Annotated in this window: 55 protein-coding genes and 2 pseudogenes (2 of these 57 only partly in view); 40 read left to right on the forward strand and 17 right to left on the reverse strand. The window is 66.9% G+C overall.

Annotated elements, in window-relative coordinates; translation table 11 throughout:
* Positions 1–578: the 3' portion of an ABC transporter permease subunit gene (locus ASE30_RS10305; RefSeq protein ID WP_057284326.1), read on the forward strand. It extends 103 nt beyond the left edge of the window; 578 of the gene's 681 nt are visible here — the last part of the coding sequence; the start codon falls outside the window, past its left edge; it ends in the stop codon at positions 576–578.
* Complete coding sequence (locus ASE30_RS10310) at positions 575–1,333, forward strand: amino acid ABC transporter ATP-binding protein (RefSeq protein WP_057284209.1); 759 nt, start codon at positions 575–577, stop codon at positions 1,331–1,333. Before ASE30_RS10305 ends, ASE30_RS10310 begins: the two co-directional genes overlap by 4 nt.
* A gap of 3 nt (positions 1,334–1,336) precedes the next feature.
* On the opposite strand, the gene ASE30_RS10315 is transcribed toward ASE30_RS10310, so the two are convergent.
* On the reverse strand, positions 1,337–2,005 hold the full coding sequence (locus ASE30_RS10315) for a peptidoglycan DD-metalloendopeptidase family protein (RefSeq protein ID WP_057284327.1): 669 nt from the start codon (positions 2,003–2,005) through the stop codon (positions 1,337–1,339).
* 198 nt (positions 2,006–2,203) lie between these two features.
* Between ASE30_RS10315 and ASE30_RS10320 the strand changes: the two genes are divergently transcribed.
* The 9 genes from ASE30_RS10320 to cyoD all read left to right on the forward strand — a co-directional run bounded on the left by ASE30_RS10320 (position 2,204) and on the right by cyoD (position 9,982).
* On the forward strand, positions 2,204–2,629 hold the full coding sequence (locus ASE30_RS10320; RefSeq protein ID WP_057284210.1) for a DUF2946 family protein: 426 nt from the start codon (positions 2,204–2,206) through the stop codon (positions 2,627–2,629).
* Positions 2,630–2,732: 103 nt separating this feature from the next.
* Positions 2,733–3,356, forward strand: a complete 624-nt coding sequence (locus ASE30_RS10325; protein WP_057284211.1) for an SCO family protein — start codon at positions 2,733–2,735, stop codon at positions 3,354–3,356.
* 20 nt (positions 3,357–3,376) lie between these two features.
* Positions 3,377–3,868, forward strand: coding sequence for a copper chaperone PCu(A)C (locus ASE30_RS10330; RefSeq protein ID WP_057284212.1), 492 nt, complete (start codon positions 3,377–3,379; stop codon positions 3,866–3,868).
* 240 nt (positions 3,869–4,108) lie between these two features.
* The gene (locus tag ASE30_RS10335) at positions 4,109–5,311 is read left to right on the forward strand and encodes an ATP-binding protein (RefSeq protein WP_057284213.1); all 1,203 of its coding nucleotides are present in this window, start codon (positions 4,109–4,111) and stop codon (positions 5,309–5,311) included.
* A gap of 5 nt (positions 5,312–5,316) precedes the next feature.
* Positions 5,317–5,868 carry a response regulator transcription factor gene (locus ASE30_RS10340; RefSeq protein ID WP_056326369.1) on the forward strand — a complete coding sequence of 184 codons (552 nt, stop codon included), beginning with the start codon at positions 5,317–5,319 and terminating at the stop codon, positions 5,866–5,868.
* A gap of 258 nt (positions 5,869–6,126) precedes the next feature.
* The gene (gene cyoA, locus ASE30_RS10345) at positions 6,127–7,035 is read left to right on the forward strand and encodes a ubiquinol oxidase subunit II (RefSeq protein WP_057284214.1); all 909 of its coding nucleotides are present in this window, start codon (positions 6,127–6,129) and stop codon (positions 7,033–7,035) included.
* Positions 7,036–7,037: 2 nt separating this feature from the next.
* Positions 7,038–9,014: a cytochrome o ubiquinol oxidase subunit I gene (gene cyoB / locus ASE30_RS10350; RefSeq protein ID WP_057284215.1), complete on the forward strand. Its 1,977-nt coding sequence runs from the start codon at positions 7,038–7,040 to the stop codon at positions 9,012–9,014.
* 3 nt (positions 9,015–9,017) lie between these two features.
* Positions 9,018–9,632: a cytochrome o ubiquinol oxidase subunit III gene (gene cyoC, locus ASE30_RS10355; protein ID WP_057284216.1), complete on the forward strand. Its 615-nt coding sequence runs from the start codon at positions 9,018–9,020 to the stop codon at positions 9,630–9,632.
* Positions 9,632–9,982: a cytochrome o ubiquinol oxidase subunit IV gene (gene cyoD / locus ASE30_RS10360; protein WP_057284217.1), complete on the forward strand. Its 351-nt coding sequence runs from the start codon at positions 9,632–9,634 to the stop codon at positions 9,980–9,982. The genes cyoC and cyoD overlap by 1 nt, the downstream gene beginning before the upstream one ends.
* Positions 9,983–10,085: 103 nt before the next feature.
* Here the strand turns inward: cyoD and ASE30_RS10365 are convergent, their stop codons facing one another.
* Entirely contained in the window at positions 10,086–12,599 is a 2,514-nt protein-coding gene (locus tag ASE30_RS10365; protein WP_057284218.1) for an ankyrin repeat domain-containing protein, read from the reverse strand.
* Positions 12,600–13,128: 529 nt separating this feature from the next.
* On the opposite strand from ASE30_RS10365, the gene ASE30_RS10370 reads away from it, so the two are divergent.
* The 7 genes from ASE30_RS10370 to ASE30_RS10395 all read left to right on the forward strand — a co-directional run bounded on the left by ASE30_RS10370 (position 13,129) and on the right by ASE30_RS10395 (position 20,699).
* Complete coding sequence (locus tag ASE30_RS10370; protein ID WP_057284219.1) at positions 13,129–13,647, forward strand: Hcp family type VI secretion system effector; 519 nt, start codon at positions 13,129–13,131, stop codon at positions 13,645–13,647.
* A 187-nt stretch (positions 13,648–13,834) separates the two neighbouring features.
* Positions 13,835–15,256: a type VI secretion system tip protein TssI/VgrG gene (tssI, locus tag ASE30_RS10375; RefSeq protein WP_235515242.1), complete on the forward strand. Its 1,422-nt coding sequence runs from the start codon at positions 13,835–13,837 to the stop codon at positions 15,254–15,256.
* Positions 15,201–15,914: a Rhs element Vgr protein gene (locus tag ASE30_RS29495; protein WP_235515243.1), complete on the forward strand. Its 714-nt coding sequence runs from the start codon at positions 15,201–15,203 to the stop codon at positions 15,912–15,914. Before tssI ends, ASE30_RS29495 begins: the two co-directional genes overlap by 56 nt.
* The gene (locus ASE30_RS10380; protein ID WP_057284220.1) at positions 15,911–16,789 is read left to right on the forward strand and encodes a DUF4123 domain-containing protein; all 879 of its coding nucleotides are present in this window, start codon (positions 15,911–15,913) and stop codon (positions 16,787–16,789) included. Before ASE30_RS29495 ends, ASE30_RS10380 begins: the two co-directional genes overlap by 4 nt.
* Before the next feature lie 13 nt (positions 16,790–16,802).
* Entirely contained in the window at positions 16,803–19,376 is a 2,574-nt protein-coding gene (locus ASE30_RS10385; protein WP_057284221.1) for a T6SS effector BTH_I2691 family protein, read from the forward strand.
* Positions 19,376–20,407, forward strand: coding sequence for a DUF6708 domain-containing protein (locus ASE30_RS10390; RefSeq protein ID WP_057284222.1), 1,032 nt, complete (start codon positions 19,376–19,378; stop codon positions 20,405–20,407). Before ASE30_RS10385 ends, ASE30_RS10390 begins: the two co-directional genes overlap by 1 nt.
* A gap of 34 nt (positions 20,408–20,441) precedes the next feature.
* Entirely contained in the window at positions 20,442–20,699 is a 258-nt protein-coding gene (locus tag ASE30_RS10395; protein WP_057284223.1) for a PAAR domain-containing protein, read from the forward strand.
* Between the two features lie 14 nt (positions 20,700–20,713).
* On the opposite strand, the gene ASE30_RS10400 is transcribed toward ASE30_RS10395, so the two are convergent.
* Positions 20,714–22,888, reverse strand: coding sequence for a TonB-dependent receptor domain-containing protein (locus ASE30_RS10400; RefSeq protein WP_369819315.1), 2,175 nt, complete (start codon positions 22,886–22,888; stop codon positions 20,714–20,716).
* Between ASE30_RS10400 and ASE30_RS10405 the strand changes: the two genes are divergently transcribed.
* On the forward strand, positions 22,887–23,102 hold the full coding sequence (locus tag ASE30_RS10405; RefSeq protein ID WP_057284224.1) for a SlyX family protein: 216 nt from the start codon (positions 22,887–22,889) through the stop codon (positions 23,100–23,102). The two genes, ASE30_RS10400 and ASE30_RS10405, sit on opposite strands and share 2 nt — an antisense overlap.
* Positions 23,103–23,121: 19 nt before the next feature.
* Here ASE30_RS10405 and ASE30_RS10410 read toward each other — a convergent pair whose 3' ends face one another.
* The gene (locus ASE30_RS10410) at positions 23,122–23,940 is read right to left on the reverse strand and encodes a class I SAM-dependent methyltransferase (RefSeq protein WP_057284225.1); all 819 of its coding nucleotides are present in this window, start codon (positions 23,938–23,940) and stop codon (positions 23,122–23,124) included.
* A 217-nt stretch (positions 23,941–24,157) separates the two neighbouring features.
* Between ASE30_RS10410 and ASE30_RS10415 the strand changes: the two genes are divergently transcribed.
* On the forward strand, positions 24,158–24,541 hold the full coding sequence (locus tag ASE30_RS10415; RefSeq protein ID WP_057284226.1) for a DUF4148 domain-containing protein: 384 nt from the start codon (positions 24,158–24,160) through the stop codon (positions 24,539–24,541).
* Positions 24,542–24,758: 217 nt separating this feature from the next.
* Positions 24,759–25,061, forward strand: a complete 303-nt coding sequence (locus ASE30_RS10420; protein WP_235515244.1) for a hypothetical protein — start codon at positions 24,759–24,761, stop codon at positions 25,059–25,061.
* A 149-nt stretch (positions 25,062–25,210) separates the two neighbouring features.
* Here the strand turns inward: ASE30_RS10420 and ASE30_RS29500 are convergent.
* The 3 genes and pseudogenes from ASE30_RS29500 to ASE30_RS10430 form a co-directional block, all read right to left on the reverse strand.
* A partial coding sequence (locus ASE30_RS29500) for a phosphate acyltransferase (protein ID WP_255366945.1) occupies positions 25,211–26,555 on the reverse strand: 1,345 nt, incomplete at its 5' end.
* Between the two features lies 1 nt (position 26,556).
* Positions 26,557–27,428: pseudogene (locus ASE30_RS29505) on the reverse strand (malic enzyme-like NAD(P)-binding protein); the annotation flags it as partial.
* A gap of 1 nt (position 27,429) precedes the next feature.
* Positions 27,430–27,712: pseudogene (locus ASE30_RS10430) on the reverse strand (NADP-dependent malic enzyme); the annotation flags it as partial.
* 107 nt (positions 27,713–27,819) lie between these two features.
* Between ASE30_RS10430 and ASE30_RS10435 the strand changes: the two are divergent.
* The 4 genes from ASE30_RS10435 (at position 27,820) to ASE30_RS10450 (ending at position 33,462) form a co-directional block, all read left to right on the forward strand.
* Positions 27,820–28,788, forward strand: a complete 969-nt coding sequence (locus ASE30_RS10435) for a LysR substrate-binding domain-containing protein (RefSeq protein ID WP_057284229.1) — start codon at positions 27,820–27,822, stop codon at positions 28,786–28,788.
* 104 nt (positions 28,789–28,892) lie between these two features.
* Positions 28,893–31,631 (forward strand): cation-transporting P-type ATPase, encoded by a 2,739-nt coding sequence (locus ASE30_RS10440; RefSeq protein ID WP_057284230.1) that lies wholly within the window; start codon positions 28,893–28,895, stop codon positions 31,629–31,631.
* Between the two features lie 33 nt (positions 31,632–31,664).
* Positions 31,665–32,483 (forward strand): AraC family transcriptional regulator, encoded by an 819-nt coding sequence (locus tag ASE30_RS10445; protein ID WP_057284231.1) that lies wholly within the window; start codon positions 31,665–31,667, stop codon positions 32,481–32,483.
* A gap of 79 nt (positions 32,484–32,562) precedes the next feature.
* Positions 32,563–33,462 (forward strand): DMT family transporter, encoded by a 900-nt coding sequence (locus ASE30_RS10450; RefSeq protein ID WP_057284232.1) that lies wholly within the window; start codon positions 32,563–32,565, stop codon positions 33,460–33,462.
* A 20-nt stretch (positions 33,463–33,482) separates the two neighbouring features.
* On the opposite strand, the gene ASE30_RS10455 is transcribed toward ASE30_RS10450, so the two are convergent.
* Positions 33,483–33,959 (reverse strand): MarR family winged helix-turn-helix transcriptional regulator, encoded by a 477-nt coding sequence (locus tag ASE30_RS10455; RefSeq protein WP_057284233.1) that lies wholly within the window; start codon positions 33,957–33,959, stop codon positions 33,483–33,485.
* Between the two features lie 136 nt (positions 33,960–34,095).
* On the opposite strand from ASE30_RS10455, the gene ASE30_RS10460 reads away from it, so the two are divergent.
* Positions 34,096–35,496: an MATE family efflux transporter gene (locus ASE30_RS10460; protein ID WP_057284234.1), complete on the forward strand. Its 1,401-nt coding sequence runs from the start codon at positions 34,096–34,098 to the stop codon at positions 35,494–35,496.
* Here the strand turns inward: ASE30_RS10460 and ASE30_RS10465 are convergent.
* Complete coding sequence (locus tag ASE30_RS10465) at positions 35,420–36,406, reverse strand: LysR substrate-binding domain-containing protein (protein ID WP_082601553.1); 987 nt, start codon at positions 36,404–36,406, stop codon at positions 35,420–35,422. The genes ASE30_RS10460 and ASE30_RS10465 overlap by 77 nt on opposite strands.
* Positions 36,407–36,528: 122 nt before the next feature.
* Between ASE30_RS10465 and ASE30_RS10470 the strand changes: the two genes are divergently transcribed.
* Positions 36,529–36,942 carry a hypothetical protein gene (locus ASE30_RS10470; protein WP_057284235.1) on the forward strand — a complete coding sequence of 138 codons (414 nt, stop codon included), beginning with the start codon at positions 36,529–36,531 and terminating at the stop codon, positions 36,940–36,942.
* Entirely contained in the window at positions 36,939–37,709 is a 771-nt protein-coding gene (locus tag ASE30_RS10475; protein WP_057284236.1) for a sulfite exporter TauE/SafE family protein, read from the forward strand. The genes ASE30_RS10470 and ASE30_RS10475 overlap by 4 nt, the downstream gene beginning before the upstream one ends.
* A gap of 22 nt (positions 37,710–37,731) precedes the next feature.
* On the opposite strand, the gene ASE30_RS10480 is transcribed toward ASE30_RS10475, so the two are convergent.
* Positions 37,732–38,550 carry an SDR family oxidoreductase gene (locus ASE30_RS10480; protein WP_057284237.1) on the reverse strand — a complete coding sequence of 273 codons (819 nt, stop codon included), beginning with the start codon at positions 38,548–38,550 and terminating at the stop codon, positions 37,732–37,734.
* A 341-nt stretch (positions 38,551–38,891) separates the two neighbouring features.
* On the opposite strand from ASE30_RS10480, the gene ASE30_RS10485 reads away from it, so the two are divergent.
* A complete protein-coding gene (locus tag ASE30_RS10485; protein ID WP_057284238.1) occupies positions 38,892–39,224 on the forward strand; it encodes a hypothetical protein in 333 nt (110 codons plus the stop codon).
* 77 nt (positions 39,225–39,301) lie between these two features.
* Here ASE30_RS10485 and ASE30_RS10490 read toward each other — a convergent pair whose 3' ends face one another.
* Positions 39,302–39,838: a GNAT family N-acetyltransferase gene (locus ASE30_RS10490; protein WP_057284239.1), complete on the reverse strand. Its 537-nt coding sequence runs from the start codon at positions 39,836–39,838 to the stop codon at positions 39,302–39,304.
* A gap of 7 nt (positions 39,839–39,845) precedes the next feature.
* Complete coding sequence (locus tag ASE30_RS10495; RefSeq protein ID WP_057284240.1) at positions 39,846–40,418, reverse strand: helix-turn-helix domain-containing protein; 573 nt, start codon at positions 40,416–40,418, stop codon at positions 39,846–39,848.
* Positions 40,419–40,537: 119 nt separating this feature from the next.
* On the opposite strand from ASE30_RS10495, the gene ASE30_RS10500 reads away from it, so the two are divergent.
* The 3 genes from ASE30_RS10500 to alkB all read left to right on the forward strand — a co-directional run bounded on the left by ASE30_RS10500 (position 40,538) and on the right by alkB (position 43,536).
* Positions 40,538–42,079, forward strand: coding sequence for a phospholipase D family protein (locus ASE30_RS10500; RefSeq protein WP_057284241.1), 1,542 nt, complete (start codon positions 40,538–40,540; stop codon positions 42,077–42,079).
* 82 nt (positions 42,080–42,161) lie between these two features.
* Positions 42,162–42,875 carry a 2OG-Fe(II) oxygenase gene (locus ASE30_RS10505; RefSeq protein ID WP_057284242.1) on the forward strand — a complete coding sequence of 238 codons (714 nt, stop codon included), beginning with the start codon at positions 42,162–42,164 and terminating at the stop codon, positions 42,873–42,875.
* Position 42,876: 1 nt separating this feature from the next.
* Positions 42,877–43,536 (forward strand): DNA oxidative demethylase AlkB, encoded by a 660-nt coding sequence (gene alkB, locus ASE30_RS10510; protein WP_057284243.1) that lies wholly within the window; start codon positions 42,877–42,879, stop codon positions 43,534–43,536.
* A 45-nt stretch (positions 43,537–43,581) separates the two neighbouring features.
* On the opposite strand, the gene ASE30_RS10515 is transcribed toward alkB, so the two are convergent.
* Positions 43,582–44,124 carry a carboxymuconolactone decarboxylase family protein gene (locus ASE30_RS10515; RefSeq protein WP_057284244.1) on the reverse strand — a complete coding sequence of 181 codons (543 nt, stop codon included), beginning with the start codon at positions 44,122–44,124 and terminating at the stop codon, positions 43,582–43,584.
* Between the two features lie 129 nt (positions 44,125–44,253).
* Here ASE30_RS10515 and ASE30_RS10520 point away from each other — a divergent pair, with 129 nt between their 5' ends.
* The 6 genes from ASE30_RS10520 (at position 44,254) to ASE30_RS10545 (ending at position 48,802) form a co-directional block, all read left to right on the forward strand.
* The gene (locus ASE30_RS10520; RefSeq protein WP_057284245.1) at positions 44,254–45,117 is read left to right on the forward strand and encodes an AraC family transcriptional regulator; all 864 of its coding nucleotides are present in this window, start codon (positions 44,254–44,256) and stop codon (positions 45,115–45,117) included.
* Positions 45,118–45,215: 98 nt separating this feature from the next.
* The gene (locus tag ASE30_RS10525) at positions 45,216–46,208 is read left to right on the forward strand and encodes a formylglycine-generating enzyme family protein (RefSeq protein WP_057284246.1); all 993 of its coding nucleotides are present in this window, start codon (positions 45,216–45,218) and stop codon (positions 46,206–46,208) included.
* Positions 46,209–46,269: 61 nt separating this feature from the next.
* On the forward strand, positions 46,270–46,662 hold the full coding sequence (locus ASE30_RS10530; protein WP_057284247.1) for a VOC family protein: 393 nt from the start codon (positions 46,270–46,272) through the stop codon (positions 46,660–46,662).
* Positions 46,663–46,685: 23 nt separating this feature from the next.
* On the forward strand, positions 46,686–47,513 hold the full coding sequence (locus ASE30_RS10535) for an AraC family transcriptional regulator (protein WP_057284248.1): 828 nt from the start codon (positions 46,686–46,688) through the stop codon (positions 47,511–47,513).
* 129 nt (positions 47,514–47,642) lie between these two features.
* Entirely contained in the window at positions 47,643–48,011 is a 369-nt protein-coding gene (locus ASE30_RS10540; RefSeq protein ID WP_057284249.1) for a cupin domain-containing protein, read from the forward strand.
* A gap of 44 nt (positions 48,012–48,055) precedes the next feature.
* Positions 48,056–48,802, forward strand: a complete 747-nt coding sequence (locus tag ASE30_RS10545) for an SDR family oxidoreductase (protein ID WP_057284250.1) — start codon at positions 48,056–48,058, stop codon at positions 48,800–48,802.
* 11 nt (positions 48,803–48,813) lie between these two features.
* On the opposite strand, the gene ASE30_RS10550 is transcribed toward ASE30_RS10545, so the two are convergent.
* The gene (locus tag ASE30_RS10550; RefSeq protein WP_057284251.1) at positions 48,814–49,332 is read right to left on the reverse strand and encodes an MgtC/SapB family protein; all 519 of its coding nucleotides are present in this window, start codon (positions 49,330–49,332) and stop codon (positions 48,814–48,816) included.
* A 143-nt stretch (positions 49,333–49,475) separates the two neighbouring features.
* Between ASE30_RS10550 and ASE30_RS10555 the strand changes: the two genes are divergently transcribed.
* Positions 49,476–50,258, forward strand: coding sequence for an SDR family oxidoreductase (locus ASE30_RS10555; protein WP_057284252.1), 783 nt, complete (start codon positions 49,476–49,478; stop codon positions 50,256–50,258).
* Positions 50,259–50,280: 22 nt separating this feature from the next.
* Here ASE30_RS10555 and ASE30_RS10560 read toward each other — a convergent pair whose 3' ends face one another.
* Positions 50,281–50,973: an HAD family phosphatase gene (locus ASE30_RS10560; protein WP_057284253.1), complete on the reverse strand. Its 693-nt coding sequence runs from the start codon at positions 50,971–50,973 to the stop codon at positions 50,281–50,283.
* Between the two features lie 163 nt (positions 50,974–51,136).
* Between ASE30_RS10560 and ASE30_RS10565 the strand changes: the two genes are divergently transcribed.
* The gene (locus tag ASE30_RS10565; RefSeq protein ID WP_057284254.1) at positions 51,137–51,832 is read left to right on the forward strand and encodes a 2OG-Fe(II) oxygenase; all 696 of its coding nucleotides are present in this window, start codon (positions 51,137–51,139) and stop codon (positions 51,830–51,832) included.
* A 17-nt stretch (positions 51,833–51,849) separates the two neighbouring features.
* Here ASE30_RS10565 and ASE30_RS10570 read toward each other — a convergent pair whose 3' ends face one another.
* Both ASE30_RS10570 and ASE30_RS10575 read right to left on the reverse strand, forming a co-directional pair.
* The gene (locus ASE30_RS10570) at positions 51,850–54,315 is read right to left on the reverse strand and encodes a TonB-dependent receptor (RefSeq protein WP_057284255.1); all 2,466 of its coding nucleotides are present in this window, start codon (positions 54,313–54,315) and stop codon (positions 51,850–51,852) included.
* A 98-nt stretch (positions 54,316–54,413) separates the two neighbouring features.
* On the reverse strand, positions 54,414–55,188 hold the 3' portion of the coding sequence (locus ASE30_RS10575) for a FecR domain-containing protein (protein WP_057284256.1). It continues 197 nt past the right edge of the window; only the last 775 of its 972 coding nucleotides appear in the window; the start codon falls outside the window, past its right edge; the stop codon is at positions 54,414–54,416.

Below are 55,188 nucleotides of genomic sequence, written 5' to 3' on the forward strand. Positions count from 1 at the left end.
TGGCGCTGGCCTTCCTGGTGGCGCTGATCCGGCTGTTCGGCCCCGCCCCGCTGGTGGCGGTGGTGCGTTTCTATGTCTGGCTCATCCGCGGCACGCCGCTGCTGGTGCAGCTTTTCGTGATCTTCTACGGCCTGCCCAGCCTGGGCATCGTGCTGGATCCGCTGCCCGCCGCGCTGATCGGCTTCACGCTGAATGTGGGCGCCTACAACTCCGAGGTGATCCGCGGCGCCATCGAATCCATCACCAAGGGCCAATGGGAAGCGGCGTACTCGTTGAGCATGACGCGCGGCCAGGCCCTGCGCCGCACCATTCTTCCGCAGGCGGCCCGCGTGGCCGTGCCGCCGCTGTCGAATTCCTTCATCGCGCTGGTCAAGGACACCTCGCTGGCAGCGGTGCTGACCGTGCCCGAGATCTTCCAGGCCGCGCAGCGCATCGCCGCCGTCACCTATGAACCGCTGATCCTCTACACCGAAGCCGCGCTGATCTACCTGGCGTTCAGTTCCGTCCTGTCGGCGGCCCAGGTGCGCCTGGAGCGCCGCTTCGGCCAGCATGCGGTGTTTACCGAGAAGACCCGATGATCCGCCTGGAAAAAATCGAAAAGGCATTCGGCGGCAATCCCGTGCTCAAGCAGGTGGATGTGCGGATCGCCGAAGGCAGCGTGACCGCCCTGATCGGCCCCTCCGGCAGCGGCAAGAGCACCCTGCTGCGCTGCGTGAACCTGCTGGAAGTGCCCGACCGCGGCACGCTGGAAATCGGACCGGAGACGGTCGACTTCCAGCCCGGCCGCAAGCTGGCCCGCGAACAGGTCCAGCGCGTGCGCAAGCAGACCGGCATGGTGTTCCAGAACTTTCAGTTGTTCCCGCACCAGACCGTGATCGGCAATGTCATGGAAGGCCTGCTGACGGTGCAGAAGTGGCCGGCCGCCCGCGCCCGCGCGCGGGCGGAAGAACTGCTGCGCAAGGTCGGCATGCAGGAAAAGGCGGACGCCTGGCCCGCCAATCTGTCGGGCGGACAGCAACAGCGCGTGGCGATCGCCCGCGCGCTGGCCCCCGCACCGCGCGTGCTGCTCTGCGACGAACCCACCTCGGCGCTGGATCCCGGCCTGGCGGCCGAAGTGGTGGACGTGCTGCGCCAGCTTGCCGCCGAAGGCATGACCATGCTGATGGCCACGCATGACCTGCGCCTGGCCGCCAGCGTATCGCGCGAAGTGGTGTTCCTGCTGGACGGCCGCGTGGTCGAATCCGGCGATTCCCGCACGGTGTTCACGCGGCCCGCGGACCCCCGCACCGCCGCCTTCATCTCGACGCTGACACAGGAATCGGGGCTGCAGTAGCCGCTATTTCGACGGCAGGGACCCGGCCGGATCGACCGCCTGGCCGTCGTAGCGCAGTTCGAAGTACAGCCCCACCTGCTTGCTGTCGCTGTTGCCCATTTCGGCGATCTTCTGCCCCTGGGTGACGCGCTGCCCTTCCTTGACCAGGAGTTTGCTGTTGTGGGCGTAGATGCTCAGGAAGCTGGCGTTGTGCTTGACGATCACCAGGTGGCCGTAGCCGCGCAGGCCGCTGCCGGAGTAGGCCACCGTGCCCGGCGCCGCGGCCACGACCGGCGTGCCCGACGTATTGCTGATCACGATGCCGTTCGAATGCGCGCCGTCATACCCGCGCGTGACCTTGCCCTGCGCGGGCCAGACCAGCGAGATCGCGCCCGGCGGAGCGGTGCGCCGCTTGCCCGCCGTCGCGGTCGGCTGCTTGGACGGCTGCGGCTTGCTGCGGGCCTTGCTGGGGGTGGACGCGCGCGCCTGTCCGGCGGGCGGATCGACCCGCAGCACCTGGCCGACCTCGATCGAATTGGAATTGGACAGCTTGTTCCATCGGACCAGGTCGCCCACGCTCACCCCTTCCTTGCGCGCGATCTGGTACAGCGTGTCGCCCGACTGGACCCGGTAGTAGCCCGGCTGGACCTTGGTGGTGCCGCAAGCGGACAGCAGCACCAGCATCGCCGCCATCAGCGCGCCCAGCCACAGGCGGGTGCAGGGTCCCGCGCGGCGGGAACCGGCGGGCGCGGCGGAAAAGGTCAAGGTCGAGACTCGCAAGTTCGAAACGGGCAAGGAAAGCGCAGAAACCTGGGGCACTGGGTGGCGTGTCGGAACTAAGTGCGCTCAAGGGTACCAAGAAATTGGGAACGCTTGGCATAGAATGCCTGCATGCCATATCCGACCAGCCTCTTGCGCACGATGCGCGCCCTGCGCGCCCAGGGCGTGCTGTGGCTGGCGCTTTTGGCCCTGGCGCTGCGCGCCCTGGTTCCGTCCGGCTACATGCCCGATGCCCGCGCGCTGCACGACGGCCGGCTGGAGGTCACGTTCTGCTCGGCCGCCGGCAACCTGTCCGTGCTCAGCGTCGCGTTGTCCCCGGACAAGGCCGGCAAGGCGGGCCACGATGCCGCCGGCACCGGCGCGCAATGTCCCTTCGGCCTGCTCGCGCACGTCGCGCCCGCCCCCTCGTCCGCGCTGACGCCCATCCTGCCGACGGCGGCCGCAGAGCCGCCGGTTGCTCCCCCGCATCGCGCCGTTCCCGCACAGCCCGCACAGGGCCCGCCGCTGGGTTCCCGAGCCCCACCGCTTCTGGCCTGACGCCGTTCCGGGCCTGCCCATACCGATAGACACCTTTTCGGTGCGGACAGGCGCCACCGCGCGGCTTTGCCGCGCCCTGCCGACACGTCACCCAGAGGTATACATGCATTCCCTCTTTCCGCACGCGCGTGCTGGCGCGATGCGCGCCGCCGCCCCCGATCCGCGACGGCGCCTGCTGCTGTCTTCCCTTGCCCTGCTGGCCCTGACCGGCTGCGGCCCCGACGCCCCGCCGCTCAACGGGATGGACCTGTCCGGCATGCCGGCGGGAGACTTCCAGTTGCAGGACACCGATGGCCAGGAGCGCCGGCTGGCCGACTACCGCGGCCATCCCGTCATGCTGTTCTTCGGTTTCACGCAATGCCCGGACATCTGCCCGACGGCGTTGACCCGCGCCGTCGAGATCAAGGGCCTGCTGGGCGCGGACGCCGACAAGCTGCGGATCCTGTTCATCACCGTCGATCCCGAGCGCGACACGCCCGAGATCCTGCGCGCGTACACGCAGGCCTTCGACCCGGGCTTTGTCGGCCTGCGCGGCACGGCCGAACAGACCCGCGCCGCCGCCCAGTCCTTCAAAGTCTTCTATCAGAAGGTCCCCACCGGTTCGTCCTACACCATGGACCACACCGCGCTGACCTACATCATCGACGCCCAGGGCAAGCTGCGCCTGGCCCTGCGCCATCAGCAAAGCGCGCAGGAATGCGCGCAAGACCTGCGCACCGTGCTCTGACCCCCGCAAAGGAAACCATCATGAAGAAAATCTCGCTCAAGCCCCTGGCCGCCCTCTTCGCCTTCTGCGCGCTGGCCGGATTCGGTCACGCCGCCCTGGCTCAGGACGCCGCCCTGTCGGTGGAAGACGCCTGGGTGCGCGCCACGGTCCCCAATCAGCACGCGACCGGTGTGTTCATGCGCCTGACGTCCGCCGCGCAAGGGCGGCTGGTCGCCGTGGAATCCCAGGCGGCCAAGCATGTCGAAGTGCATGAGATGGCGATGCAGGACAACGTCATGAAGATGCGCCAGGTGCCCGGCATAGACCTGCCCGCCGGTCAGGCCGTCGAACTCAAGCCCGGCGGCTACCACGTCATGCTGATCGATCTGGCCAGACAGATCACGCCGGGCGATCACGTCCAACTGACGCTGGTCGTGGAGGACGCGGCGCGTCAGCAGCGGCGCGTGCCCGTGGACGCGGTGGCGCGGCCATTGAACGCCCCGGCCGCGCCCGCCGCCGGCCACGGCCATTGATCGATGGGCCAGCGGGACGCTTGCGCCGGACCGCCCTTGCCGTAAAAATCAGGGACAAATGGCGCCGGCCCTGGCCAGCGTCTCCCCCTGATTCACCATACAATGCCAGCACATCCCCCGCCCGCGCCTTCCACGGCCAGGCGGCAGCCGGCCCCTCCCGCCGCGCGCCGGATGCCAGCGTTCCGCGCAGCCGGGCGCCCGTAACTGCCGGCTGGTTGGCCGGCGCCCTTGTGTCTGGATATGCCCGGTAGTTCCGCCTTTTCATTCCTGCGTACCCTCTGCAGCCTGCGCTGGCTCGCCATCGCGGGCCAGGCCGCCACCATCCTGCTGGCCAGCAGCGTGCTGGGCCTGGACCTGCCGCTGGAACCGCTGTGGGTCGGCGTGGGCGTGCTGATCGGCTTCAACGTCTACGCCAGCCTGCGCCTGCGCCATCCCCGCGACCTGTCCCATGCCACGGCCTTCGGCCATTTGTTCGTCGACATGGCGGTGCTGGCCTGGATGGTGGGCTGGAGCGGCGGCATCAGCAACCCGTTCGGGACGATGTTCCTGATCCTGACCGCGCTGGCGGCCCTGGCGCTGCCTCGCAACTGGGCGTTGGCGGCGGCCCTGGCCGGCGTGCTGGGCTATGCCGCCGCCGCCATTTTCGGTCAGCCCCTGCGCGGCGACGTCGATACGCACAACCTGCTGCTGTGGGGCCTGGGCGCCAATTTCCTGATTTCGGTGGTGGTGGTGCTGGTGTTCTCGACCCGCCTGGCGTCGGACCTGCGCGCGCGCGAACGCGAACTTGCGCGCCTGCGCGAACGCTTCACCCGCAACGAAGGCATCGTCGCCCTGGCGACGCACGCCGCCGCGATGGCGCATGAACTCAACACGCCCCTGGCCACCATGACCCTGCTGACCGACGAGATCGCCGCCGAGGTCCATGACGAGGACCTGCGGGCGGACGTCGCCACCCTGGGCCAATTGCTGGCCCTGTGCCGGGAACGCATCCGCAACCTGGCGGTCCCAACTGCCGTGGACCTGGTCCGCGTGGTGGGGCAATGGCGCCTGATCCGGCCCACCATCGACCTGCAGCGCTCGGGCACCCTGCCCACCAGCCTGCGGGTGGATCCGGCCATCGCCCATCTGCTCCAGGCCCTGTTGAATAACGCGGCGGACGCCGGCGAAGCCGCCGAAGCCCCTCGCGTGCACCTGCATCTGGAATACGGTTATGGCGCGCTACGCGGTGAAGTCCGGGACTACGGACGGGGTTTCGATCCCGACCAGACCCTGCTGCCCGCGACCAGCCTGTTCAACAGCGGCAAGCCGGGAGGGCTGGGCGTGGGCCTGGCGCTGTCGCATGCCACCGTCGAACAGATGGGCGGCGAAATGACCATGACCGCTGCCGATGGCGGCGGCACCCGCATCCGCTTCTACCTGCCCCTCGGCAACCCCGGGACCTGAATGTGATGAATGCAAACGATCTTGGCCTGCTGATCGACGACGACGAGCTCTATGTGCGCACCCTGCAGCGCAGCCTGTCGCGCCGCGGGCTGGAAACCAGAACGGCCACCGGCATCGCCGAAGCCCTGCGCGTGGCCGAGGAAATCCGCCCCGCCTTCGCCCTGGTAGACCTGCGCCTGGGCGAAGATTCCGGCCTGACCCTGATCCGTCCGCTGCGCGCCCTGCGCGAGGACATGCGGATCCTGCTGGTCACCGGCTACGCCAGCGTGGCCACCGCCGTCGAAGCCATCAAGCGCGGCGCGGACGACTACCTGCCCAAGCCGGCCACGGCGCCGATGATCCTGCGCACCCTGGGCCTGGTGAAGCCGGAAACAGTTACCATCGAAACGACCATGACGCCGTTGCACCGCCTAGAATGGGAGCACATTCACCAGGCCCTGCACGAAACCGGCGGCAATGTTTCCGCGGCGGCGCGTCTCCTGGGCATGCACCGGCGCTCCTTGCAGCGCAAGCTGGCAAAAAAACCGGGGCCGGAACGTGAAGTCGTAGCGGACTGATTTGTGCGGGTGCGACACATATCCGCCACACCGCTCTGTGCAGGTGCGACATATCGTCGCACCCCTGCGCTTCCTCCGGGGCGTCTGCTCCCCTAGGAAAACCCTGAATCTGCCGCCTAGTGGCCAGATTCCTCCCAGGCAATGCGACCATTCGTCGCACGCTTGACCCAGATCAAACCGATAGGATGGACGTTGCTGCTTGGCAGCATTCCAGTCTGCTGCCCTGCAGCATTTCCCACCTTCCATCCAAGGCTGTACGTGAAACACCCCCTCCTTGCGACCCTTACGCGCATTTTCGGCGTCGGCGCGGTCATGCTGCTTGGCGGCTGCAACATGGAAATCCTCTCCCCCAAGGGAGATATTGGCATCCAGGAAAAGACGTTGCTGCTGACCGCGACCGGGCTCATGCTCCTCGTCGTGATTCCAGTCCTCTTCATGATCGTGGCTTTTGCCTGGAAATACCGCGCATCCAACACCAAAGCTGACTACCAGCCCAAGTGGGCCCACTCCACGGCGATCGAAGTCGTGGTCTGGACCGTCCCTTGTATCATCGTGGCGATTCTTGCCGTGATCACCTGGCGCTCCACGCACGCGCTGGATCCCTACAAGCCGCTCGTTTCCGAACACAAGCCGGTGACCATCGAGGTGGTTTCGCTGGATTGGAAGTGGCTGTTCATCTACCCCGAGTACGACATCGCCACGGTCAACGAGATCGCGTTCCCCGTGGACGTTCCGGTCAACTTCCGGATCACGTCGGCATCGGTCATGAACTCGTTCTTCATTCCCCAGCTCGGCAGCCAGATCTACTCGATGGCCGGCATGGAGACCAAGCTGCACCTGAACGCGCGTGAAGCCGGCACCTACGCCGGTATCTCGGCCAACTACAGCGGCGCCGGTTTCTCCGGCATGCGCTTCAATGCCCACGCCATGTCGCAGGAAGGGTTCGACAACTGGGTCAAGGAAGCCAAGGCTTCCCCCTCCGCCCTGACCCCCGAGGTCTACGCGGAACTGACCAAGCGCAGCGAGCGCAACCCGGTCGTGAAGTACTCGTCGGCGCCGCCCGCCATGTTCGATTTCATCCTGGGCAGCACGATGACCAAGATGGCCGGCGTGGACTCCGCCACGTGCACCTCCACGTCGAATAATCTGATCGCAGGAATCAACTAACAATGCTCGGGAAACTCACCCTCGAGGCCATTCCGTACCATGAACCTATCGTCATGGTTACGCTGGCCGCCGTGTGCCTGGGAGGCCTAGCGGTCTTCGGCGCCGTCACCTACTTCGGCAAGTGGAAGTACCTCTGGACGGAATGGCTCACGTCCGTCGACCACAAGCGCATCGGCGTGATGTACATCATCGTCGCGCTGATCATGCTGCTGCGCGGCTTTGCCGACGCCATCATGATGCGCACCCAGCTGGCGGTCGCCTCCGCCGACTCGGCGGGATTCCTGCCACCGCACCACTACGACCAGATCTTCACCGCCCACGGCGTCATCATGATTTTCTTCATGGCGATGCCTTTCATCACCGGGCTGATGAACATCGTGGTGCCGCTGCAGATCGGCGCCCGCGACGTGGCCTACCCGTTCCTGAACTCGCTGAGCTTCTGGCTGTTCGGCGCCGGCGTCGCGCTGATGATGATCTCGCTGTTCGTGGGCGAATTCGCCGCGACCGGCTGGCTCGCTTATCCGCCGCTGTCCGGGCTGGACTACAGCCCGAGCGTGGGGGTGGATTACTACATCTGGGCCCTGCAGATATCCGGGCTGGGCACCACGCTTAGCGGCATCAACTTCATCGTGACCATCCTGCGCATGCGCGCGCCGGGCATGAGCCTGATGAAGATGCCGATCTTCACGTGGACCTCGCTGGTCACCAACGTCCTGATCGTCGCCGCCTTCCCCGTGCTGGCCGCGACCCTGGCGCTGCTGACGATGGACCGCTACCTGGGCACGCACTTCTTCACGAACGACATGGGCGGCAACGTCATGATGTACGTGAACCTGATCTGGATCTGGGGCCACCCCGAGGTCTACATCCTGGTGCTCCCGGCGTTCGGCGTGTATTCGGAAGTGGTTGCCACCTTCGCCCGCAAGACGCTGTTCGGCTACAAGTCCATGGTCTACGCCACGGCCGCCATCGGCGTGCTGTCGTTCCTGGTCTGGCTGCACCACTTCTTCACCATGGGAGCGGGGGCCAACGTCAATGCCTTCTTCGGCATCGCGACAATGATCATCTCGATCCCGACCGGGGCCAAGATCTTCAACTGGCTGTTCACCATCTACCGCGGCCGCCTGCGCATCACGACGCCGGTGCTGTGGACGCTGGGCTTCATGATCGTGTTCGTCATCGGCGGCATGACCGGCGTGATGCTGGCCATCCCCGGCGTGTCGTTCGTGCTGCACAACAGCCTGTTCCTGATCGCCCACTTCCACAACACCATCATCGGTGGCGTGGTGTTCGGCTGCATCGCCGGCATGACCTACTGGTTCCCGAAGGCGTTCGGCTTCACGCTGAACGAGCGTCTGGGCCGCTATTCGTTCTACTGCTGGTTCGTCGGTTTCTTCATGGCCTTCATGCCCCTGTACATCCTGGGCTTCAAGGGCATGACGCGCCGCCTGAACCATTACGACAACCCCGAATGGCAGCCCTACCTGCTGGTCGCGCTGGCCGGTGCCGCGCTGATCATGCTGGGCATCTGGTTCCTGCTGCAGCAAGTGTTCGTGTCGGTGCGCCAGCGCAAGCAGAACCAGGACGTCACCGGCGATCCCTGGGATGGCCGCACCCTGGAATGGGCGATTTCCTCGCCGGCTCCTTTCTACAACTTCGCCCACGTTCCTCACGTCGATGAACTGGACCAGTTCTGGGAAGACAAGCAAAGCGGCAAGGCCTACAAGCGCCCCGCCAAGTACGAAGACATCCACATGCCGCGCAACACCGCCATCGGCGTGTTCATCGGCGCCTTTGGCCTGGTCATGTGCTTTGCCCTGATCTGGCACATCTGGTGGCTGTCCATCGTCGGCTTCGTCGGCATGATCGGTTCGTTCATTGTTCGCGCCTATGACCGCGACATCGACTACTGGGTCCCGGCCGCGGAAGTCGAACGTATCGAAAACGCTCACTTTGACAAAATGCAGAAGGCCGCCTGAGCCATGATTCAAGCCGTAGCCACCCACCCCCACGCGGGTCACGACGATCACGCGCATCACGACGATGGATCCAAGACCGTTTTCGGTTTCTGGGTCTATCTGATGAGCGACTTGCTGATCTTTTCGGTGCTGTTCGCCACGTTCGCGGTGCTGTCCAACGCCACCGCGGGCGGCCCCACCGGCAAGGAACTGTTCGACCTGAAGTTCGTGCTGGTCGAAACGCTGTTGCTGCTGTTCTCCAGCTTCACCTTCGGCATGGCCAACCTGAACGTCCACGCCAACAACAAGGCCCGCGCAATGGGCTGGTTGATGGTGACGTTCCTGTTTGGCGCGGGCTTCATCGCGATGGAAATCTATGAATTCCATCACCTGATCAGCATCGGCGCCGGTCCGGGCCGCAGCGCCTACCTGTCGGCGTTCTTCACGCTGATCGGCACGCACGGCCTGCACGTCACGTTCGGCCTGATCTGGATCATCGTCCTGCTGGACATGATCCGCCGCCATGGCCTGGACTCGACCAACAAGCGCCGTCTGGCGTGCCTGAGCCTGTTCTGGCACTTCCTGGACATCGTCTGGATCTGCGTCTTCACCTTTGTCTACCTTCTGGGAGCCCTCTGATGTCGCACTCCGCTGCGGCCGCACACGGCCACGACGATCACGCCGCCGACCACGGCAGCCTGAAGTCCTACATCATCGGTTTCGTGCTCTCGCTGCTTCTCACCTTCGGCTCGTTCGGCCTGGTGATGTACGGCGCGTTGTCCCATACCGCCACCATCATCGGCGTGGTGGCGCTGTGCGTGCTCCAGTTGCTGGTGCAACTGGTGTACTTCCTGCACATGGGCGCATCGAAATCGGCCCGCGACAACCTGGCAGCCTTTGTCTTCACCGTGATGATCATCGCCATCATCGTCGGCGGTTCGGCCTGGGTGCTGTACAACATGAACGTCAACATGGGTCACGCCATGTAATGACGGTCCGCCGTTGAAGCAAAAAAACAGGCGCCCCCGGGCGCCTGTTTTTTTTGGCCGGAAGGGGCATTGAATCCGCCCCTTGCTTCCTTGCGATCCCCGGCTACCCGGGCGCCTTCACGGTCAACGCCACGTTCGCGCGCCGCGCAAGTTCGGCCGCCGTCACGCCAACAAAGGGTTGCACGCGCGACTGCTGGTTAAGGTCGCAGGCGGCCGCGCCCGCGGCGCCGTCCAGCACCTGCCGCACGGCGCGCGCGCCCATCGGGCCGACCGGACCGCTGTTGTCCAGTTGCCAGGCCAGCATGTCCGCCACCGCCATGCCGCAGCGCCACGGCGTGCGGTAGAGGCCGGCATCGTGCTCCAGCAGCATGTTGACCTTGGCGTCCTTGCCCAGGCGCAGCATCGTCACCAGCGGCAGCGCATCGGCGTCGGCAACGCCTTCGATGCGGATGCCCGGGTCCGTCCGGTCGGAAGCATCCGCGCCCCGCTCCAGCCAGTTCAGATAGAGATCGTCGGGCAGCCACGGCAGGCTGGCTGGCGCAATGCCGTTGCTGTTCATGCCCGTCGCGTCATCCGTCCTGGACAGAGGCACGCCGGCCGCCAGCAGGCGCTCCGCGACGGCGCGCAGCTTGGCGCGCTGGGCATCCCAGGCCTCGCTGTTCCGATTGACGGATGCACGGATTTCGACCTGGTTCCAGACGCTCAACAGGCTGGACAGCGCCTCCGGCGTCAAAGGCGCTTGCGGCTTCGCGGCGGCCTGGGCCAGCCGGTCCACCAGCGCGGGCTGCAGGTAGCGGACGGCGATGCTCAGCGCCTCGTTCAGACCATTGCGCTCGGGCGTCTTGCCGCTGCCGTAGCCGCCCGCCGCCGGATCCGCGCCATGGTCCAGCACGTAGGTCACGCGTTCGGGAACCGGATACACGGCCGTGGGCGTGAGTTCGCCCGTGGAGGATTCGCGCAGCGCTTCGAGCAGCGGCGTTTCCCACATGGCGCGATTGCCGTAGTACATGCGGATATAGGCGGCGTTGATGTCCGCCCCCTTGGCCAGCAGCTTCTCGGCGAACCAGAATTTCTTGGGGCTTTGCAGCGCGGCGTGCAGCAGCGTGCGCCCGTTCTTCTCGCGCGCGTTCGGGTTGGCGCCCTTGTCCAGCAGATACGCCAGATTGTCCTGGTCTTCGCTGTAGTAGGAGATGCGCCGCATCAGCAAAGGCGTGCCGTTCGAGTCGACCGCGTCCACGGTCGCGCCCGCCGCGATCAGCATGTCCGCCAGCGCATAGCGCTCCGCCGCCGGACGCGTGTCCTTGGCGTCGGGCAGCGCGCTGGCCAGCAGCGGAAAGCCATTGTTGGGGCCATCGGCCTTTGCGCCCGCGTCCAGCAAGGCCCGCGCGATCTGCATCTGCTTGCGCGACACGGCCCCCGCCAAAGCGGACGTGCCGTTTTCGTTCACGCCGTCGGGGTCCTGCCCGCCCGCCAGCTCGGCGCGCACCGCATCCAGGTCATCCGCGGAGATCGCCTTGAAGATCGCCAGCCGCGGCCGGCAGGCATCACGGGTCAGCGACTTCTCATCCAGGGCGGCGCCGATGCGGCTGGCAATATTGGCGGGGATGGGCTCCTTGGCCGCCAGGCGCCGCGAGCAATACAGCCGGTAGTCCTCGCGCGCCAGGGCTTCGAAGTAGCCGCGCTTGTCGCTGGCTTTTCCGCGCTGCGCCCAGCGGGCGTCGCCGCGGTTCAGATAGGCCGCCGTGCGCGCGGGATCGCGCCGCAGCACATCGCCGAGAATCCGGTCCGCCTGCGCCGCGTCGCCGGATTCGGCCAGCCAGAAGCCGTAGTCGTTCAGGGCCGTCAGCATGTCCGCGTCCTTGCCGCCGGGGTCGATCTCGCGGTAGTCCTGCTCCATGACGAAACGGCGCAGGTCCGCCAGCGCGCGGCTGAACTCGGCCGTCTTCGCGCGCGGGATCGCGCGCGCCACTTGATGCAGGGTGCGGAAGGTGGCCGTCACGTCGAGCGGGGTGCGATGTTCAAAACGCACCTCCGCGGGAAACGTCTTCATGCGCCCGGGATAGTCCGTCAGCGCCGGCCGCAACGACGCCAGCGCCTGCGCGCGGCGCGCCTCGTCCCAGGGACGGCTGCTGGTGATGACCGCCAGCCGGGCGTCGGCGGATACCGTGGCGGCCTCGCCGGTTTCATCCACCAGGTAGCCATTGGCCTCGGCGTCGCCCGCGCCGTCGTGGCGGTAGCCCACCCAGTAGAACGTCTCCGCGCCGCGCGGCGGCCGGACGCTCACGTTTTCCTCGCGCGACGCATTCCACCGCGCGGGGTCGATCACAAGCGGTTGGGACCGGAAGTCCAGCCGGAACGCCTTGCCGTCCTCCCTGATATAGCGATACAGATAAAGGCGGTTTTCCATCTGACCGACCAGCACCGCATCCTTGACGTTCTCGGTGCCCCACGCGCGCCGCTCCGGTTCCCGCAACGGGTATCGGGACAGGCGCATCGATTCGATGACGGCGCCGATATCGTAGGCCTGGGCGGGCGGCGGCGCCGCCGCCAGGCCGGCCAGCGCCAGCGCGACGGCGCCGAACGAACGGGAAACTGCGGGGCGGAAGATGCGCGGCATGCGTCGGTGAAGTGATGCGAAGGAAAAGGATGCCGATGATACCCGCCCGGCGGTTTGCTCTCGCCTTGCTGGGCCACGCGCCTCCCGGGTATCCGAAGGGCGGTTCGGGACTGCGCGACCGAACGGCGGCATTCGCCGGCCAGCGCTTTCCAACATTGCTGGCGAGGAATGTTGAACGGCGATGGCAAGGAGTGCATTGATCGCTCAGCCAGAAACTCGTTGCTAACACGGATCGGGCCAAATTTGACCCGACCGGGTCAAATTTGGCCCGATCCCTTTCCTTAGTTATCAATGGCTTATAAAACGCCGGGTCAAACTTGGCCCGGTTTTTCGTTGAAAACCTGGTTTTTTGGCGCCGTGGCCCCCTAGAACAAGCATCCATGGGTCGGAACCGCCCCTACTTCATTGATTCTTATGGGTTTATTTTGAATTCCTGAAACTGGCACGGACTTTGCATATGTCGCCGGTATCCCTGCTTCGGGATATTCCGGCCCTGAACGGGCCTTAACGACGACAACGGAGTTCCGTCATGCCTACCCCCGCCTACATCAGCATCACCGGCAAAACCCAGGGCAACATCACCCAGGGCGCCTTCACCGCCGACTCGGTCGGCAACGTCTACGTGGAAGGCCACGAAGACCAGATCCTGGTCCAAGAGATCGAGCACCGCGTCAACACCCCGACCGACCCGCAAAGCGGCCAACCCTCCGGCCAGCGCGTGCACAAGCCCTTCACCTTCACCAGCGCGCTCAACAAGGCCACGCCCTTGATGTACCAGGCCCTGGCCGCCGGCGAAATGCTGCCCAAGGTGGAAGTGAAGTGGTACCGCACGTCCATCGACGGCAAACAGGAACACTTCTTCACGACCGAACTCGAAGACGCCACGATCGTGGACATCACCAGCGTGCTGCCGCACGCGCAGGACCCCAGCAAGTCGGACTACACGCAGCTGATCAAGGTGGCCATGGCCTACCGCAAGATCACCTGGACGCACGCGATCGCGGGCACGGAAGCCTCGGACGACTGGCGCAAGCCGCTGGAAGGCTGAGCCGGGCCGGGCTGAGCTGAGCTGGTCCAGGGTGAGCTGAGCTGGGCTCAGATGAGAGATTGGCTCGACAAGCCCGCTTGTTCAAGCAGGGCCCGGGAGTCCGCCGCAAGCGGTGACTCCGTCCTGTTTTTGTTCTTACGCAGCCGGAACGATTGTTTCCATCGTTCCGGTTGCTCAGGATGTCGATATGCCCCGTTTATCCGATGTGCGTTTTACGTTCTCCCCGTCCGCCACAGGCGTGGACTTCGAGGTGCTCGAATTCACGCTCGATGAAGCCTTGTCCGAGACCTTCCTTCTGCGCGTGGAGTTGTCGAGCTTCGATCCGGCGGTGGACTTTGGCGCGATGCTGGATCAACCGGCGCTGTTCACGATCTGGCGCGGGGATATGCCCGTGCGACACGTCCATGGCGTGGTCTCCAGCTTCGAGCAGGGCGACACCGGCTTCAGAAGGACGCGCTACCGCGCCGTGGTGGAACCCGCGTTGGCGCGCGCTGAGTTGTGCTCCGACTGGCGCATCTTCCAGCAGCAGTCGGTGCCCGACATCCTTGAGCAGATCATCAAGTCGCACGGCATCACGGACTACGAACAGGTCACCACCAACCCGCACCTGCCGCGCGAGTACTGCGTGCAGGCCGGAGAAACCGACCAGGCCTTCCTCGCCCGCCTGGCCGCGGAAGAGGGATTTTTCTACCGCTTTGCGCACACGGACAAGGGACATCGCTTGATCCACGGCGACCGGATCTATGTGCACGGCGGGATCGAAGGCGGGCCGGTGGAGTACAACTCGGCAGCCGGAGGCGACCAGCCGGCGCCCGCGCTGCGGCGCTTTACCTACGCAGAACACGTGCGCACGGCGCGCCAGACGCAGCGTGACTACACCTACACGCATCCCCAGTACGACCAGGAGCATTCGCCGGTCGCCGCCGACCTGGATCGTCAGGACCCGCGATACGAACGCTACGACTACCCCGGCCGCTACAAGCGCGACGAGGCAGGCAAGCCCTTTACGCAGAGCCGTTTGCTGGGACTGCGCCGCGACGCCCGCATGGCGCGAGTGGAGGGCGACGACGCACGCCTCGTTCCCGGCGTGGCCTTCGACCTGACCGGCCACCCCCGCGAGGACTGGAACCACGGCTGGCGCCCGGTGCGCATGCGGCACCACGGCGTGCAGCACACGAGCCAGCAGGAGGAAGGGGCCGAAGCGTCGCAGGGCACGCAGTACCGCTACACCGCCGACATCGTGCCCGACCGCGTGGACTGGAAGCCTGAACCCGCCGTCAAGCCGCGCATCGACGGCCCGCAGATAGCTTCAGTCGTGGGTCCGGCCAACGAAGAGATCTATTGCGACGAGTACGGGCGAGTAAAGGTGCAGTTTCCCTGGGATCGCCTGGGCAAGCACGACGAACACAGCTCGTGCTGGATCCGCGTGTCGCAGAACTGGGCGGGCGCGGCCTGGGGCCATATGGCGATCCCGCGCATCGGCGATCATTTCCGGAAGAACGTACCGGGCAACGAACCTGCCGCCTTACGCCTTGCCGCAGCACAAGACGCGGATGACGATCAAGAGCAAGTCCCACAAAGGCGATGGGTTCAACGAATTGCGCTTTGACGACGAGCTCGATCAGGAAGAGATCTACATCCATGCGCAGAAGGACCAGAACATCCACGTCAACCATGACGAATCCACCTTCATCGGCCACGATCGCGGCGAACAGGTCGAACACGACGAGCGCATCGTCATCGGGCATGACCGCAAGAAGACGGTGGGCAATGACGAGCAGGTCACCGTGGGGCAGGACCGGCAGCAGGACATAGGCCGCGACGACCTGCTCAGCATCGGACGCAACCACGGCATCACCATCGCCAAAGACCGTATCGAAGCGGTCGGCAACAACCGCCAGGACAGGACGACCGCAAACCACTGGGTGGAAATCGGCGGTCACCTTGAACAAAAGATCCAAGGCCATGCCGACATTCAAGTTGGCCAGCGCATCACGCATCGCACCCAGGACTACGAGATTCTCGCCGCGAATAGCCTGACCATCAGGGCGCCGGGAGGGACGTTGCGCATCGATGGCGCCGGCATCACGCTGGATGGCATTGCGATACAGATCAAAGGTCCGTTGTCGACCTCCGCTCAAGGCCACGCCAATTCGATTGCCCACAGCGGCGTCCCGGACATGGGAGAACCCGTGTGCGTGGGCTGCCTGCTGAAGGCCATCGCGGAAGGGCGCAGCCTCGTCCGGTTGGAAGGAGCGGGCGCATGACCACATCGTTTTCACAGGATCTGATCAACCCGTTGCGCAAGTCGCCGTCACATCGCCTGACCGCCATCGTGGAAATGGCGCGCTTGCCAGTGCCTGCGCGTCAGACCTTGCTGGACGGACATGCGCACACCGCGTGGCCGCTACTGAATCAACCGTGTTTCTCCAATCTTCGCGAGATGGGCCCGTGGCTGTTCGCAGCGGAGCCGGATGCCGATCTTCAACGCCAATACGACTTTCATCGCACCTTGACCGATAAAGCCGGAGACGCCCTATGCGGCTGGTTGATCAGCGCCTTGCCGCCAGCCGGACTCGCCGCGCACCTTGCCCAAGCCACGACCGCCCGAGGACCCGACGGCCACACGTACATGCTGCGCTTCCATACCGAGCTGGCGTTTCCCGTGCTTCATGCGCGGCACGATCTGCCGGGTATCGGCCACTTGCTGGCCCCCGTCCAATCCTGGTGGGTAACCGAACCTCATCCCGAGCGCAAAGCCTGGCGGCACTACCCGGGTTACGACCAGCCCCGGCATGCCGGCGTCCCGCTCATTGAGCTCGATCAGGCGTGTTGGGACGCCTTGGCGGGCGACCCGCTCAGTTATCGCCTGGCCGAACAACTCCGTGAGCCGCTCACCGCTGCGGGAATGGAGGAAAACTGTCATGGAACGCGGCTTGGATTGGTGGGATCGCTACTGCGCGAGGCGCGAGCGGGAGGATTGACGCGGCCGGGCGACCTGGCCGACTACGTCACCCTGCTTGCCCTGCACGGGCGCAAGCTGCGCGGCATCGCCGCATGGCAGGAGGCGCTGGCGGAAGCACGCAATGACGGCCAGCCCCTCGCACAGGCGCTGAAGGTGCGCGCGTTCCCAAACCTATAGAGGAAGAACCGCCATGTATGGCTGGAAAGACACTTTCGACCGATGCGAAGACAACCGCTCACTGCTCGATACCATGCTGAATCCCGGCGCGGAAGTGACCTGCACGCGCACGTTCACCATCCTGCCGCTGCGCTATGGCGCCGTCGGCGGGACCGCCGCCCAGCGCCAGTTGTTGCCGTCGCTGCCCAAGCATCTGGACAAACCCAGACAGGCGAGCGACCTGGCGGAATCGAGTTACGCGCTCCGGCCCATGCGAGCGGGCTTTCTCTATGTCCTGCTCAAACGCAAGAGCATCGGCTCTTACGCGTGGCATAGTCAATATCGCGTCTCGGAACTCGGCACGCTCGACTACATCGATGCCGAAAATCCCTGGGCGCCCCCCGCGCCGATCAGCGCCGGCAGGGACGGCATCCAGGGAATGACATGGATGCTCAAGATCAACGACCTGGACGATATCGGCGACCTGCGTCTGCTCTTCAGTCCAGCTCCCTTGACCAAGGACGTACTGCGCAAGTATCGCGTCCTGGCGTCGTATCGGGACACGCTGGCCTCCATCGATGTGGCCAAGCTCGCGTCGGCCGCTCCGCCCGAGATGGACAACGTGCTGCCTCAGCACCAGCTTGAGGCCGTGGCGGACTTTGCCGCGAACAGTCGGCCCGCGCTTCGCGATCTGCTCAAGACCCAGGCATTTCCTTCCTTTCCTCCGCCTTATATGGCCGCGCGTGCCGAGATGATGCCCGCTGGCAGCCGCAAGGAATACCGTGGCGCGGCGATTGTCGTCGACGACGCGATCGGCATCACTCAGGAGCTCAATGCCTGGCGCAACGCAAGCACCGAGCCCGTGGAAGCCTTCATGAAAACCGAGGATGGAGAAAAGCTCACCAACCATCGCAAGTTCACCATCGCTTTCGCCATCGAGAACATCAAGAAGACGCTGGCTGAAACCGCCGAGCGCGACTACTACAAGGAAGAACAGAATACCGGCGTGCGCTATACCGACCGCGAATACGAAATGAGCAATCGCCATGCCGTTGTCCAATCGGCGGGCAACTACAAAAACTACCGCAACCCAGAGCACCAGCGGCAGGTGCAGGAGCGTATCGCGGGCCAGCGGCGCCGGGAAAGCTGGGACAAGTACGCGCCGTATATCAACGAAGACATGCGCCAGGCGTTCCTGGCCGACTATCACCGCATTGTCGATGAGACGGACAAGGCCAAGGATGCCAGGGCCGCGGACCATCTGCGTTGGCTTGAGAGCGAGCCATTCCTCAACGCGCTGGACGCCTTCGACCGCGACGATACCGAACAGGGAATGCTGTTCGAAGACCAGATAGGCCGCGCCATCGCCGGCATGAACGCCACCGCCGTTGGCCACGCACTGCTAGAGCGTTGGCGCGAGGCGGGCATTTCACGAGAGAACCTGTTCTGGCGGTCGCTGGCGCAAAACCAGGAATCCGCCGAGGACGAGATCGACAAACTGTACGCCGAGCGCAGCATGCTCGCGCAGCGCGATACGCAAGCGCAACAGGATCGGATCAAGAAGCTGGCCGATCTCTTCGACAAGGCCCACGCATTGGTCGATGAATTGGCGCAGAGCACGACGGCTGGCCCGCCCGCCAGCTATCTGGTCGGCTCGGCCGTCGTCGTCAATACGCTGGGCAATACGCTATTCCAGAACAAGCTTGCCGCAGCGGTCGACAAACCCTCCAACTGGTTGTTGGCGAACGTGCTGCATGCGCGGCTGGGCCACTATGCCCAGCACTTCCGCCTGGAAACGCGCGGCGGCAAGGCGTTGAGCCAGGGCACGGTGAGACGCATGGACCGTTCCGCCGCCAGCAGCTTCGACGACGCCCTGCGCGCTGGCACAAAAGGACCCATGGCCGAAGTGCGCGTGGGCGGATTGCTGGTGGTGCTGGAGCTTTGGAACCTGACCAATCGCCTCGATGCGGTCGACAAGCACAGCAGGGAGTACGCGGAAATCGCCGCGGCGATGGTGGGGCTGACCGCAGCGGGTCTGGAGATGGGCGCCGCGGCGGCGGGCTTTGCGGAACGAAGCGGCAATGCAGCAGTTCAGCAAGGCGCCAAGGTGTTCAGGGGTGGATTGAGGCTGACGGCGGGGACGCTGGCGGGCGGGGCTGCGGCGGTGGGGGCTTGGTATGACCTTCAGGACGCAATAGAGAACTTCAAAGCAGAAAAGTTTTCCATTTCCGCACTATACGTATTGCGAGCGCTTGCCCAAACGGGAGCGGCAGGTCTCTCAATTGCGGTCGGCCTTGCGTCTGCCGGGTTCTACCTTGAATACCTAATCGAGAAACACGGTTCCAATGGCCGTTTCGGCCACGCTCTGACGTACTCCGCCAAAATATCTTCATCGCTGGCACTCCGTATGATTCCCATGCTTCGTATTTTTTTTGGGCTCAATATGGTTTTTCTTGCACTCATGGTTATCGAAATATTCTTCCTACCTAATGCCCTTGAGCGCTATCTGGACCACAGCACTTTTCGCAAGAATCGTAGCAATGGGATAACCGAATCTGAAGAGAAAGAGGTTGAAATCATGCAACGCGCGATAGGGAGTGCACTCTGATGTACTTGATTGAATGGGCGTTTCAAATATCGAAACAAGAGATGTCCTACGAGGAGTGCGACGAAGCCGTCAAGAAACAGCAGCGCAAACCTGGACAACCTGCACTCAATGCACCCGAAGGCGTGGGCGAATCAGTTTCAACATCCGTCTACGACAATGACTCCGTATATGCCCGCAATGACATCTACTTGGACGTAAGGACGATCAACGATGAGAAGCGAGGCGTGATAACGATATTCTTAGGATGGATTGGCGCTTTTCTTTTTTATATGTTGTTTGCAATAGGAGGCCTCTCGATCGAGAAAATTTTCACGGGGCACCGTAACAACGGGGAACCCCTCGCCACTTCAGACTACTTTTTTCTGATATTTATTCCCCTAATCTGCGTAGGGGCAATCTTCATATATTTCAAGTATGCATTCCCATATCTACGGTTGGAGAGTTTCACGGCCCGACGCCTGATCGTCCGTTTCAACCGCATCACTCGTAAGGTATATCTGCTACGCCCCCAAAATCTGGGGGGCATTCGAATTTTGGACTGGGAAAAGACACAAGCTGTCATCGACAAGAACATGACCGAACTGGAGGGCACAGGCGGCTTCGTCCTGCTGGCCTGGGACAGGGCCGACGGGGTGGACCTGGAGGGCAACCCCACCGACAACATCGAGTTGGCCTTCGTCGGCAAGCCCACCCGCAACGCCAGCGAACTGCTGGCCTTCTGGGAATACATCCGCCGCTACATGGAAGAAGGCCCCGCCGCTGCCCCCGCACCCAAGAAACTCATCAACAAGTTTCCCTGGCCCTGGCTGTCGCTCAAGGTCGCCTGGCGCCTGGATACCCAGTTCCTGCGTCACAGCGCATTGTGGATATTCGTGCTGATCAACATCCTGATACTGCCAGCCATTCTGATTCACGCCATCGGCCATTGGCTGTCACTGCTGCTGTGCTATGAACCCAGATTCCCACGGGTCATTGAAGAGGCCGGGAAGACGTCACCGGGCTCTTCCGACCGGTCGCCAGCCGAGCGATGAACCCAGTCTTGGCTTATCCATTCAGGAGCCCTCGATGCAACCGCTTGTTCTTGTAGGCCATCGTCACAGCTGCCCCACCCATGGAGAGGGAACCGTGGTCAGCGGCGCCGCGCACGCCCAGGTGGATGGCCGCCCGATCGCCCGTGTCGGCGACACGATAAGCTGCGGGGCGGTGATCCAGACGGGATCGCCGGCTGCGACGGTTGAAGGCCGGGCGGTCGCACGGTTGGGGGACAAGACCAGCCACGGCGGCGTGCTGATCGAGGGTGAAGGGGGCTGGCTGGTCGATTGACCGGGGCGCCCGCCTCAGAACCGGTAGGTCGCCCCGATCCCCAGCCCCGCGCTGCGCCCCGCCGCCGGCTCGTAGTAGCGCCCATTGCTTTCGTTGACGATCACCGACCCCGCGTAGTGCCGGTCGAACAGGTTGTCCACGCGCGCATAGGCATTCAATTCCCAGGCGCCCAGGATCTTCACATAGCCCACGCTGGCCGCGGCCACGAAGTAGCCTGGCGCGTCTCCGTCGTTGGCATCGTTGACGTAGATCTTGCTCAGGTAGCGCCCTTCGACCGAGGCCTGCCAGCCTTGCGGCGGCGCCCAGGCCAGGGACGCAAACACCGCCTGGCGCGCAATGCCCGGAATCTTGTTGCCGGCGCGGATGGCGCCAGCGCTGTCGTCCGAATAGCGGGCATTCAACCAGGTGTAGGCGAACTGGGTACGCCAATGCCGGGCCATTTCACCCGACCAGCCCAGCTCGACGCCGTCACGCCGCGTGCGGCCGGCGTTCTGATAGCTGCTGCGCCCGCCGGAACTGCCCGCGGACACGATCTCGTCGTTGGTGCGGGTGTGGAATACCGCCGCCGTCAGCAGCCCGCCGGCCATGCGCGATTTCACGCCCGCTTCCAGATTGGTGCTGAGCGCGGGCATCAGGCCGAAGTTGAGGCCGGGCAGGCCATCGGGCCGATACGAAATCTCGTTCAGCGTCGGGGTCTCGAAGCCGCGTCCATAAGAGGCGTAGACGCTCACGTCGGCGTTCACGGCGTAGCGCAGCGCCGCCACCGGCAGGGCCTTGCGGTAGCGCGCGCCGCCGCTGTCGTCGGCGTTGCCCGGCGCGATGTAGTGGTCGTCGGAGTCGAAGCGGACCGTGCTCCAGCGCAGCCCGGCGTCCAGGGTCCAACGCTCGGCGAAATCCCACGAAGCCTGCAGATAGGGATCCGCGTTGTACACGGTGTTGGTCTCGTCGCGCCGCAGCGCGCCGCGCACGCCGAGTTGCTGGCCAGCCCCCGCGCCGGTGAAGTTCTGGTACCCCTTGCGGTCTTCGCGCATCGAGTCGTAGGAAAAACCTCCGATCAGGGTCAGCGGCCTGCCCGCCACGTCCAGCTCGGACGTCCAGCGCAGATCCGCGCCCCCATACTGACGTTTCAGATCAATGACGCCACCGGCCTGCGTGGGCGCAAGCTGCGCCGCGGGCGGGATCGACTGGTATTGCGTGGTGTCGCGCTGGCCGTAATACACCATCAGGCGCAATGCATTGCGTCCATTCACCTGATGTTCGTAGAGCAGCCCGCCTTGCGTCTGCTTTACCGTCTTGCGGGTGTTGTATTGCTCGGCCAGCGGCGCGCTGCGCGGATCGTCCTGAAACTGCTGATACGTGAGGCCCAACGGGTCCTGCGCCGTCAGGTCCACGCTGTTGACCACCACGGTTAAGCGGCTGGCGTCGTCCAGTTGCAGGCCCAGCTTTGCATTGCCCAGGTTCTTGCGGGCGGCGCTGTGGTCGCGGTAGCCGTCGGTGGTGAACCGCGTCAGATCCACCACATAGTCCAGTTCGCCGGCACCCGTGCCCGTGATTCCGCTTGCGCGGGTGCCATAGCGCCAGGTGCCGTAGCTGCCGCCCCAACCGCTGGCCGACAGCGAGGGCGGGGACGCGCCGTCTTCCGTGAACACCTGGATCACGCCGCCCGAGGAGTTGCCGTAGATTGCCGAGAACGGCCCGCGCAGCACCTCGACACGCGCGATGGAGCCGATGTCGATGTTCGAGGTCTGCCCCTGCCCGTCGGGCATCGTGGCCGGAATGCCGTCCACGTACAAGCGCACGCCGCGCACCCCGAAGGTGGACCGCGCGCCAAAGCCGCGGCTGGAAATCTGCAGGTCCTGCGCGTAGTTCTGGCGATTCTGGATCTGCAGGCCCGGCACTCCGGCCAGGCCTTCCGACAGGTTGATACCCGGCTGCCCGCGCCGCGTGGCCGCGCCCTCCACCACGTCGACCGAAGCCGGCGTGTCCAGCACCGCCGTGCCCAGGCGAGTACCGGTCACGACGACCGGGGCCAGCGTCGGCGCCTGCGCCTGCGCCAGGGTGGCCCCGGCCGGCGCGAACGCGAGGACCGCGCCCGCCGCGCGCCGCCATGCCCCATCGCCCCGCCATCGCCGCTGCGCCAAACCGCTCTCCTGTAGCTGTGGGCGGGAATCGGTTCTAATACCCGCCATGGATAATTCGCAAGACATCGAACGCCGCCTGCTGGATCTGGAGGTGAAGGCCAGCTTCGCCGACGATCTTCTGGAGCAACTGAACCAGATCATCGTCCGCCAGCAACAGCAGATAGACCGGCTATTGCGCGAGGTCGCCGACCTGCGCCAGCAGGCGCCCGAGGGCGCCGCCCCCTTCCGCAGCCTGCGCGACGAACTGCCGCCGCACTACTGACGCGCACTACTGACGCGCGCTAATAGCGGTAGCGCAGCAGCCTCGTCATGCCTCCCAAGGGCTGAACCCTGCGCATCAGCCACAGCGCCGTCTGCGCCGGCCAGGAATACCGCGTGCGCTGACTGAGGTCTTCCGACTCGTAGCCCCCGTGCTCGGTGCGCAACCTCAGGCCCGGCACCAGCGCCTCCAGTTTCCTCGGACGGCCCAGGCTCCATCGCGTGACGGCCCCGGTTGAGCGGATCATGCGATTGTGCGCCACCCAGGTCAATCCCAACCGGTTGTAGGCATCGAAGACGATCTCGCCCGCGGGAAATCGCGTGGTGACCGCCCGCAGCAAGCGCAGCAGCGCATCCTCGGGCAGATACAAGAACAGGCCTTCCGCGACGATCAGCGTGGGCTTACCGGCGGGAATCCGCCCCAGCCACGCCAGATCGGTGACCGGCGAACCCAGCAAACTGCAGCCCGGCCTGACGGGATACAGCTTGCGCCGCAGCTCGATGACCTCGGGATAGTCGACCTCGAACCAATCGACCCCGAACGGCGGGTCCACCCTGAACACCCGGGTGTCCAGTCCGCACCCAAGGTGCAGCACCGTGGCGTCGCCATGCGCGGCAATGAACTCGCGGGCCCACCCGTCCAGCGTATGGGCCCGCGTCGCCAGGCCGATCATTTCGTCGCGGCGCATGCGCAGCCGGGAAAAATCGTGGTCGATACGGGCGACGGCCGCCGCCGCGTGGTGGTCCCTCAGCAAGGAGCCCGGCAGGCGGCTTTCCTGCGCCTTGGCGTAAAGCGTGATGAGGAGCGTCGCCTTTTCACGCGTGAGATGGATCTTTTCCATGCTGGCCCCGTCAGTCGTGCGCCAGCGCCTATCCCATAAATGGGGCATCTAAGCAAAACAATGCTTATTACCTCCATGAATGGAATTATCTTTTACGGATATACGGGTTTATCCCTACCTAGAAACGGCGCAACATTGAGTCATCGGGAAACAGCAACGAAGGACGACGGATAGGCCGCCGGATTCGCTCCCAAGCTCTTGAAATCGGAGGTTTACCATGAAGACCCTTGCTACCGCTTTGATGTTCTCGCTATCTGCACTGAGCGCCGGCGCCTACGCCGCCTCGCCCAACATCGAACCCAACAACGTTCCCTTCCAGGGCGTTTACGGCACCCCCTACGAAGGCCCCACCCGCGCCCAGGTGCAGGCCGAACTGGCCGCCGCCAAGGCCGCCGACAAGGCCGCGGGCCGCGATTCCAGCGTCGAACCGAACAACGTGCCCTTCCAGGGCGTGTTTGGCACGCCCCACACCGGCAAGACCCGCGCCGAGGTGCAGACCGAACTGGCCGCCGCCAAGGCCGCTGACAAGGCCGCCGGCCGCGATTCCAGCGTCGAACCGAACAACGTGCCCTTCCAGGGCGTGTATCACGGCAGCAACTAAGCCGCCCCACCGATTTACCCTCCCCTTGTTGTACCTTGGCCGCCCCGGTTGGGCGGCCTTTTTTGGCGTACTATCGGCTCAGATTCACGGTTCAGGCCCACGTGCCGCAATATCGACTCTACCGATCAGGGAGCAAATCTTGAGATATACCCGCGTTCTCGCTGCGTTGCTTATGTCTTGCGGGCTGACGGCGGCAGCCGTCGCCGCGCCACCGGTAATGCTGAACGACGCCCTCATCACGCAGATCTCCAAGGCCGACCGCGCATCGTTCCACGAAGCGGTGGCGCAATCGCTGAATCAGTCGGCCGATGGCCAGCGCACCGAATGGACCAGCACCGTCCAGCGCAAAAAGGCCGCGCCGATCACGGTGCAACTGACGCCCACCCAGACCACGAAGGCCAAGAACGACCGCGTCTGCCGCTTCCTGGTCGGCGAATTTGCCCGTACCACCACCACGGAAAAATGGCAGTTCTGGTTCTGCAAGCAGCCGGACGGCACCTGGAAGGCCAGCAGCAACTGATCCCGTGCAGGGGGCGTGACGCCCACCCATGAAAAATGCGCGCCGGCTCCGGAAGGAGCGGCGCGCATTTTCTTGCCCGCGAATGCGGCATTGGCTGAACCGGCCGCGCGGGACGCGCGGCGCGGCAGGAACAGCCAGGTACGGACGGCTTAAGGAGCTTCCACCCGGTTGGCGTCCAGCACCGTCATGGCAGCCATGTTGATGATGCGGCGCACGGTGGAGCTGGAGGTCAGGATATGCACCGGCGCATTTGCGCCCAGCAGGAACGGACCCACCGCCACGTTGCCGCCGGCCGCCGTCTTGAGCAGGTTGTAGGCGATGTTGCCCGAGTCCACGTTCGGGCACACCAGCAGGTTGGCTTCGCCCTTGAGCGAGGACGACGGCAGGATGCGCATGCGCAGCGCCTCGTCCAGCGCGCAGTCACCGTGCATCTCGCCGTCGATCTCCAGTTCCGGATCGATCTGGCGCACTAGTTCCAGCGCGCGGCGCATCTTGGCGCCCGACGCCGAACTGCCCGAACCGAAGTTCGAGCGCGACAGCAGCGCGACCTTGGGCGCCAGGTTCATGCGCGCCATTTCCTGCGCCGCCATCACGGTGAATTCCGCGATCTGCTCGGCCGTGGGCTCGTCGTTGACATGCGTGTCCACCAGCACCACCGTGCGCTCGTTGAGCAGCAGGATGTTCATGGCGGCGTACACGTTGTGGCCCGGACGGCGGCCGATGACTTCGTCCACGAAACGCAGGTGGTCGTGATAGGCGCCGACCGTGCCGCAGACCAGTCCGTCGGCATCGCCCAGGTGCACCATCATCGCGCCGATCAGGGTCAGGCGGCGGCGCATTTCGACGCGCGCCATTTCCTTGGTGATGCCGCGGCGGCACATCAGTTCCCAGTACGTCGTCCAGTACTGGTGGAAGCGTTCGTCGTATTCCGGGTTGGTGACTTCCACGTCCTCGCCCAGGCGCAGGCGCAGGCCGAATTTCTCGATGCGCGACAGCAGCACGGCGGGACGGCCCACCAGAATGGGACGGGCCAGGCCTTCGTCCACGATCACCTGCACGGCGCGCAACACGCGTTCGTCTTCGCCCTCGGTGAAGACGATGCGCGATTTGCCGCCGCCGCGCACGATGCGCTTGGCCGCCGAGAACAGCGGCTTCATGAACGCGCCCGAGTGGTACACGAACTGCTGGAGCTGCTCTTCGTAGGCTTCCAGGTCGGCCAGCGGACGCGTCGCCACGCCGCCGTCCATCGCCGCCTTGGCCACCGCCGGCGCGATGCGCACGATCAGGCGCGGGTCGAACGGCTTGGGAATCAGGTATTCAGGGCCGAACGAAATGTCGTAGGTGCCATAGGCGGCCGCGACCACTTCATTCTGTTCCTCTTCGGCCAACTGGGCGATGGCATGCACCGCCGCCATTTCCATTTCGCGCGTGATGGTCGTGGCGCCCACGTCCAGCGCGCCACGGAAAATGTACGGAAAGCACAGCACGTTGTTGNATGGCATGCACCGCCGCCATTTCCATTTCGCGCGTGATGGTCGTGGCGCCCACGTCCAGCGCGCCACGGAAAATGTACGGAAAGCACAGCACGTTGTTGACCTGGTTCGGGTARTCCGAACGGCCCGTGGCCATGACGACATCGTCGCGCACGCCGTGCGCCACTTCCGGCAGGATCTCGGGCGTGGGGTTGGCCAGCGCCAGGATCAGCGGGCGCGGGCCCATGGCCGCCACCATGTCGGGCTTGAGCACGCCGCCGGCCGACAGGCCCAGGAACACGTCCGCGYCCTGRATCACCTCGGCCAGCTTGCGCGCGTCGGTCTTTTGCGCAAAGCGCGCCTTGTCCGGRTCCATCAGCACGGTGCGGCCCTCRWAGACCACGCCTTCGATGTCGGTGACCCAGACATTTTCCAGCGGCAGGCCCAGGTCCACCATCAGGTCCAGGCAGGCGAGCGCCGCCGCGCCCGCGCCCGAGGTCACCACCTTGACCGTCTTGATGTCCTTGCCCACGACCTTCAGGCCGTTGATGAAGGCGGCCGACACGGTGATGGCCGTGCCGTGCTGGTCGTCGTGGAAGACGGGGATCTTCATGCGTTCACGGAGCTTGCGCTCGACGGTGAAGCACTCGGGCGCCTTGATGTCTTCGAGGTTGATGCCGCCGAAGGTGGCYTCCAGGCCGGCGATGATCTCGACCAGCTTGTCCGGGTCGGTTTCGTYGATCTCGATGTCGAACACATCCAGGCCGGCAAACTTCTTGAACAGCACCGCCTTGCCTTCCATGACCGGCTTGGAGGCCAGCGCGCCGATGTTGCCCAGGCCCAGCACCGCGGTGCCGTTGGTGATCACGCCGACCAGGTTGCCGCGGGCGGTGTANTGCCTTCCATGACCGGCTTGGAGGCCAGCGCGCCGATGTTGCCCAGGCCCAGCACCGCGGTGCCGTTGGTGATCACGCCGACCAGGTTGCCGCGGGCGGTGTARCGAAACACGTTGGCGGGATCCGCCACGATTTCCTCACAGGCCGCCGCCACGCCGGGCGARTACGCCAGCGCCAGGTCGCGCTGGTTCACCAACGGCTTGGAGGCCACGACTGAGATCTTTCCGGGAGTGGGGTACTCGTGATAGTCCAACGCCGCCTGGCGGTCTGATTGCGTGTTCATGGGCTTTAGCCTCGCTGTCTTGAATATGCAAAAATTCTAGGCTTCCAGACATAAGGCGATCATTCGGATTTAATATTGTTCCATTACCTTTACCTTATGACCTCTCTATGACGGCCTTTGATCCGGATGCCGTTATCCGGAAATTGACCTCGCGCCTGAAGATGCGCCACCTCATGCTGCTGCTGCAAATCGAGCAGCATGGGTCGCTGACCCGGGTGGCGGAACACATGGCCACTAGCCAGCCCGCCGTGACGAACGCCCTGGCCGAACTGGAAAGCATGTTCGACGTGCCCCTCTTCGACCGCTCCGTTCGGGGCATGACGCCCACGCCGCTGGGCGCGGTGGTGCTGGCCCGGGCCCGGGGCCTCGTCCACGACCTGGGGCATCTGGTGCAGGAAATGGAAGCCGTGGCCGCCGGCCATGCCGCCCACCTGCATATCGGCGTCATTCCCTTCGTCTCCGGCCAGATGCTATCGGCGGCCATCGGCCGCACCTTGCCGCAAGGCCGCCGGATCACCGCCACCATCCACGAAGGCCAGGGGCCCGCCCTGCTGCGGCAACTGCGCGACCACACGCTGGACATCGTCGTGGGCTGGGCCACGCCCTCGGTGGACCTGAGCAATATCGATTTCGAGGTGCTCTACCACCAGCAGCCGCGCCTGATCGCCAGCCGCCGGCTGGCCGCCCGGCTGGGCCGTTCGCGGCTGGAATGGAACCGGCTGGCCGACCTGGACTGGATCCTGGGCACGCCCGGCAGTCCGATCCGCGAACAGGTGGCCGACATTTTCCTGCGCGCCGGACTGGCGCCGCCGCCCCCTTCCGTGCAAAGCGACTCCTCCAAGCTGATCGGGGAAATGATCGTGGCCAGCGACCGCGCCGTGTCGATTCTGCCCGCCGATATCGCCGACGAACTGGTGCGCATCGCCGGCGCGGCCATCGTGCCTTACTCCTTTGACTGGACCCTGCCCCCGATCTCGCTGTTCACCCGCGCCGACGGACTGCGGCGCAACGTGGACGCCTTGTTCGCGTCGGCCTTGCGCGAGGTCTACACCAAGGGCGCGCGCCCGCCCATGTAGCGCCGGCCGCGCGCCCAAGGGCGGGTATCATGAAAGCCGGACTGACCTGTGCGGCCCGCGGCTTGCGGCCCGGTCACGGCGCCAGTTCCCCCGGGAGGCCGTAGATGACGCAGGCGAACACGCAGGCCCCGCACGCTCCTCAGCCCTGGCACCAGCTTTCCGTCGACCAGACGTTCAGCAGCCAGGTCACCAGCCCGTCCGGCCTGTCGCAGGACCAGATCCGGCGCAGGCAGGAGACCTTCGGTTTGAACGCCCTGCCCCCGCCGGTGCGCCGCAGCGCGTGGCTGCGGTTTCTGGGCCATTTCAACGATGTGCTGATCTACATCCTGCTGGGCGCGGCGGCGGTCACGTCCTTGATGGGGCATTGGCTGGACACCGCCGTGATCCTGGCGGTCGCGATCATCAACGCCGTCATCGGCTATGTGCAGGAAAGCAAGGCCGAACGCTCCCTGGACGGCATCCGCGGCATGCTGTCGAACCACGCCCGCGTGGTGCGCGACGGCCAGAAGGAAGATATCGACGCCCGCGATCTGGTCCCCGGCGACATCGTGATCCTGCGCCCGGGGGACAAGATCCCCGCCGACGTCCGGCTGTTCGATACGCATCACTTCCGCGTCGAGGAATCGATGCTGACCGGCGAGTCCACCATCGTCGAAAAGCACGATGCGCCGCTGGCGGGCGACGCCCCGCTGGGCGACCGCCTGAACCTGGGGTTTTCCGGCACCCATGTCAGCGCGGGCAACGCGCGCGGCATCGTTGTCACGACAGGCAGCGACACCGAGATCGGCCACATCAACCGCATGATGAGCGATGTGCGGACGCTGCAGACGCCGCTGCTGCGGCAGATGGAACAGTTGGGCAAGCGCATTTTCCAGGTGGTGCTGGTCATGGTGGCGGCCCTGTTCCTGATCGGCCGCTATCTGCTCGACATGCCCCTGGCCGATCTGCTCCTGTCGCTGATCAGCATCGCGGTGGCGGCCGTGCCCGAGGGCCTGCCCGCCATCATCTCCATCATTCTGTCGCTGGGCGTACAGCGGATGGCGCGCAACCGCGCCATCATCCGCAAGCTCCCCACCGTGGAGACGCTGGGCGCGATGACGGTGATCTGCTCGGACAAGACCGGCACCCTGACCATGAACGAGATGACGGCCAGGAACGTGCTGCTTGCGGAAGGGACCTACCGCGTGGCCGGAGACAACACCCCGCCCGTGGGCGAGATCACCCGGGAATCCGACGGCCTGCCCGTGGACTGGCAGCGCGAAGACGCACTGACGCGCTTCGTGCGCGCGTCGGCCATCTGCAACGACAGCCAGCTCCACGAGGACGCCGACGGCCAGTGGCGCATCGTGGGCGCGCCCACCGAAGGCGCCATGATGGTGCTGGCCGCCAAGGCCGGGCAGGGCCTGGACGGCGTGGACAAACACGGCAAGGTGCCGTTCGACTCCACCTACAAGTACATGGCGCGCCGTTGCGACGACCACGGCCAGAACCTGATCTACGTGACGGGCGCGCCCGATGTGCTGTTCCGCCTGTGCGCGCGGGAACAGGGCGAACAGGGGCCGCGGGCGCTGCGCCTGGACTACTGGGAAAAGGGCCTGGAAGCCTTCGCGCACCAGGGGCTGCGCACCCTGGCCGCCGCCTACAAACCAGGCGCGGCGGGCGCGACCGCGCTGGATCATGCGGATTTCCAGGAAGGCCTGATATTGCTGGGCGTGGCCGGCATCATGGACCCGCCGCGCCCCGAGGCCATCGTCGCCATCGCCCACTGCAATCAGGCGGGCATCCGCGTAAAGATGATCACCGGAGACCATCCGGAAACCGCGATGGCGATCGGGGCCATGCTGGGCATGACCCACACGAGCGATGCGATCACCGGCGCACAGCTCCAGCACATCGGCGACGAGGAACTGGCCCGGCTCGCGCGCGACCACGACATCTTTGCCCGCACCAGCCCAGAACACAAGCTGCGCCTGGTGCGCGCGCTGCAAAGTTTGGGCGAAGTCGTCGGCATGACGGGGGACGGCGTCAACGACGCCCCCGCGCTCAAGCAGGCCGACGTCGGCGTGGCCATGGGCATCAAGGGCACGGAGGTCACCAAGGAAGCCGCCGACATGGTGCTGGCCGACGACAACTTCGCCTCTATCGCCTATGCCGTGCGCGAGGGCCGGCGCGTCTACGACAACCTGAAAAAGACCATACTCTTCATCCTGCCCACCAACCTGGCGCAGGCGCTGCTCGTCATCGCGGCGATCCTGGGCGGCGCGCTGGCGCCGCTGTCGCCGCTGCAGATCCTGTGGATGAACATGGCGACATCCACCACGCTGTCGTTCGGCCTGGCGTTCGAACCCGCCGAACCCGGCATGATGCACCGGCCGCCGCGCGCCCCGGGCAAATCCATCCTGGACGGCTTCGCCATCTGGCGCATCGCCTTTGTGGGGGTTCTGTTCACCGCCACGGCGTTCGTCATCGAGAGAAGCCTGATCGCCGCCGGCCGGGAACCGGACTTCATCCGCACGGTCATCCTGCAGACACTGGTGACCGCGCAGTGGACCTACCTGTTGAACTGCCGGTTGCAGGACCGGTTCTCGCTCACGCTCAGCATGTTCCGCAACAAGGCGCTGTGGCTCGTCACCATCGCGCTGGGGCTGCTGCAATGCGCCGTGATCTATCTGCCCTGGATGAACCGGGTGTTCGGCACCGTGCCGTTGCCGCCGGAGTACTGGACGCTGACGCTGGTCGCGGCCGCGGGGATCTTTTGCATCATCGAACTCGAAAAGCTGATTCTGCGCACGTGGCGCGCGCGGCGCGCCCGGCCCGTGCTGGCGCAACGCCCCGCGTCCTGATTTCCGAATCCCACTACACCGGCCTCCACCTCCATGCCAGCCAGCCAATTCATCATTCAACGCAGTTCGATCGACGGCGTGCAGGCCGTCGCCGCGTGCAGCCGGCACGCTTTCGCGCGGCATACGCACGATCAATACGGCATAGGCGTCATGCGCCAGGGCGCGCAGGTCTCGCACAGCGGACGCGGCCAGGTGCAGGCCGGCCCGGGATACGTCATCACCGTCAACCCGGGCGAAGTCCATGATGGCGCGCCCATCGGCGGCGGCGTGCGCGCCTGGCAGATGCTGTACCTGAACCCGGACGTGGTCGCCGATGCGGCGTCCGACCTGGAGGGCGGCGGGCGCCTGCATTACGAGTTCGAGTTGCCGGCGCGGGACCAGCCGGGACTGGCGCGCGACGTGCTGGCCCTGTACGCGCATGCCGTGGCCGGCGCCGCGCCGCTGGCCTGCGACACGCTGTTGCGGCGCGTTCTGGTGCAGGCGGGGGGCCCCCATGGCGGCCGGCCGGGGCCGGAAACTTGCCGGGGCGCGCCTGGCGCCATCCGCCACGCGCGCGGCCTGATTGACGATGACCCGGCCGCCGCGCTATCGCTGGCGGACCTGGCCGCCGCCAGCGGCCTGAGCCGCTACCAGGTGCTGCGCGCCTTTGCCCGCGCCACGGGTCTTACGCCGCACGCCTATCAAATGCAGCGCCGTCTGCTGCTGGCCCGCCAGTTGATCCGCCAGGGCCTGCCACTGGCGGATGCGGCGGTCTTGGGCGGATTTTCCGACCAAAGCCATATGACGCGGCTGTTCGTGCGCGCGTATGGCGTGTCGCCGGGGCGCTACGCGCTGGCGGCCGGCGGCGCCTGACGCGCCGCCGCTGCAATTCCGTTCAAGACGCAGCGCCGCCCGCGGTCCTACGCTGCGCTTTTCCTGAGCGGGTGCGGCAATGAACAAGAACGAGCGGATGCGGGGCTATGCCTATCTGGCCGCGGCCATGGCGCTGGTGGGCAGCACGGTGGTGGCCAGCAAGATCATCGGGGCAGGCCTGCCGCCCTTCACCGCGACCGCGCTGCGCTTCGCTATCGCGCTGCCGTGCTTCGCGCTGCTGATGGCGCTGACCGGCGCGCGCATTCCCCGGCTGGGCAGGCGCGACTGGCTCTTGCTGGTGGCGCAGGCCGTCGCCGGCAGCGTGGGCTACACCACCCTGCTGATCGCCGGGCTGCAACGCACGTCGGCGGTGGACGGCGGCGTCATCCTCGGCACGCTGCCGCTGGCCGCGGCCGCCATCGCCGTACTGGCGCTGGGGGAACGGCCGGGCAAGGCCGCGCTGGCCGCCATCGGCGTCGCGGCCTTTGGCGTCTGGCTGATGTCGAGCCAGACGGCGGCGGCGGGCGGCGCCGCGTCCCTGGCCGGCAACGCGCTGATCCTGGGCGCGGTGGTATGCGAAGGCCTCTTCATCCTGCTCAACAAGCGCCTGCATGTGCCGGTGGCCCCGCTCGCGCTATCGACCATCATGGCGGGCTTCGGCCTGGCGTTCTCGGCCCTGGCCTGCATCGCGGAGGCGCCGTGGACGCTGCCCTTGCCCGCCACCGCCGTCGCCGCGGTGGGGTACTACGCGCTGGTGCCGACGGTCGGCGGCTTCCTGCTCTGGTATGCGGGCGCGGCACGGGTGCGCGGGTCGGACGCCGCGCTGTTCACGGCGCTTGCGCCGGTGTCGGCGGTGATCCTGGCGGCCGGCCTGCTGGGCGAGCCGCTGGCCGGGGCCCAACTGGCCGGCATGGCCTGCGTGATCGGCGCCGTCGCCATGCTGGGCTGGGCCGGGCGCGAACGGGCAAAGGCCCCCTGAAACAAGCCGCCTGGCGCGCCCTAGCCTCGGCTGAACGCCAGCGCGAACTCGTCGGAGAAGATGTCAGCCAGCGATCGGCGCAGGTCGGCGGCGCGCTGGGCGCCATAGGCGGCTTCGAAGCGGCTTTGCGCGTCCTTCCACAGGCGCCTGGATTCCACCAGCTTGGCGCGCCCCGTCTCGGTGAGCTCCACCCGGCGGCTGCGGCCGTCCAGCGGGTCGCGCGTCATCCGCACATAGCCATCGCGCTGCAACGGCTTGAGATTGTGGGCCAGCGCGGACCGGTCCAGCACCATGGCCCGCGCCAGGTCGGTCATGGACGGCGTGCCGGCGCGCGCGATATGGACCAGGATGGAATGCTGCGACACCTTCAGGCCGCAGGGCGCCAGCACCGTGTCATAGAGCTGCGACACGCGCCGCGTCGCCTTGCGCAGGGCGGCGCCGTTGCAGACGAGCGGGTCCTGCGTGGCGGCTGGGGCGAAAAGCGGGGCGTCGGACATGGCGGGCGGAACGGAGAAAGAAATGGAGGGGCAAGGACATAACGCTACTGCCGGGGCAAGGCCGCGTCCAGCCCATTGTTGACAGATATTGGCATATGCACGTAAATTTTATCATCCCTATCCTGCGGCCCTTTCCATGCCAGCGACGCCCTCGCCACGCCCCGCCAATGCGCGCCTGAACGCCATGCTGCACGCGCCCATCGCGCCCACGCTGGCGCGGCTGGCCTGGCCGAACATCCTGATGATGCTTGCGCAGTCCTCCACCGGGCTGATCGAGACCTGGTTTCTGGCGCGCCTGGGTACGCCCGTGCTGGCGGGCGTGGCGCTGGTGGTGCCGGTGCTGATGCTGATGCAGAACATGTCGCAGGGCGCGATGGGCGGCGGCATTTCCGCCGCGGTCGCGCGCGCCCTGGGCGGCGGCAGGCAGCGCGAAGCGGACCAGCTCGTGCTGCATGCCGTGGTGCTCAACGCCTTGCTGGGCCTGCTTTTCTGCGCGCTGCTGCTGGCCTTCGGCCCGGCGCTGTATCGCGCGCTGGGCGCCGAGGGCGCCGCGCTGGATGCGGCGCTGGCGTATTCCAACGTCATCTTCGGCGGCATCGTCCTGATGTGGCTGATGAACGCCTTCGCCAGCGTCATCCGCGGCACCGGCAACATGCTGGTGCCGGGCGCCGTCATCTGCGGCGGCGCGGTGCTGCTGATTCCGCTGTCGCCCTGCCTGATCTTCGGCTGGGGGCCGTTTCCCGCGCTGGGCGTGGCGGGAGGCGGCTGGGCGCTGGTGATCTACTACGGCGCGGGCGCGCTGATCCTGGGCGCCTACTGCGCAAGCGGGCGCAATGCCGCGCGCCTGGTGTCCAGCCGCCTGCACGCGGGTCTGATGCGCAGCATCCTGAGCGTCGGCGCGCTGGCCACCATCAATCCGCTGATGACCAATGCGCTGGTGGCCCTGACCGTCGCGCTGGTGGGCGCGTACGCGGGCGAGGCAGCGGTGGCCGGCTACGGCATCGCCGTGCGGCTCGAATACCTGCTCATGCCCATTGCCTTCGGGCTGGGCGCGCCCATGGTCGCGATGGTGGGGTCCAACATCGGCGCGGGCCAGCCAGAACGCGCATTGCGGATCGCCCTGACCGGCGGCGCGATGGCCTTCGTGCTGGCCAGCGCCATCGGCCTGACGGCGGCGGTCTTTCCGGAAGCGTGGCTGCGCCTGTTCGGCGCCGAAGACCACATGCTTGAGGCCGGCGCCAGCTATCTGCGCACGGTCGGCCCCGTCTATGGATTCTTCGCGCTGGGCTTTTCGATGTACTTCGCCTCGCAGGGCGCGGGGCGCCTCAAGTGGCCCTTGATGGCGGGCTTTCTGCGCCTGCTGATCGGTATCGGCGCGGGCGGCGCCGCGCTGCGGCTGACGGGGTCGCTGACCGTGTTTTTCGCGGTCGCGGCCGTGGCGATGTGCGTGTATGGCCTGGTCATCCTGATCGCCGTGGCCTCGGGCTCGTGGTTCGGACCCGGGTATCTTCCCGGACGCCGGCTGTTCGCGCGCTAGGGACGGATGCGTCCATGGAGGCATCCGCGGGCGCGTCGCGCAAGGCGAATTCGACCAGCTCGGCCGCATACGCCGGCAGCGCATCGCGCACGCACAGCACCAGATCGCGCGCGGCCCAATCGTCCGCCAGCGGCACGCGGCACACACCGGCTGCCCGTCCGTAGCGCACCGCCGCCACGCGCGGCACGATGGCGATGCCCACCCCCTGCCCCACCATCCGGCAGACGGCATCGAAGCTGCGCAGGCGCACCCGGTAAGACAGCGCCTTGCCGCCCCGGCGCGCGTGGTGCGCGATGTGCTCCTGCAGCGCGCTGCCTTCCACCAGCCCCACGAATTCGTACCCGGCCGCGTCGGCCAGCATGACGGACGGAAGGTCCGCCAACGGATGGCCTCGCGGCACGATCACGGTCAGCGGATCGTGGCGGAAGATGCGGGTGCGCAGCCCATGCAGGTCGGCGGAGTCGGCCAGCACGCCGATGTCGCACGCCCCCGCGCGCAACGCATCGGCGATTTCGTGGCTGAGGCGTTCTTCCAGGTCCACGGAGATGCGCGGGTGGTCCTTGAGGAAAGCGCCCAGCACCGCCGGCAGGTATTCGCTGAGGGCGGTGGTGTTGCACAGCACCCGCACATGCCCTTTCAGCCCTTGCCCGTAGTGGTCCAGCTCTCCGCGCATGCGGTCCATCTGCCCCAGCACCACCCGGGCGTGATGCGCCAGCGTGCGGCCCGCGGGAGTGGGCGCCACGCCGCGGGGCTCGCGCAGCAGCAACGCCACCCCCAGCGTGTCCTCCATACCGCGGATGCGCTCGCTGGCCGACGCCAGCGTCATATGGGAACGTCTGGCGCCCGCCGTGATGGAGCCGCTTTCATGCACGTTCAGAAAGAGCCGCAGGTCGGTCAGGTCGAATCGCATGAAAAAAGCGTAGCACGCCAGCCTCAGGCTCATCCATAGGCGGGGTATGCAAGATCCCGATGCGGGTTCCGGCCCGCCTCGCGGCAGAATGACGCCATACCTACCAAGACGAGGGAAACCCCATGAAAACCACGAGATGGCGCCATGCCGGGCGATGGCCTGCCCTGGCTCTGATTGCGCTGGCGGTGTACGCCTCAGGCACGGCCGAAGCGAACGCCGGGTTTGGCGGCTACGCCACGCCGGCCCAGCAATACGCATTGGCGCTGGAAGCCCAGACCCAGGGCGACTACGCCGCGATGCTGACCTGGCTGCGCGCCGCCGCGCACGCAGGGCACGTCCCCGCGCAGCGCATGCTGGGCGTGGTGCTGATCGGCGGACCCGCCCTGTACGGGCCGGCCCAGCGCGCCGACCTGTGCGAAGGGCGGCAGTGGCTGTTGCGCGCCGCGCGCCAGAACAAGGGCCAGGGCGAAGACGTCGCCCATGCCTTGTTCGGCCGCCCCAGGGATGCCCTTACCGCCCATTGCGAGCCCTCATGAATCTTCCGGACCTGCTGCCCGGCGGCACGCCCGCGCTGCTGGCTGCCACCGTCGCCGTCTTCGTCCTGGCCGGCCTGGTGAAGGGCGTGGTGGGCCTGGGGCTGCCCACTATTTCCATGGCCATGCTGGCGGTGTTCATGGCGCCGGCACAGGCCGCGGCGCTGCTGATCGTGCCGTCTTTGATCACCAACCTGTGGCAGGCGCGGCCGTGGCCGACGCTGCTGCCGGTATTGCGCCGCATCGGCGGCATGCAGGCGGGCATCTGCGCGGGCACGGTCGTCGGCGCCTTGTGGCTGGGCGCGCCATCCGGCCAATGGGCTGGCGTCTGCCTGGGACTCGCGCTGGTGGCCTATGCCGCATGGGGCCTGTTCGGGTCGCCGCCCAGCGTGCCGACGCGGCACGAGGGCGTGCTGGGCGCCGCGGTCGGCGCGATCACCGGCCTGATCACCGCGGCCACCGGCGTCTTCGTCATTCCCGCCGTGCCGTACCTGCAGGCGCTGAACCTGGACCGGGACCGGCTCATCCAGGCCATGGGCATTTCCTTCACGGTGTCTACGGTGGCGTTGGCGGCGGGGCTTTGGCTCAATGGCGAGTACACCGCCGGCGCCGCGGGCGTGTCCGTCCTGATGCTGCTGCCCGCGTTGGCCGGCATGGCCCTCGGGCAGTGGCTGCGTGGCAAGCTGTCGGCGCGCACGTTCAAGCTGTGCTTCATGGTCAGCCTGGCCTTGCTGGGCGCGTATCAGGCGGCGCGCGGCCTGACCGGCTGAACACGCGGGATGGATGCGGCGCTTATGCCGCCAGGCGCCGCTCGTCCACAAAGCCGATCGACACGGACATCTCGCGCCAGCGCGCCAATTCCTGCTGAACCGCCTGGATCTTGCTGCGCGCCTGATCGAAGGAATCGCGGCCCAGAAACAGATGCAGGGGCGCGTACTGCGCCTCGGCCGCGTTGATCAGGGTCTGCGCCGCCTTGGCCGGGTCGCCGCCCCGCTCCTGCCCCTGCGGATGGCGCGCGGCGAGCTCCGGGCATACGCCCGCCGGCACGCCGGCATGCATCGCCCCCGGATACACCAGCGACACGCGGATCCCGAGCGGCGCGGCCTCGGCGGCCAGGGTTTCGGTCAAGCCGCTGACCGCAAACTTGGCCGCGCTGTAGGCGCCCCATTCGGCGCAACCGCCGTCAAAGCCCAGGATCGACGAGATATTGAACACATGCCCGCTGCGCTGCGCCCGCATGCGCGGCATCACCGCGCGGATCACGTTCAGCACGCCGAACACATGGGTGTCGAAACTGCCACGCAAGTCCGCGTCGGACAGGCTGTCCAACGCCCCTTGCAGCCCTTGGCCCGCGCCATTCACCAGCACGTCGACGCCGCCGAAGGCCGCCACCGTGGCGTCCACGGCGCGGCGCACGTTGCGCTCGTCGGCCAGATTGACGGTCAAGGGCAGGAACTGGCCCTCCAGCTTGGCGCCCACGGCCTCCAGCAAGGCATCGCCGTCGCGGGCGGTGGCCGCCACCTTGTGCCCCTGTTCCAGCAGCATCTTTACCAGCACCAGGCCCAGCCCCGTCGACGCGCCCGTCACCAACCAGATTTTTTCGGTATTCATGCGATTCCCTTCCCTTGCTCGCGGCTGCCGGCAAGACGCCAGGCGGCCCGGCCGGCGCTGGCGGCCTCATCAAGCAGCCCCCGGTCCCGACCCTGGAAAGGATAGTAAGAATCGTGCGCCAGCGCGTACAGGCTCGATCTTGCGTGAAACCTGCCTATTTCTCCGTCGATGCGGCCGGATGATTTCCGCCCGGGACCGCGCAAGCGCGCCGCCGCCCGGAGCCTCCACGGCGCCGCCGCCGGCAGACCCGCCCGGAATGGCGGATAATCCGTCTGTTTCCCGCCGCCACGCGCGGCGGATTTTTGCGGGCGCGCCGCGCCCGACTGCATTCGGAGTCAGCTATGTATCGCGGTATTCAGGCGATCGAACAATTCATGGAATCCATCGGCCTGACCTGGCGACCCGGCTCGACCGAAAGCGCTGAATTGCGCGTCAGCTACCGCATCGGCAATACCCGGCCCCTGGGAATCGACCGCACGCTGGTGGAATTCCACTGCGACGCCAAGCGCCCCAAGGTGTGGGTGCCGGAATTCTCGCGCACGAGTTTTCACCAGTGGTTCGAAGTGCCCTACCAGGACTTCGAGTTCACCCCGGGCGGCTCGATGCTGAAGATCAAGGCCGCCGCCCGCGGCAACGCCCCGCCCTACAGCGTGGGCATCAAGCCGCTTGCCTGAGCCCGCGCGGCGGCCTCTCAAGCCGCACGCCTGAGCCCCTGCGGCGGCCTCTCAAGCCGCACGCCGGGACCCGGCGGTCACAGCGCCTTGTACATGATCGTCGTTCCGTCCAGCTTGGCCGCGTCGAACGGATCGCGGCTGAACCCCGGGATCACTCCCACCGTCCGGTAGCCCAGCGACGTGTACAGGGGTTCGGCGCTATCGCCCGTGCGCGTATCCAGCGTGATCAGGCTGCGGCCCAGCCGCGCCGCCATGGCGTGCGCTTCTAGCAGCAGCCGGCGGGCGATGCCCCGGCGGCGCAAGTCCGGATGCACCAGCAGCTTGCGCACCTCGGCCCGATGGGGCTGATTGGGCGGCGTGTCGGTGTCGAGCTGCACCGAACCGGCGATCCGCCCTTCGTGGCAAGCCACCCACAGATGCAGCGTACCGCCAGCCACCGCTGGCAATACCTTGCCCCGCCAGTAGGCTTGCGCGTCCTCTTGCGAGTACGGCAGGACAAAGCTGACGCTGGCGCCCCCGTGCACGCACGCGTGCAGCAAGCGGCCCAGTTCGGGCAGGCGGGACGCGGCGGTGTCCGCCGACAGAAGCGTCAATTCAAGGTTTGCGGGCGACATGGTGGACTCAGACGATGAAAAGCAGATAACGGGCGCCGCTGTGCGGCGGGGTGACGAAGGCGCTGGCGCCAAACAATTGGTAGCGCAGGCAGTCGCCCGGAAGCAGGCCGTAGGCGTGGCCGTCCACGGTGATGGACAGTTCGCCCTCCAGCATCAACAGATGGTGTTCCAGCCCGGGGCGCGGCGGCTGGTCGTACGCGATGCTGGCGTTTGCGGCCAGTTCGCAGGCCAGCACCTCGCCCGCCAGCCGTTGAGCCGGCGGCGACACCGAGCGGCGCCGGAAGCCCACGCTGTCGTCCACCCAGACGGCCTGGGCGCGTTCGGGCACCCAGGCGGCGAAGTCGTCCTCCACCATGAGCATCAGGCGCGACATGGTCAGCCCATGGGCGGCGCACAACTTGCCCAGCACGCTGGCGGTGGGGCTGACCTCGGCATTTTCCAGGCGCGACAGCGTCGCGCGGCTGACGCCGGCGCGGCCGGCCAGATCGTCCAGCGACCAGCCGCGGTCCTGGCGCAGGGTCTTGAGCCGGGCGGCGATGCGGCGGTCCAGGTCGGGATCGGGTGCTGGGATGGTTTCCATATAAGGGAATTTATCTCATATTTGAAATTCTATCAATGCGCGTAGCCTCCCGATACCCGATACAGGCGGCAACCAAAACGCACCCCGTCATCCGCCCCGGATTCGGCACAATACGGGTCATGCAAATGGCCAAGCCCCTATTCATGACCACCCTCTGCGCATTTCTGACTGGCTGTTCCCTGCCCGCGCTGGACGGGCGCAGCGTGTCTCATGCGCTGACTCCCGAAGAATCGCTCGCCACGCCGCTGGGCCAGGCCATCGCCCCGCTGGCGGCGGCCCACCCTGGCGAATCCGGCATCCACGCGCTGTCCGACCCCTACGACGCTTTCGCCGCGCGCATGATGCTGGCGCGCGCGGCCGAACGCAGCCTGGATGTGCAGTACTACATCTGGCATGGCGACATGACAGGCACCATGCTGCTGGAGGCGCTGCACGAGGCGGCCGACCGCGGAGTGCGCATCCGCCTGCTGCTGGATGACAATGGCACCGCCGGGCTGGACCAGGTCCTGTCCGCGCTGAACGGGCATCCGAACATAGAGGTGCGCCTGTACAACCCCTTCGTGCTGCGCTGGCCCAAACCGCTGGGCTACGTGACGGACTTCAGCCGCCTGAACCACCGCATGCACAACAAGTCCTTCACCGCGGACAACCAGGCCACCATCATCGGCGGCCGCAACATCGGCGACGAGTACTTCGGCGCGGCCAGCGGCGTGCTCTTCACGGACCTGGATGTGCTGGCCATCGGCGCGGCGGTCAACGACGTATCCGCGGATTTCGACCGCTACTGGGCCAGCGATTCCGCCTATCCGGTGGACCGGCTGCTCAAGAAAACCGCGCCCAACGAACTCGACGAACTGGAAATCGACGCCGCCAATGTGGAACGGTCGCCCGAAGCCGCCGCCTATGCCGAAGCCCTGCGCAAGCTGCCCTTCATCCAGCAACTGCTGCGCGGCGAGCTGACCCTGGAATGGGCGCGGACGCGCATGGTCAGCGACGATCCGCGCAAAACGCTGGGCACGGCCCCGCGCGAAGCGATGGTGCCGCATCAGCTCCACGAAATTCTGGGCGTGCCCGCGGCCGACCTGGCGCTGGTCTCGCCCTACTTCGTGCCCACCTCGGCCGGCACGCAAGCGTTCGCGAAGATGGCGCGAAACGGCGTCAAGGTTAGCGTGCTGACCAACGCCCTGGAAGCCACCGACGTGGCGGCGGTGCATTCCGGCTATGCAAAACGCCGCAAGGACTTGCTGGCCGCGGGCGTGGATCTGTTCGAGATGAAGCGCATGGCGCATCGCGCCGAACGCAACAAGAGCATGGGCCCCTTCGGCAGCTCGGGCTCCAGCCTGCACGCCAAGACCTTCGCGGTGGACGGCCAGCGCGTCTTCGTGGGCTCGTTCAACTTCGATCCACGCTCGGCCAGGCTGAACACCGAACTGGGCTTCGTGATCGACAGCCCCGCCCTGGCGCGGCATATCGCGGACGCGTTCGAGCAGGAGATGCCCAGAACGGCCTACCGGGTCCGCCTGGACGACATGGGCCGGCTCTACTGGCTGGAAGAGCGCGACGGCAAGACCATCCGCCACGACACGGAGCCCGGCGCCAGCTTGTGGCAGCGGCTGTCGGTGTGGTTCGTATCGCTGCTGCCGCTGGAACCGCTGCTATAGGCCAGGCGCAACAAGCGGAGTGGCGGACCCGCGCGCCGGGCGTAGACTGGACATTACGCCTTCCCCCTTGCCCCTTGCGACCATGAATCTCCCGCCCATCGACGCCGCGCTGAGCCAGCGGAACTGGACCGACACGGCCGCCGCGCTCGACGCGCACGGCAACGCCGTCCTGCCCGGACTGCTGTCCCCCCCCGAATGCGCGGCCTTCGCCGGCGCCTACATGGCCGACGGCCGCTACCGCAGCCGGGTGGTGATGGCCCGTCACGGCTTTGGCCGGGGCGAATACAAGTATTTTTGCTACCCCCTGCCCAGCCTGTTGCAGCGCCTGCGCGGCGCGCTGTATCCGCATCTGGCGCCGATCGCCAACCGCTGGAACCGGCAGATGGGCATCGCGGTCAGCTACCCCGAGGATCACGCCGCCTTCCTGGCCCGCTGCCACGCGGCCGGCCAGCAGCGGCCCACGCCGCTGATCCTCCAGTACGGACCCGGCGACTACAACTGCCTGCATCAGGACCTTTATGGCGAACACGTGTTTCCCCTGCAGGTGGCGGTGCTGCTGTCGCGGCCCGGCGTGGATTTCACCGGCGGCGAATTCGTCATGACGGAGACCGGCAGCCGCGAACAGCGCGCCGACGTGCTGCCCTTGCAGCAGGGCGATGCACTGGTTTTCACCGTCCACCAGCGCCCCGTGCCCGGCGTGCGCGGCTGGCGCAAGGCGGCCATGCGGCACGGGGTCAGCGAATTGCGCACGGGCTGCCGCCATACGCTGGGCATCATCTTCCATGACGCGCTCTGACATGGCCCCGAACCTGGATCTCTTCGGCGGCGACGCCCCCCCGCAGCAAGGCCGCCTGGTGCTGGGCGCGCAGTCCGTGGTGCTGCGCGGCTACGCGCTGCCCATGGTCGCCGACCTGCTGGCCGGTGTGGACGCCGTGACCGCGCAGGCGCCCTTCCGCCACATGGACACGCCCGGGGGCTACACCATGTCGGTGGCGTTGACGAATTGCGGCGAGCTGGGCTGGACGACCGATGCGCGGGGCTATCGCTACAGCCGCATCGATCCGCTGTCGGACCGGCCCTGGCCGGCCATGCCAGAGGCCTTCGGCCAGTTAGCGCGGGACGCCGCGGCCGCCGCCGGCTTTCCCGGATTTTCGCCGGACGCCTGCCTGGTCAACCGCTACGAACCGGGTTCGCGCCTGTCGCTGCATCAGGACAAGAACGAGCGCGATTACAACGCGCCCATCGTGTCCGTATCGCTGGGGATGCCGGCCATCTTCCTGTTCGGCGGCGACAACCGCGCGGACAAGGCCGCGCGGGTGCCGGTCTTTCACGGCGACGTGGTCGTCTGGGGCGGCGTGGACCGGCTGCGCTATCACGGCGTAATGCCCTTGAAGGACCTGCCGCATCCGAGGCTGGGCAGCCAGCGCATCAATTTCACGCTGCGCAAGGCGGGCTGAGCGCCCGCCTTGCGTTGCGGGCCAGCGCGCCCGGCCCGCGTCCGCTCACACGGCGCGAAGTTGCACGCGGGGAAAATCGACCGGCACGTCGAACGCCACGTTCACGTAGTTCGTGAAGAGATTCAACGCCACATGCGCCAGGATCTCGACGGTCTGCTCATCGTTGAATCCCGCCGAGCGCAGCGCCGCCACGTCGGCATCGCCCACCTGGCCATGCTGGCGCACCAGCTTCAGCGCAAAGTCCAGCGCGGCGGCGGTTTGCGGATCGTCGGCCCGGCCAGCCTGCGCCGCGGCCATCTGCTCGGCGCTGGCGCCGGCCTTCCTGCCCAGCGCCGTGTGCGCGGCCAGGCAGTATTCGCAACGGTTGCTGTCGGCCACGGCCACCGCGATCTTCTCGGTCAGGGCGGCCGGCAGTACGCCGCCGCCCAGGGCGCCGAACGCGCCCCACATGCTCTTCAGGGCGGCCGGCGAATTCGCCACGGCGCGGAACATATTGGGCGTCGCGCCGAAGGCGCCATGGATCTGGTCGAGCACGCCCTTGCTGGCGGCCGGGGCGGAGGAGGTGTCGATAAGGGGTATGCGGGACATGATGTTTCCTTTAAGAGAGTAGGGAAAGGGACTGGGCGGTTGCCGTCTGCCTTTGCGCCAGTATGTCCGCGGCTGGAGGTATATTGGCTACCTTACGTCCACTATTCATACCTATTCGTCCATATCGCCATGACGAGTCCCATCGATCGCCTGTCCGCCCTGCTGGAGCGGTTTCGCGTGCGCGCGCAGTTGTTCCATGCGGGGCCGCTGTGCGGGCTGAACCGTTTTTCCCCCGAACCCGGGCGCGGCTTTCTGCACGTGCTGCGCCGTGGCGAAATGGAGGTCGCGCACCGTCCTGGCAGCGGGCTGCCCCGGCGGCTGCGCATCGCCGAACCCACCCTGCTCTTCTACCCGCGCGCGGTGCACCATGAGTTCCACAATCCGCCACAGGACGGCTCGGACTTCACCTGCGCGACGCTGCACTTCGATGGCGGCAACCGCCATCCGCTGGTGCGTGCGCTGCCGCCCCTGATCGCGCTGCCGCTGGCGCGCGTCGACGGCCTGGAACAGGCCCTGGCGCTGCTGTTCGCCGAAACGGAACAGGTGCGTTGCGGGCAGCGCCTGCTGGCGGACCGCTTGTTCGAAGTCGTGCTGATCCAACTGCTGCGCTGGCTGATCGATCACGCCGACGAGGCCGGCGTCCAGGTCGGCGTGATGACGGGCTTGTCGGAACCTCGCCTGGCGCGCGCGCTGACCGCCATGCACGAGGCGCCCGGAGAGCCCTGGACGCTTGCCGCGCTGGCGGCGCGGGCGGGCATGTCGCGCAGCGCATTCGCCGCCGCCTTCAAGGACGTGGTGGGCCAGCCGCCGGCCGACTACCTGGCGGACTGGCGCCTGACGCTGGCCCAGGCGCGCCTGCAGGAAGGCCTTGCCGTCAAGACGATTGCCGCGGAGCTGGGCTATGCGAACGCCTCGGCCCTGTCGCGCGTGTTCAGCCAGAAAATGGGCGCATCGCCGAGGCAATGGCTGGACCGCCAGGACGCAACATCCTGACCGCGCCGCCCATCCCGCATGAGGGTTCCCCGCGTCTGGCGGCCCGGACCGGGCGGCCCTACTATTGCGCACCTCCACGCCTCGCCCGCTCAGCCCCCATGCGTACACGCACTGCCCTGGCCCTGCTCTGCTCCCTGCTCCCCGCGTCCGTCCTGGCCGCCGAACCGCCCGCCCTGTTCGAGAATTCGCTGGGCATGACCTTCGTCCACGTGCCCGCCGGCACGTTCCAGATGGGCAGCGACGAAGCGCCGGAGGCGCTGGCCGCCGCCTATCCCCAGTATCCGGCGGACCGTTTCACCCAGCTTTTCGACGAAGCGCCGGTACACACCGTCCGCATCACCCGGCCGTTCTACCTTGAACGCACCGAGGTCACCGTCGGGCAATTCCGGCGATTCATCGAAGCGTCCGGCTATGTCCCGGAATCCGAGGCCGACGGCACCGGCGGCTACGGCTACAACGCTGCCTACGATCCCGACAAATCCGAGCATGGCGACGCCTTCGAGGGCCGCGACCGCCGTTATTCCTGGCGCAACCCGGGCTTCGCCCAGGGCGACGACCATCCGGTCGTGAACATCAGCTGGAACGACGCCATGGCCATGGCGCGATGGCTGACCCAGAAGGAAGGCCGGGTGTACCGGCTGCCCACCGAGGCCGAATGGGAATACGCCTGCCGGGCCGGCACGCGCAGCCGCTACCAAAATGGCGACGACCCCGCCGCCATGCCCGACATCGGCAACGGCTTTGACGCCGACGCCCAGCCGTTGTGGCCAAAATGGCAGGCCTACGCCTCGGCCCGCCGGGATGGCAGCGCCTTTACCGCGCCCGTTGCCAGCTACGCGCCCAATGCCTTCGGCCTGTACGACATGCACGGCAACGCCTGGGAATGGGTGGCGGACTGGTACGGCGAGGACTACTACGCGCACTCGCCCGCCGAAGACCCCCAGGGCCCCGCCAGCGGCAACGTGCGGGTCAGGCGGGGCGGCTCCTGGCATACGTGGGCGCTGTACACGCGGTCGTCCTACCGCAACTGGAATACCCAGGAAACGCGCTACCCGCTGGTGGGCCTGCGCCTGTTGCGGGAAGGGGATTAAAGAAAAAGACGCCGCGGCGGGTTAGCATGGCCGCACATTTCATCTAAAAGAGAGTCCTGACATGCATTCGCTGGGCCGTCTCGTCCTTCTCGTGAACGACTACGACACCGCCATTTCCTTCTACCAGGACAAGCTGGGCATGGAGATGTCTGTCGACATGCCCGTTGGCCAGCAGCGGTACGTCCACCTGCGCTTGCCCGAGCAACCCTCGGTCGGCGTATGGCTGCTGCAGGCCCTGACGCAGGCGCAGCGCGACCGGGTCGGCGACCAGACCGGCGGCCAGCCGGTGGGCGTGTTCTACACCGACGACGTGCTGCGCGACCACGGCCACTTCGTCGCCAAGGGCGTGCGCTTCACCAAGGAGCCCGTGCAGGACGACACCACTGTCTATGCCCACTTCATCGACCTGTACGGCAACGAGTTCGTGCTGGTCCAGGTGAAGACCCCGGCGTAGCGGCCCCGGTCGCAGACGCCACCATGACCGCGACCAAGCCGCTGCAGGACTGGATCAGGCGCGCCGCGCCTTCCGGCCATGTAGAGCGCATCGAGGCCTACTTCAGCGGCCGCGGCTACGACATGCACCGGCATGACACCTACGCGATCGGGCGCACCCTGTCGGGCGTACAGAGCTTCCATTACCGTCGCGGCTTTCGGCACAGCCTGCCCGGCGGCACCATCGTGCTGCATCCCGACGAAGCGCACGACGGCCAGGCGGGCACCGAGGCGGGCTTCCGCTACCGCATGATCTATGTGGACCCGGCCCTCATCCAGCAGATCCTGGGCGGACGCCCGCTCCCGTTCATCCGCGACGGGATCTCGGCGGACCCCAGGCTGTTCGCCGCCAGCGACGCGCTGTTGCAGAGCACCGCGCGCCCCGTCGATCCCCTGCAGGAAGACGACGCCCTGTATGAACTGGCCCACGCGCTCTGCGCCGCCGCCGGCGGCCAGCGGGGCCGCCGATCCCCCGACTACGCCGCCGCGGAGCGCGCCCGGCACTACATCCATGCATCGCTCGGCCAGGTGATCACGCTGGACGAACTGGCGCGCGCGGCGGGCACCGACCGCTGGAGCCTGTCGCGCGATTTCCGCGCGCTGTTCGGCACCAGTCCCTATCGCTATGCGATGCTGCGCCGCCTGGACCAGGCCCGGCGCCTGATCGCCACCGGCAGTCCCCTGGCGCACGCCGCGGCCGAGGCGGGCTTTACCGATCAAAGCCACCTGACGCGGCGCCACGTCCAGACCTACGGCATGACGCCCCACCGCTGGCGGCGGATGCTGCAAGTGCCAGCTTCCACGCAGGACTGAACCGGTTCACCGCCCGGCGCCAGCCGCCAGGCTGGCGCGCCGCCCCCGGAGAAAAGCTGCTCGATCGTACAAGACGCCCGCGCGCGGGCCGCGTATCGTAGGTGCTCCATCGTTTCCGCAGGTGCCGCCATGCCCGCCACCCCATCCATCAATCTTGCCGCCAAGCTGGCCTTGATCCACGAACACTGGATGCCCAAGGTCGTCGCCGAGATGAACGACTACCAGTTCAAGCTGGCCAAGCTGAAAGGCGAGTTCCTCTGGCACGCGCACCCCGACACGGACGAGACCTTCATCGTCATCCAGGGCCGCCTGCGCATCGAACTTCGCGACGGCCACATCGACCTGGGGCCCGGAGAAATGACGGTGATCCCGAAGGGCGTGGAGCACAAGCCCTGTGCGCCCGAAGAGGTCCACCTGATGCTGATCGAGCCGCGCGGCGTGGCGAACACCGGCGACCAGGGCGGCGAACGCCGCGCGCCCAACGACGTCTGGATCTGAGCCCGCCCCTTTCTGCTAATGTGAAATCCCACCAGGAGGAAACCATGTCGAAAGTCATGTTGATCACGGGCGGCAGCCGCGGCATCGGCGCCGCCGTCGCCAAGCTGGCCGCCCGCCGCGGATACGCGGTGGGCATCAACTATCACGCCCGGGCCGACGCCGCCCAGGCGGTCGTGGCGGAAATCGAGCGCGGCGGCGGCAGCGCCATTGCCATCCAGGCCGACGTTTCCCAGGAAGACCAGGTCTTGCGGATGTTCCGCACGCTGGACGAACGCCTGGGCCGCATCGACGCGCTGGTCAATAACGCAGGCATTCTGGAAAAGCAGATGCGCGTGGAAGACATGAACGCCGAGCGGCTGCTGCGCGTGCTGTCCACCAATGTCGTGGGCGCCTTTTTGTGCGCGCGCGAAGCGGTGCGCCGGATGGCCCCGCGCCATGGCGGCCAGGGCGGCGCCATCGTCAACGTGTCATCCGCCGCCGCCCGGCTGGGTTCGCCCAATGAATACGTCGACTACGCGGCCTCCAAGGGCGCGCTGGACACGCTGACCATCGGTCTGTCCAAGGAAGTCGCGCCCGAGGGCATCCGCGTCAACGGCGTGCGCCCCGGCACGATCTACACCGACATGCACGCCAGCGGCGGCGAACCCGGCCGCGTCGACCGGCTGAAAAGCGCGATCCCGCTGCGCCGAGGCGGCACCGTGGAGGAAGTCGCCGGCGCCGTGATGTGGCTGTTCTCGGAAGAAGCCGGCTACACCAGCGGTTCGTTCATCGAGGTCTCGGGCGGCAGCTAAGCCCGGTCCGGCTATTTTTCGTCGGATGAGATCACGCGCTTTTCCTGTTTGGACGATATCTTCGCTTCGACGCTGCGCAGCACGGCCAGCACGAACAGCGCCATCAGCGTGCTGACCACGGCGGTGGCCTCGCGCCCCATGCCGGCGGCCACGCCGATGGCTGCCGTCATCCAGATGCTGGCCGAGGTCGTCAGCCCGTGGATCTCGCGTTCGTCGCTGAGTTTGATGATGGCGCCGGCGCCCAGAAAGCCGATGCCGGCGATCACCCCCTGCAACACGCGGCTCAGGTCGCCGACCTGCATGCCGCCCTGCAGCGGAACCAGCACGAAGATGGCCGCGCCCAGCGCCACCAGCATATGGGTGCGCAGGCCGGCCGCCTTGCCGCTGCGTTCGCGTTCATACCCCAGCAGACCGCCCAGGATGACGGCCATTCCCAAGCGCAGCACGATGCGCGTCAACTCCCCGACATCGGGGATGTCGGCGAATTCGCTACGCGCCGTGGACCAGATTTCGAGCCAGATTTCCGACATCGCCGCTTCCTGAAGGCCGAGGTGCAGCCAGCATAGCAGGCGGTGCGCGGACGCCAAAAAAAGAATCGCCCCACATAATCGTCCATCTGGTTTACAACCTGTGAAAGCCCGCGCCTGCGGGCGCGCATCGACAGGAGCGCTACATGGACTTGCAATTGGCGGGTAAACGCGTGCTCATCACGGGCGCTTCGAAGGGCATAGGCCTGGCGTGCGCGGTGGCCTTCGCGCGCGAAGGCGCGGACCCGGTACTGGTGGCGCGCGACGATGCCGCTTTGCACGCGGCCACGACGGCGATCCGCGAGCAGACCGGCAGACAGGCCAGCGCCGTGACGCTGGACCTGGCGCAGGCCGGCGCGGCGGAACGCCTCTGCAAGGAAGCCGGCCCCATCGACATCCTGGTGAACAACGCCGGCGCGGTGCCGGGCGGCGCGCTGGATCAGGTGCAGGACGAGCGCTGGCGCGCGGGCTGGGAATTGAAGGTGCACGGCTACATCAGCCTGGCGCGCCACTACTACCCGAAGATGCGCGAGGCAGGCACGGGCGTCATCGCCAACATCATCGGCATGGCGGGGTCGGCGCCGCGCGCGGACTACATCTGCGGGGCGGCGGCCAATGCCTCGCTCATCGCCTTCACCCGCGCATTGGGCGGGGAATCGCCGCGCAACGGCGTCCGGGTCTTCGGCGTCAACCCTTCGCGCACCCGCACGGACCGCGTGCTGACGCTGGCGCGGCAGCGCGCCCAGGCCCGCTGGGGCGACGAATCGCGCTGGCAGGAAACGCTGTCCGACCTGCCCTTCGGGCGGCTGATGGAACCCGAGGAGGTCGCCAGCATGGTCGTGTTCGGCGCATCCCCGCGCGCGGGCTACCTGAGCGGCACCGTGATCGACCTGGACGGCGGCGAACAATACGCCAGCCACGGGCGCTGAGGCTTGCCGTGGCTGGCGGGCCTTAGCTGGCGGCCGGCCGCCAGTCCGCCAGCAGCGATGGCAGTTGCCGCATGTCGGTGAACACCTGGGACACGCCCACGCTGCGCAGCGCCTGCGCGCCGCTGTGGCCGTTGGCATCCGGGCTGTAGCCGAACACCGTGGCGCCCGCGGCCACGCCCGCCGTCGCACCGGTCACCGTGTCTTCGACGATGGCGCAACGCTTCGGGTCCACGCCGAGCGCCTTCGCGGCGGCCAGGTAGACATCCGGGAACGGCTTGCTGCGCGGCATTTCGTGGCCGCTGAAGACGCGTCCGTCGAAGCAGTCCGCGATGCCCACCTTGGTCAGTTGCAGTTCCACCTTGCGCCGGTCGGCGCCCGACGCCACGGCGATGCGGCCGTCCAGCGAGGCGTGCAGCGCGCGCACGGCATCGGGCGCGCCTGGGATCTCTCGCAGATCGCGGTCCAGCGCCTCGTTGCGGCGCTGGCGGAACTGGTCGAACCAATCCGGCGTGATCGTGGCGCCGGTGCGCGCCTGGATCAGCGGCAGTTCGTCCTTGACCGCCTTTCCGGTAAAAATATCCATCGTCTCCGCATGCGTGATGCCCCAACCCAGTTCGTTGAGCATCTCGGTCAGCACTCGGCTGGTGATGGGTTCGGAGTCGACCAGGACGCCGTCGCAATCGAAAAGCACGGCGTCAAAGGGAAAATCAGTCATTGCGGGCAGCACCGGAAAGGTCCATGAAGCGGGTAAGCATACTTCAAGCCCCACCGCCGCCCGCCCTGCGCGGCGGCCCGACAGCAAGCGGCGGAGTGCCAGGAGCCGCCGCGGCGGCTAGGCTGTGCGCCCATCCTCCTTCGTTCGCCACCGGGTAACGATCATGCCGTCCCTATCCTTCCAGCCGCTGGACAACTACGACTGGCTGCGCATCGCCCAAGAGCTGGACGCGCAGGGCTGGGCGCTGCTCCCCGCGCTCTTCGCGCCCGACGACGCGCGCAACCTGGCGCGGGCAGCCGTCCACGCCGGCCGGCCCGTTCCCGCCCCGGCGGGCCACGGCGCCCGGTATCCGCTGCCCGATCCCCTGCCCCCGCCGCTGCCGACGCTGCGCGCCGGCCTGTACCGCCGCCTGCTTCCGCACGCCCGCGCCTGGGCGTCGGCGCTTGGCCAGGACACCTCCTATCCCGACGAACTGGCGGCGTACACGCAACAGAACCGCCTGGCCGGGCAACTGCGCAGCCTGTCCGCTATCCAGCGCCTGGGCGTGGACGGCTACCAGCCCCTGTTGCAGCATGCCGAGGGCGCATGCGTCTTTCCGCTGCGGCTGATCGCCCTGCTCTCGGAACCTGGCCGGGACTACACGGGCGGCGAAATCGTGATGACCGAGCAGCGCCCGCGCATGCAGTCGCGCCCGATGGTCCTGCCCCTGCAAATGGGCGACGCGGCGGTGATCGCCGTGTCGCACCGTCCCGTCCAGGGCGCCCAAGGCATCTACCGCGTCACCGCCCGCCAGGCGATCAGCCGGGTGCGCGGCGGCGAACGCTTCGAACTGGAACTGATGCTGCACGAGGCGCCGTAGCAGCCGCGCCCGCGGACTCAGAAGTCCATCGACGCCGACAGCATCAGCGTGCGCGGCACGCCTTGCGAGATCGTGCCGTAAGACGCCACACCCGACCAGTAGGCGCGGTTGAATACGTTGACCACATTCGCGCGCAGCATGACGTCCTTGCCCTGGACTCTCACGGCGTAGCGCGCGCCCAGGTCGAAGGTGGTCCACGACGGCACGGACTGCGTGTTGGCCTGGTTGATGTATTCGCTGCCGGTATGGATCATCGCGCCCGTCAGCGTCAGCCCCGCCACCCAGGGCGTGTCCCACTCGGCGCCCAGGTTGACCGACACCTTGGGCACGCCCACCGGCTGGTTGCCCAGCGTGGCGCGGCTGTTGGTGCGCGTCAGTTCGGCGTCCAGGAAGGTCACGCCGCCCAGCAGGCGCAGGCCGCGCAGCGGCTCACCGGACACGTTCAGTTCCAGCCCGCGATTGCGCTGTTCGCTGTCGGCGCCGTACACGCCGTTGGTGAGCTGGCCGCTGGGCTTGGTGATCTCGAACGCGCTCAGCGTCACCATGGCGCTGTCCAGCTCCACCTTCACGCCCACTTCCTTCTGCCGGGCCTTGTAGGGCTTGAACACCTCGCCCGCGTTGGACGCGGTGGCCGGCGCCACATCGCCCTTGCTCAGGCCTTCGATGTAGTTGGCGTAGAAGGAAACATTGCTCCAGGGCTTGATCACCAGGCCCGCCAGCGGCGTGGTCGCGCTTTCGTCGTAGCTGACGGTGCGCACGCCCGTCGCGCCATTGAAGTTGCGCGACTCGATGCGCTGATGGCGCAGGCCCAGCGTAAGCTGCGCGCGTTCGTCCAGGATGCTCAACGTGTCGGCCAGCGCCAGCCCGGAGAGGTCGGACGACGACACCTTGGGCACGTTGGCGGGCGCCGGGATATGCTGTTCCGGACGCGTGACCGGCCGATAGATATTTGACGTCAGCGGCGTGCCCGATACGCTGGCCTGCAGATTGCGGTCGCTGTAGAGGCTGCCCATGAAGCTCACGGCATGGCGCACCGGGCCCGTGTCCAGCTTGGCGCGCAGCCCTGCGTTATAGGTGCTGCGATTGACCTCGAACCTGAAATTGTTAGGCGTCACGAGCGTGTCGCCGGCCTCGTTGACGATGGTGGGCGTCTGGTCCGACAGGCGCGAGACCGTAGTGTCGGACCCGCCCGCATCGGCGAACACTGTCAGGCGATCGCTGATGTCGTACTCCACGCGCAGCAGGGCCGACTGCCCGTCGGACTTCCACCAACCCCAGGGCTGCGTGGCGTTGCGCCGGCCGTCCGCGGCGCGGGGCACGTCTATGCCCGCCGCCACCAGGAACGGCCGCGTCGGCGCGTCGATCTTCTCGTGCTGGGTCAGCAGGTCCAGCGACGCGCGCAGCCGTTCGCCCTGGTAATCCAGCGACAAGGCGCCGATATCCGTGCGCGAGGTCATGTTGTCCAGCGGCGTATCGCCCTGCCGGTGCATGCCGTTGACCCGCACGCCCCATTCGCCTTCGTTGCCGAAGCGCCGGCTCAGATCCACCCGGCCGCCGAACTGCGAGTCGCCCACATAGTCCGCCGACAGGCGGGTCAGGTCTTCGGGCAGCGACCGCTTGGGCACCATGTTGATGACCCCGCCCACGCCGCTGTTAGGCGACATGCCGTAGAGCAGCGCGGCCGGCCCTTTCAGCACTTCGACCCGTTCGATGTAGTCGGTGAACACGTGGTAATTGGGCGCCACGCCATAAACGCCGTCGAAGGCGATCTCGCCCAGGTTGCCTTCGCCGATGGGAAAGCCGCGGATGTAGAACGAATCGGTCACGCCGCCGATCTGGCCGGTGAAGCGCACCGAGGGTTCGGCATTCAGCGCGTCGGCCAGGGTCACCGCCTGGCGGTTCTCCAGCAGCTCGGACGTGTAGCTCGTGACGTTGAACGGCGTATCCATCACGTCGCGGTTGCCCAGCAGCCCCAGGCGCGCGCCGCGGGCGACCTGGCCGCCCGCGAACACGGGCGGCAGGGCGGACGGGGACACGCCCGCGCCGTCCACCGTGACCGCCGGCAGCACGGTCGCGGAATCGCCCGTGGCAGACGGCAGCTTGCGCAGCGAATACGCGCCGCCGCCCTGCTCCGACAGGGCATAACCCGAACCGGCCAGCAGGCGGGCAAAGCCTTCGCGCACTGTGTAGGCCCCGTCCAGCCCGTCGCTGTGGCGGCCCGCCACCATGGCCGGGTCGAACGACAGCGGCACGCCGGCGGCGGCGGCAAACTGGGCCAGCACGTCGCCCAGCGGGCCGCCCGCGATGGCGTAGGACTTGCGCGCCGCGCTCGCGGCCACGTCGGCGGCCGCCGCCTGCGTCGGCGCCGCCGCAACGGCCAGCAGCGGTATCCCCATGGCGGCGGCGCGGATCATCGCCGCCATCGGCAGCAACGCGGCTCTTCCACGGGACGGACGCAGCAAACGGAAATTTCGGGAAACCATGAAACGATCCTTCGTTGGGGTCTGGGTGACGCTCGCATGTCGCGACGGTTCACCCGGCACACCGGACGAAGCGGAAAAAAGTGTCGGCCTATCGCCGATTAATTTGTAACGTCGGCGCGCGGGGCCACGGTGGTCCAGAACGGCGTCACCCGGCTTACCCTGACCGGCAGGGTCTTCTCCAGCAGGCGCAGGCTGGCGTCGATGTCGTTCAACGGGAAGGCGCCCGACACCCGCAGCCCGGCCACGGCGGGATCGCATCGCAGCACGCCGCGCCGGTACCTGCCCAGCTCGTCCACCAGATCGGCCAGCCGCCAGTTCCGGGCGGCCAGCATTCCGTCCGACCAGGACGCCGACGACGCATCGGCCGCCGCCGCGGGCTCGACCTGCCGCGCGTTGAAGACGGTCTGCTGCCAGGCTTGCAGCACCACCGCCACGGAGCCCGCCGCCATCGGCTGGATCTCGACTGCGCCCTCGAACACCGCGACGCGCACGCTGCCGCCTTCGTCGCGCACCATGAAGCGCGTGCCCAGCGCGCGTATCGAGCCCTGCCCGGTCTGCACGATGAAGGGCCGATGGACAGGCGCGGGATCGCGGCCCGTCGTCAGCAGGATTTCACCGGCCCGCAGCCACACCACGCGCCGCTGGGCGGTGTAGTCGATATCGACGGCGCTGGCCGTGTTCAGCACCAGTTGCGTGCCGTCGGCCAGCGCCATGCGGCGCTGTTCCCCCGTTGCCGTGCGCAGGTCGGCGCTCCATTCCCGCCATGGCAGCGCGCGCCCGCCCATCCAGGCGGCGGGCCCCAGCACCAGCAGCCCGGCAAGCGCGCGCAGCGCCTGCCGGCGGCCGGGGCGGTCCGCCCGGCGCAGGATGTCG

The organism is Achromobacter sp. Root83, assembly GCF_001428845.1.
Classification (GTDB): domain Bacteria; phylum Pseudomonadota; class Gammaproteobacteria; order Burkholderiales; family Burkholderiaceae_B; genus Achromobacter.

Excerpts from the sequence above, each read along its gene's own strand:
- ASE30_RS10485 (WP_057284238.1), top strand. The coding sequence starts at position 38,892 with ATGTATCGCGGTATTCAGGCGATCGAACAATTCATGGAATCCATCGGC.
- ASE30_RS10320 (WP_057284210.1), top strand. The coding sequence starts at position 2,204 with ATGCCATATCCGACCAGCCTCTTGCGCACGATGCGCGCCCTGCGCGCC.
- ASE30_RS10520 (WP_057284245.1), top strand. The coding sequence starts at position 44,254 with ATGACGAGTCCCATCGATCGCCTGTCCGCCCTGCTGGAGCGGTTTCGC.
- ASE30_RS10515 (WP_057284244.1), bottom strand. The coding sequence starts at position 44,124 with ATGTCCCGCATACCCCTTATCGACACCTCCTCCGCCCCGGCCGCCAGC.
- ASE30_RS10340 (WP_056326369.1), top strand. The coding sequence starts at position 5,317 with ATGAATGCAAACGATCTTGGCCTGCTGATCGACGACGACGAGCTCTAT.
- ASE30_RS10420 (WP_235515244.1), top strand. The coding sequence starts at position 24,759 with ATGCTGAACGACGCCCTCATCACGCAGATCTCCAAGGCCGACCGCGCA.
- ASE30_RS10315 (WP_057284327.1), bottom strand. The coding sequence starts at position 2,005 with ATGGCGGCGATGCTGGTGCTGCTGTCCGCTTGCGGCACCACCAAGGTC.
- ASE30_RS10380 (WP_057284220.1), top strand. The coding sequence starts at position 15,911 with ATGACCACATCGTTTTCACAGGATCTGATCAACCCGTTGCGCAAGTCG.
- ASE30_RS10505 (WP_057284242.1), top strand. The coding sequence starts at position 42,162 with ATGAATCTCCCGCCCATCGACGCCGCGCTGAGCCAGCGGAACTGGACC.
- ASE30_RS10385 (WP_057284221.1), top strand. The coding sequence starts at position 16,803 with ATGTATGGCTGGAAAGACACTTTCGACCGATGCGAAGACAACCGCTCA.
- ASE30_RS10455 (WP_057284233.1), bottom strand. The coding sequence starts at position 33,959 with ATGTCCGACGCCCCGCTTTTCGCCCCAGCCGCCACGCAGGACCCGCTC.
- ASE30_RS10395 (WP_057284223.1), top strand. The coding sequence starts at position 20,442 with ATGCAACCGCTTGTTCTTGTAGGCCATCGTCACAGCTGCCCCACCCAT.
- ASE30_RS10415 (WP_057284226.1), top strand. The coding sequence starts at position 24,158 with ATGAAGACCCTTGCTACCGCTTTGATGTTCTCGCTATCTGCACTGAGC.
- ASE30_RS10550 (WP_057284251.1), bottom strand. The coding sequence starts at position 49,332 with ATGTCGGAAATCTGGCTCGAAATCTGGTCCACGGCGCGTAGCGAATTC.
- cyoC (WP_057284216.1), top strand. The coding sequence starts at position 9,018 with ATGATTCAAGCCGTAGCCACCCACCCCCACGCGGGTCACGACGATCAC.
- cyoD (WP_057284217.1), top strand. The coding sequence starts at position 9,632 with ATGTCGCACTCCGCTGCGGCCGCACACGGCCACGACGATCACGCCGCC.
- ASE30_RS10560 (WP_057284253.1), bottom strand. The coding sequence starts at position 50,973 with ATGACTGATTTTCCCTTTGACGCCGTGCTTTTCGATTGCGACGGCGTC.
- ASE30_RS10400 (WP_369819315.1), bottom strand. The coding sequence starts at position 22,888 with ATGGCGGGTATTAGAACCGATTCCCGCCCACAGCTACAGGAGAGCGGT.
- ASE30_RS10370 (WP_057284219.1), top strand. The coding sequence starts at position 13,129 with ATGCCTACCCCCGCCTACATCAGCATCACCGGCAAAACCCAGGGCAAC.
- ASE30_RS10490 (WP_057284239.1), bottom strand. The coding sequence starts at position 39,838 with ATGTCGCCCGCAAACCTTGAATTGACGCTTCTGTCGGCGGACACCGCC.
- alkB (WP_057284243.1), top strand. The coding sequence starts at position 42,877 with ATGGCCCCGAACCTGGATCTCTTCGGCGGCGACGCCCCCCCGCAGCAA.
- ASE30_RS10535 (WP_057284248.1), top strand. The coding sequence starts at position 46,686 with ATGACCGCGACCAAGCCGCTGCAGGACTGGATCAGGCGCGCCGCGCCT.
- ASE30_RS10570 (WP_057284255.1), bottom strand. The coding sequence starts at position 54,315 with ATGGTTTCCCGAAATTTCCGTTTGCTGCGTCCGTCCCGTGGAAGAGCC.
- ASE30_RS10480 (WP_057284237.1), bottom strand. The coding sequence starts at position 38,550 with ATGAATACCGAAAAAATCTGGTTGGTGACGGGCGCGTCGACGGGGCTG.
- tssI (WP_235515242.1), top strand. The coding sequence starts at position 13,835 with ATGCCCCGTTTATCCGATGTGCGTTTTACGTTCTCCCCGTCCGCCACA.
- ASE30_RS10475 (WP_057284236.1), top strand. The coding sequence starts at position 36,939 with ATGAATCTTCCGGACCTGCTGCCCGGCGGCACGCCCGCGCTGCTGGCT.
- ASE30_RS10450 (WP_057284232.1), top strand. The coding sequence starts at position 32,563 with ATGAACAAGAACGAGCGGATGCGGGGCTATGCCTATCTGGCCGCGGCC.
- ASE30_RS10365 (WP_057284218.1), bottom strand. The coding sequence starts at position 12,599 with ATGCCGCGCATCTTCCGCCCCGCAGTTTCCCGTTCGTTCGGCGCCGTC.
- ASE30_RS10500 (WP_057284241.1), top strand. The coding sequence starts at position 40,538 with ATGCAAATGGCCAAGCCCCTATTCATGACCACCCTCTGCGCATTTCTG.
- ASE30_RS10390 (WP_057284222.1), top strand. The coding sequence starts at position 19,376 with ATGTACTTGATTGAATGGGCGTTTCAAATATCGAAACAAGAGATGTCC.
- ASE30_RS10495 (WP_057284240.1), bottom strand. The coding sequence starts at position 40,418 with ATGGAAACCATCCCAGCACCCGATCCCGACCTGGACCGCCGCATCGCC.
- ASE30_RS10545 (WP_057284250.1), top strand. The coding sequence starts at position 48,056 with ATGTCGAAAGTCATGTTGATCACGGGCGGCAGCCGCGGCATCGGCGCC.
- ASE30_RS10435 (WP_057284229.1), top strand. The coding sequence starts at position 27,820 with ATGACGGCCTTTGATCCGGATGCCGTTATCCGGAAATTGACCTCGCGC.
- ASE30_RS29495 (WP_235515243.1), top strand. The coding sequence starts at position 15,201 with ATGACGATCAAGAGCAAGTCCCACAAAGGCGATGGGTTCAACGAATTG.
- ASE30_RS10530 (WP_057284247.1), top strand. The coding sequence starts at position 46,270 with ATGCATTCGCTGGGCCGTCTCGTCCTTCTCGTGAACGACTACGACACC.
- ASE30_RS10445 (WP_057284231.1), top strand. The coding sequence starts at position 31,665 with ATGCCAGCCAGCCAATTCATCATTCAACGCAGTTCGATCGACGGCGTG.
- ASE30_RS10525 (WP_057284246.1), top strand. The coding sequence starts at position 45,216 with ATGCGTACACGCACTGCCCTGGCCCTGCTCTGCTCCCTGCTCCCCGCG.
- ASE30_RS10465 (WP_082601553.1), bottom strand. The coding sequence starts at position 36,406 with ATGCGATTCGACCTGACCGACCTGCGGCTCTTTCTGAACGTGCATGAA.
- ASE30_RS10410 (WP_057284225.1), bottom strand. The coding sequence starts at position 23,940 with ATGGAAAAGATCCATCTCACGCGTGAAAAGGCGACGCTCCTCATCACG.
- cyoB (WP_057284215.1), top strand. The coding sequence starts at position 7,038 with ATGCTCGGGAAACTCACCCTCGAGGCCATTCCGTACCATGAACCTATC.
- ASE30_RS10330 (WP_057284212.1), top strand. The coding sequence starts at position 3,377 with ATGAAGAAAATCTCGCTCAAGCCCCTGGCCGCCCTCTTCGCCTTCTGC.
- ASE30_RS10540 (WP_057284249.1), top strand. The coding sequence starts at position 47,643 with ATGCCCGCCACCCCATCCATCAATCTTGCCGCCAAGCTGGCCTTGATC.
- ASE30_RS10335 (WP_057284213.1), top strand. The coding sequence starts at position 4,109 with ATGCCCGGTAGTTCCGCCTTTTCATTCCTGCGTACCCTCTGCAGCCTG.
- ASE30_RS10325 (WP_057284211.1), top strand. The coding sequence starts at position 2,733 with ATGCATTCCCTCTTTCCGCACGCGCGTGCTGGCGCGATGCGCGCCGCC.
- ASE30_RS10405 (WP_057284224.1), top strand. The coding sequence starts at position 22,887 with ATGGATAATTCGCAAGACATCGAACGCCGCCTGCTGGATCTGGAGGTG.
- ASE30_RS10310 (WP_057284209.1), top strand. The coding sequence starts at position 575 with ATGATCCGCCTGGAAAAAATCGAAAAGGCATTCGGCGGCAATCCCGTG.
- ASE30_RS10565 (WP_057284254.1), top strand. The coding sequence starts at position 51,137 with ATGCCGTCCCTATCCTTCCAGCCGCTGGACAACTACGACTGGCTGCGC.
- ASE30_RS10555 (WP_057284252.1), top strand. The coding sequence starts at position 49,476 with ATGGACTTGCAATTGGCGGGTAAACGCGTGCTCATCACGGGCGCTTCG.
- ASE30_RS10460 (WP_057284234.1), top strand. The coding sequence starts at position 34,096 with ATGCCAGCGACGCCCTCGCCACGCCCCGCCAATGCGCGCCTGAACGCC.
- ASE30_RS10440 (WP_057284230.1), top strand. The coding sequence starts at position 28,893 with ATGACGCAGGCGAACACGCAGGCCCCGCACGCTCCTCAGCCCTGGCAC.
- ASE30_RS10470 (WP_057284235.1), top strand. The coding sequence starts at position 36,529 with ATGAAAACCACGAGATGGCGCCATGCCGGGCGATGGCCTGCCCTGGCT.